Below are 54,746 nucleotides of genomic sequence, written 5' to 3'. Positions count from 1 at the left end.
ACAAAATGGGCGGCGAGCGTCTTGTCCCTCGCGCTCGACATCACAGGACGCAGGAAAACGGTCTCGAATTCGCCGCTGTCGTAGGCGAGATGCCCGTGTGGTTGTCCGAAAGCGGGCACGATCTGAGGCATTTCAAGGCGGAACTCACCGTTTGCATTCGTCAAAGTGGCACCATGGCTTTGCGGATCCCGTTCATGCCCCTCGGTGGTATGCGCCCAGATTTGAATGCGTAGGCCGGATAGGGGGGCCCCATCGCCTGCGCGCCGCACCGTGCCTGTCATCCAGAATCCACCGCCACCAATCCGGTCCACGATGGGTGCGCCGGGGCGATAGTTGTTGGCTCCGCCCCGCATCGAGGGCGTCGGGGCCAGTCCGTTTGCACGGGCAGGAACCAGTAGCCCGGAAATCCCTGTCCCGACTACGGCAGCGCCCTGAGCGATCAGAGTGCGACGAGAAAACAGCGCGTTCGTCATCAAGAACCCTCCAGTTCCCAATCCATTCAGGTCAGTATGCGACCTTATCTCCAAAGATAGCATGGTTCCGACAGATTCCGAGGTGATCCGGATTAAAAGGGAACACTCTCACGCTTCTGTGAGGGGTGGTGCCTGCAGAACAACCGAAATTCTTTGACCTGTGCTTCGGCCAAGTGCGATGTTCAGGCCCAAGCAACCTGTTTCGAAGGTTAACCCATGGCACAACCGGATCATGTTTCAGCCGAAGACATTGCCGCATATCAGCGCGACGGTGCCGTTGTTCTGAGGTCCAAGTTCCCGCGTGACTGGCTGTCATTGTTGCGTGAAGGCATCGACGCGGACCTTGAAAACCCAACAGACAACTTCACCCGCCACACCAAAGACCCAAATGCTCCGGCATACTTCGAAGACTACTGGGCCTGGAACAAGATCCCCCAATTCACCGAGTTCGTTCACAACTCGCCTTGCGCACCGCTTGCCGCTGGTTTGTTGGGCGCACCATCCGTCAACCTTGTCATGGACAACTGGTTCCTTCGCGAAGCCGGATCAACCTCGCGTCCGCCCTTTCATCAGGATCTGTCCTATTTCGATTTTGAGGGCACAATGTGCGTGCTGTGGTTACCGCTGGAGCCGGTGACGAAGGAAAACGGCATCGCCTTTGTCAAAGGCTCGCACCTGTGGAACAAGCTTTTCATGCGGGTGCGCTTTGCCGATGGGCATCCGAGTTACGAACCGACTGAGGTTGCCGGGCAAACCTATCACCCGCCACCTGATGTGAACGCGGACCCTGACGCCTTTGACCTGTTGCAATGGGATCTGGAGCTTGGGGACTGCATCTTTTTTGATATGAGAACGCTACATGGCGGCCTATCGGCGACGACCCCGTCGGAAACGGTTCGCCGATTTACCCTTCGCATGACCGCTCCGGATGGGGTCATTCGATACCGCGGCGACTGGGCCAAGGACGAACGTGCGCAGTTCGAGGCTGCTGGCTATCGCGATGGGGATCGGATCGACGGCGCATTCTCCCCTCAACTCTGGCCGCGATAAGGACGCTCGTTTCGCACCCGGTATGTGCGAAAATGCACTTTATCAAAGCGCTTCAAGGGTTATCTCTGGTATCAGCGAACGATGTGCCAGCCCGGCCATCTGAGATTTAGGGAGTAAAGGAATGAGCTGGAACCCGACCCACAATCCTGATTGCGTCTCGGAAAATCCGGCGCTGGATACGTTGATTATTCCGCGCGCCCGAGATCTGGGAGGTTTCGAGGTGCGCCGCGCTTTGCCTTCGGTCCAACGGCAATTGGTGGGTCCGTTCATCTTCTTCGATCAGATGGGTCCGGCCGAATTCATCACCGAAGGTGGCATAGACGTGCGGCCCCACCCGCATATCGGACTAGGCACGGTCACGTATCTTTATCAGGGCGAGTTTGAGCACCGCGATAGCCTTGGCACTCACCAGATGATCTATCCAGGTGAGGTCAATTGGATGGTCGCAGGTCGCGGCGTGACCCATTCCGAACGCACCAGCGATGAGACACGTGGCAAGAAACACAGCCTGTTTGGCATCCAGACGTGGATCGCTTTGCCCGAAGCGCATGAGGATATGGCACCTGATTTTGAGCACCACAAACAAGGGGCACTGCCGCATATTCAGGATGCGGGTGTCAGCGCGCGGTTAATCCTTGGTTCGGCCTATGGTGAGTCCAGCCCGGTCACCATGCTGTCTGAAACATTCTATCTGGATGTACAGCTTGAACCCGGTGCCTCTTTCCCGCTGCCCGACGACCATGAGGATCGCGGCGTTTATGTCACGCAAGGTTCAGTCGAGATCGCGGGCGACACGTTTGACGAAGGCCGCATGATGGTGTTTCGCCCCGGTGACAAACTGTCGGTCAAGGCGGGTCCTGTGGGTGCGCGGCTGATGCTGCTGGGCGGCGCGACTTTGAACGAGGACCGGTATATCTGGTGGAACTTCGTATCCTCTTCGAAAGAAAAGATCGAAACCGCAACGCGTGAGTGGAAAAGCGCCGATTGGGCCAATGGTGCCTTTCATCTTCCGCCCGGTGACGATCAGGAATTTATCCCGATATCTGAGGAGCTTGAGCGAACCAAACCACGTCTGGCGCGATAACGGGCCGTCCCTAGTGGGGCGGGGTTGTGTAACCGGCGGTTTGCGGTGATCCTTTCAGGTATTTCTGAGGGGGTATTATGAAACTTGTTATTGCAGGTGCGGGCAGTATTGGCTGCTATTGCGGAGCACTGCTGGCCCGAGCGGGTCATGCCGTCACCCTTCTGGGTCGCGCGAGGGTGCTGGATCCGATCCGCGAAAATGGGTTGAGGGTCACAGATTTTGACGGGCTCGACTATACCGCCCCAGCAGCATCGTTGGCTCTCAGTCAGGATCCAACCTGTCTGGGGCATGCGGAACTGATCATCGTAACCGTGAAATCGGGGGCCACGGCGGATATGGCCGACCAGATCAGTACCGAGGCACTGCCAGACGCGCCGGTTCTGTCCTGGCAGAACGGGATCGAAAACGCAGCGACCTTGCGCGCAGCCCTGCCCGGGCGTGATGTGCGCGCTGGAATGGTGCCTTTCAACGTCGTGCCAAATGACCCTGCCACCTATCACCGGGCGACGTCGGGCGAGATTGTTATTGAAAGCGGTCCGGGCGATCTGGCGTCCCGCCTCAGCAGCCCGGATCTGCCTGTTTTGGCGAGTGACCAGATCGAAGCCGTGCAATGGGGCAAGTTGCTGATCAACTTGAACAACGCGCTGAATGCGTTGTCTGGCCTTACGATTGTGGATCAACTGACAAGTCGCGACTGGCGCATCCTTGTAGCGGATCAGATGGCAGAGGCACTTTCGGTTCTAAAAGCAGCGGGGCACCCTGTGGCCTCTACCACGCCGCTTCCCGCTTGGATGACACCACATATCCTGCGGCTGCCGACCCCGTTGTTTACCCGCATTGCGGCCAGGATGCTGACTATTGATCCCAGTGCCCGAACCTCGATGGCCTATGATCTGATGGCTGAACGGCAAACTGAAATAGACAGTTTGCAAGGCCATATTATACGACTGGGTCGAGAAACCGGCGTGCCGACACCTATATGCACGCAAGTGTCTGATCTGATCAAACACGCGCCCGATCATCCGCTGACGCCGGATCAGATCAGGCTTTGATCACCCACGTCACACGAAGGCAGTCAGCATCCAGTAAATAACGGCCGACATCGTTGCAGCCGCAGGTACGGTGATCACCCATGCCGCCACAATGGTCATGAAGTGTGAACGTCGTACCAGCTTGCGACGACGGTGCTCTTCTGGGGCCAGACTTTGGGTCGCTGCACGCTGAAAGCTGATCTGCTTGCGCCGCCGTTCAGAGTGCCATTCACGGTAAAACCCGACGCCAAAGACCGCACCCACTGCAATATGTGTTGAGCTGACCGGAAGGCCAAGCCAGCTGGCTACGATCACAGTAATTGCTGCCGAAAGGGCAACGCAGAAGGCTCGCATGGGGTTCAGCTTGGTGATCTGGCTACCGACCATACGGATAAGCTTGGGGCCGAACAGGAACAAGCCGAACGAAATGCCAAACGCGCCGATGATCATCACCCAAAGCGGGATTGTAACTTTTGACGCGAAATCTCCGAATTCTGCCGCGTGCACAATCGCAGCCAAAGGACCGACCGCGTTGGCCACGTCATTGGCACCATGGGCGAAACTCAGGAACGTGGCCGAGATGATCAGAGGCAGGCCAAACAGGGTTTTCAGCGATCGTGTCCGGTTTTCAAGCCCTTCGGACTTGCGCCGCACCCAAGGCACGGCGGCAGACCAGGCCAGCAGACCAGCGCCGAAACCGATCAGAAGGGCCATCTCAAGTTCGATTTTCACGATGCGTTTCAGACCTTTGACCGCAAGGTAGGTTGCAAAAGCCCCCGCCATCACCGCCACAAGGATCGGTACCCATTTGCGGGCTGCAGCGATTTTGTCGTCCTGATACTGGATCTTGGCCTTGATGAGCGCCAGAAAACACGCGGCAATCACACCGCCCAGCACGGGCGAGATCACCCAACTGGCTGCAATCGCGCTCATCGTACCCCAGCTGACTGCGCTCAGCCCCGCAGCTGCGACTCCGGCACCCATAACCCCGCCGACAACCGAGTGCGTGGTCGATACCGGTGCACCGACCCAAGTCGCCAGATTGACCCACATGGCTGAAGAAATCAGAGCCGCCATCATGGCCCAGATGAATACATTGCTGTTCTGAACTGATTCAGGGTCGATAATACCCTTCGAGATGGTCGAGACCACATCGCCACCCGCCAACAACGCGCCCGCGCTTTCGGCAATGGCGGCAATCACGATGGCCCCACCCATGGTCAGGGCGTTTGCACCAACTGCCGGACCCATGTTGTTGGCCACATCATTGGCGCCGATATTGATCGCCATATAGGCCCCGAACGCGGCCGCAGCCACCACGACATAGCTGCCCTCTGCCTGACCGAACAGAACCGCTGCCAGTAACCCTGCTACGACCATGAACGCCAACGCGATACCGGGTGCCAGCATGGGGCGCGACACGTGTATGCCGGCGTTCTCAACGCGAGAAATGCGATGCAGATCGGTATCCAGCGCCTGCCAGCGCGGTTTTGGGTTTGTATCAGACATGGGCTTGATCAGTTTTTAAGACCGCCCGCAGCTAACGGTTCGCCGCAAAAAGGGCAAGCCGCGTGTCATGAAATTGTTGCGTAAACGTTACATTTTGCGCAGCAGCGCCTGTAATTCAGGTTCCTGGACCTGCAAGGCAGCCTTAGCAGGGAGAAACCATTTGCGTGTTCGCTGATGAGCTTCGGGGAAATCTTCGACCAGCTTGCTGACGTTAATCCGGTAGACACTGGTCAACACTGGCTGTGCAGACCCATCCTTGAGGATTTTGTCGTAGGTAAATTGACCTATCGGCTTCTTATCAACGGTTTCCGCGCGCACTCCGGCCTCTTCCCAGGCTTCTTGTAGCGCGGTTTCGGCCCCGTCCAGACCGTCGATGGGCCAGCCCTTTGGAATGATCCAGCGCCCGGTGTCACGGCTTGTGATCAACAGAACTTCGTCCTGGCCTTTGTTCTTTCGGGTGCAAAGGGCCGCGAACTGCACCCGCCGAGGGCGCAGGATCAGGGGTCTGCCGACCTCTTCCCATAGATTTCGCAGTTTTGAACCCATCAGAAGCGCTTCAATTAAGTTCCGTTACCAGAGTTGAAGGGACGTAACAGTGGAAATGTTGAATTTCAATTAAATCTTCAGGAATTCTCTGGTCACGAGCGGTTTTAGGGGCGGTTCGCGGGAAACTGTGTGTTTCGGGCTTTATAGGCCAGTCTAATCACGCCTGCGTTTGGCTCTTAGCGTGGGGTCGGCTTGGGTTGGGTCCTCGGGCCAGGGATGTTTGGGGTATTGCGCCCTCATGTCCTTGCGGACGTCCGCATAAGAGCCAGCCCAGAAACCAGGCAGATCGCGTGTGATCTGGATTGGGCGCTGCGCAGGGGACATAAGGGTGATCTTCAGCGGCGTACCTCCGACAACCGGATGACTGGATACTCCAAACAACTCCTGCAGCCGGACCGAGATCTCTGGGACCGCAGCGCTATAGTCAATTGGCACTTTGCGCCCCAGCGGTGTTTCAAACGACCCCGGTGCGCGCCGGTCCAGCTCTTGCGTTTGGGACCAATCCAATCGGGCACGCAGGGCGGGTAACAGATCGAACCGCTTCCAATCTTCCGCACTTTTGACACCTGACAGCATCGGCAGCAGCCAGTCCTCCAAATTGGCCATCAGACCCTCGACCGAGAAATCGGGCAAGTCGACCCCGTCCGCGCGGACCAGTTCGACCCGCGCTGCCAACCGGGCGGCAGCCCCATCCAGTCGCAAGCCCAGATCGCGTACCCCGTCCAACATTGCCCTGGCGACGACATCATCCGGGACATCTTTCCAGATACGATCCTCCAGTGTGACAGACCCGAACCGCTCCTGCCGTCGGGACACAACCCTGCGCTCGCGCTTCGACCACGTGCAGCTGTCTATCCACGTGATTTGGTCCGAGAACAAATCCCGGATCTCTTGTTCCGAGATCTGCGTGGCCAGACGCACCTTTGCTTCGCGCGGGTTGCCATCCGTATCGGTCACAACCAAGTAAGGCGCGCCTGCCAGCGTGTCGGCATTGTCCAGAACAACGCCCTTACCGCCTGACAACACATAGCGTGGTGCTTCCCCCTTGCGCCTTTGTCCTATGCGATCTGGGTAGGCGAGGGCGGCCATGGCAGCCGTGCTTTGCGGCTCGGATCCGTCGGTGGCTTGCGCCCGCAACCGTTTGGCCTCGGCCTTTATCCTGTCCAGGGCACCCGTATTCACCTGCCAGACGCGGTTGCGTTGAAATGCCCGCACATCACGTAGAGCCTCTTGCCGCAGCGCGATATCGACCGGGGCACCGCGCAAGGGGTCGCGCTCGGCCATAAGTGCTGCCAGTGGTGCGGCCTGCGCGCCTTCGCGCTCTAACATGTGACCTAACCGGGGGTGCAGAGGCAGCGCCGCTAAGGCGCGCCCATGATCTGTGATCCGACCATTTGTGTCCAACGCGCCCAGCATCCTCAACAAAGCCCGCGCCTCGGACATGGTTCCGTCGGGCGGTGGGGTCAGAAAAGCCAAATCGCTGGCATCCGCGCCCCAAAGGGCCAGCTCTAACGCCAACCCGGTCAAATCGGCCCCCTCAATCTCGGCTGGCGGGTAGGCGGCCAGCGCGCCTTCCTCCCCTTTTGACCAGAGCCGATAACAAACGCCTTCGGCCACACGGCCTGCGCGGCCTGCGCGTTGCGTCGCTTCGGCCCGCGTTACGCGGTCTGTGACCAGCCGGGACATGCCTGAGCCCGGATCAAACCGCGCCCGCCGTGCTTGGCCCATATCCACGACCACCCGGATATCGGGGATGGTCAGCGAGGTTTCGGCAATCGATGTCGCCAGCACCACTTTGCGCCCGGTCTTGGCAGGGGCAATTGCCGCGCGCTGGGCGGCAAACGGCATTGCCCCGAACAGCGGATGCACGGCACAGGCTTCGGGTAGCCGGGACTTCAACGCGCCTTCAGTCCGACGGATCTCGCCCTCGCCGGGCAGAAAAACCAAAAGGCCACCCCCTGTGGCGCGCGTTTCACGCTCGGCCTGTACCACCAGTTCAACCAGCGCATCCAGACGCCGTGCTTGCGGCCCCAGGGGGCGATCCAGCCAGCGGGTCTCGACCGGAAAGCTGCGCCCCTCGGACGTGATCAGTGGGGCATCCATCAACCGGCCAACGGGTTCGGCGTCCAATGTGGCGGACATGGCCAGAAGGATCAGATTCTCCCGCAGCGCACCTGCCACCTCAAGGCACAGCGCCAGTCCGAGATCGGCGTTCAGCGAACGTTCGTGGAACTCGTCAAAAATCACCGCGCTGATACCGGGCAGGTCAGGGTCGGATTGCAGCATCCGGGTCAGGATGCCTTCGGTAACGACCTCGATCCGCGTGTCTTTGGAAACCTTCGCGTCGCCGCGCACGCGGTAACCCACGGTTTGCCCCGCGCGTTCGCCCAGAGTTTCGGCCATCCGCTCGGCTGCCGCCCGTGCCGCCAAGCGCCGGGGTTCCAGCATCACGATCTTGCCGTCGCACAGGCCCGCCTCGAGCATCGCCAATGGCACCCGCGTGGTTTTGCCTGCACCCGGTGGTGCTTGCAAAACTGCTCGCCCATGTTTGTCTAGGGCGTTCAGCAGGTCGGGAACGGCGTCGTCTATAGGCAGGCGTGGTGTCATGCGGACCTTATCCGTCATCGTTCCGATGGCGTCCAGTTCCCGTACCCCCATCGGCACTTTTCCTAGAACGAAATGACGCAGGTTTAGCATGGAACGCATTTCCCGCGTTCTCTGGTCTGGACAAACGCCCCCTGACCACGGCAACTATTCCTGCCTCATGGATCGGGACAAGAATGCAGACAGACAGTTTAAGCGACAGGATTTTGAATGGTGAGCGTCGGGCGCTGGCGCGTGCGATTACTCTGGTCGAAAGCAACCGTGCTGATCACCGGGCACAGGCCAGCGATCTATTGGCCCAACTGGCGGGATCCGGACGTCAGGCGTTGCGGATCGGTCTGTCGGGGACACCCGGTGTGGGTAAATCCACTTTCATCGAAAGCTTCGGCATGATGTTGACGGAGCAAGGGCTGCGCGTGGCGGTATTGGCGGTTGATCCAAGCTCGGCCCGTTCGGGTGGCTCGATTCTGGGTGACAAGACCCGGATGGAGCGCCTGAGCCGCGAAAAAAACGCTTTTATCCGTCCTTCTCCCAGTCAAAGCCACCTCGGTGGCGTTGCACGCCGCACCCGTGAGGCCATCGCCCTGTGCGAGGCTGCGGGCTATAATGTGGTGCTGATCGAAACTGTCGGGGTTGGGCAGTCAGAAACGGTTGTGTCCGAGCTGTCGGATCTGTTCCTGCTGTTGTTGGCCCCTGCGGGCGGAGACGAATTACAGGGTGTGAAGCGCGGCATCATGGAAATGGCCGACATCATCCTGATCAATAAAGCCGATGGTGACTTGAAGGCGACCGCCACGCGTACCTGCGCTGACTATGCAGGCGCATTGCGGCTGCTGCGCAAGCGTCCACAAGACCCGGAAGGTTTTCCCAAGGCCATGACTGTTTCAGCGGTTGAAGAGCAGGGCCTAGAGCAGGCATGGGACGAAATCCAATCCTTGATCCAATGGCGTCGTGACAATGGCATATGGGACGCAAACCGTTCCGCACAGGCGCGCTACTGGTTCGATCAAGAGGTTCGTCATGCTCTGCTTGCGCGCCTTGACACGCCGCAAGCCAGAGCCGAGATGGAGCGTTTGAACGCCGAAGTCTCAGCGGGCCATTTGAACCCGGCCAAAGCGGCGGAAGAACTGCTCAGCACGCTGACCTGATGGTTGGGCGCGGGCAAGGATCGTGATGGCCGAGCAAAATGAAAGATTTCGCGCGGTCTGTCTTGACCCTCCCGGCGATTCCCACTACACGCATCCAACCAGTTTTCGGGCGCGACTTCGGGTTGCGCCCCTTGTGATTTGGCCAAGGGTCTGAAGCCCGGCCTCCAGAAACAAAGGAAGAAACCATGTCGCGCCGTTGCGAACTGACCGGAAAAGGCCCGATGACTGGCAACAATGTCAGCCACGCCAACAACAAAACCAAACGTCGTTTCCTGCCGAACCTGAACGACGTCACCCTGCAGTCCGAGACTCTGGGCCGTGGCGTCAAGCTGCGCATCTCGGCAGCTGCCCTGCGCTCGGTCGACCACCGCGGTGGTCTGGACGCGTTCCTGGCCAAAGCCAAGGACGAAGAGCTGTCGGCAAACGCACTGAAAGTGAAAAAGGAAATCGCCAAGGCGCAAGCCTCGGCCTAAGCCTTTTTCCTTATGGAATTCAAAGCCCTGCACCTTTTGGTGCGGGGCTTTTTCGTGTTGCGGATGCCCATGAGTCTTTGGCATTGTTCCCAATTTAGAAATTATTTTTCTAGATTGGTGAATTTCTTCACATACAGAGATTCGAATCTGACCTAACGTCAGGGCATTCATCAGGCGGGGGCCCTATAATGTCGTTAAAAAGTTTTTACCTGTTTTTGTTTCTGGCCGCTGTGTTTCGTAAGGCAATTGCAGCCTGTTCACAGATGCAGCGCAGGGTGAACCGGACCCATACCAGCTTTACCGCAAGCGAGGTGAAGCGGCCCGGACTAGACTACTAAGACTAGCTTCAAGCGCGACCCTTTTGCGCTTGAAGCGCCTTCGGGCGCTGACCTATACCAAGGTCAGGATGAGACCTAAGACTGCCAGATTCCTACCTTTCGTCGTTTCCCTGCTGCTGGTGCTGACCGGGCAGGGCGTTGCGATGTCACGTGGCATGGACACTGCCGTGGGTCAGATGGTGCTGTGCACCGGCACTGGCCCGGTGGTTGTCTATATCGACGAAAGTGGTCAGCCCACATCGCCACCGCATTATTGCCCGGATTACGCGTTGTCCCTTATGGGTGCGATTGCTGCAGTCCATCCCCCGATGCCCGCACCCCCGGAACTGTCGCAGCCCGCGCTGTTACGGGACGTCGGTAGTCAGATTGCATTGCCGGTTCCCCACACCCCGGCCCGCGCGCCGCCAGTTGTTGTTTGAAACTCCATCTTATTCCAAGAAATCAAACGACAAGGAGAGACGCGATGTCTTTCAAATCTAAACTGCTCGCAACCCTGGCCGCTATGACCCTAGCCGTTCCTGCATTGGCTGACGGTACCATTAGCGTAGATGACGCTTATGCCCGTTCTTCCGGTAAAACTGCCAAGGCTGGTGCTGCGTTCATGATGATCCAGAACCAGGGTGACACGGACGACCGCCTGATTGGCGCAACCTCGGATGCTGCGGCGCGCGTTGAGCTGCACACGCACAAGGTTGATGACAACGGTGTGGCCAAGATGGTGCATGTGGAAGAAGGCTTTGTGATTCCAGCAGGTGAAACTCACATGCTGAAACGCGGTGGCGACCATGTTATGTTCATGGGTCTGACTGCACCCTTTGAGCAAGATGCCACCGTTCCAGTGACACTGATTTTCGAGAATGCTGGTGAGGTTGAGATCGAGATCCCCGTCGACCTTGAGCGTCAGGACAAAGGTGGACATGGCGCGCACGATCACGGATCGCATTCAGACTAAGTCGCGTGTCTTCGGACCGTAACGCGACCTATGTAGAAACGTCAGGCCGGGCATTGCCCGGCCTGAAACGCGTTTGGTCACTGGCCGCTCTACTTATTGACGGTCTTCAATCCGACCCGGTCACCCGCTTTGCGGAACCGCGAGGCCAGCCAGAACATGACAGCAGAAATTGCCAGCGCGGAAAAGGCGATACCCCAACCCAAAGCCACCAGCGCTACTGCCGGCCAGATCATCAGAACCAACCCGATAACCAAAGCCACAAAGCCCGAGACACGCATGGACCCACGCTGTGGATCCCGCTCATGCATCTGTTGAGCGGCTGCCAGTGACCCGATTCCTATAATCAGCGCCCATGCGCCCAAAAGGAAAAAGGCAAGCTTGACCGTGCCTTCGGGCCAGATCAACAGGATCAAACCGATCAGAAGTGCGCCGATTGCAGCGCCTCCCAGCACCCCGCGACGTCCGATCCCCAAAAGCGTCAGGCCACCATCCAAAATCAACAGTACACCGACCAGTTGCAACAGCACGGCGATGCTGCCAGACGGCCAGAACAGCGCAGCGATGCCCACAATTCCCGCAAGAACGCCGCGTAGCAAGAAGGTCCACCATAGATTGGACAATTGCGCGCCCAGCAGGTCGCGTTGGGCCATGCTGCCATCCTCAAGGATTTCGCCGGTTTTGGGTTCTTGGTCGGTCATGGCTGATCCTCCGGTTGTTTCGGATGCAATCTAAGCAAATAAATCAAGCGTTGTCTGCACCTTATGAGGGTCGCGCCAGCAATTGCTCAACCCAGTGCGGAACCGTTTCTGATGCCTTGCCAAGGATATATGTGTCAAACCCCGAGGCCCCAAGCGTCGGCTCCAGATTGATCTCAATGGTTTGTGCGCCCGCTGCCTGTGCTTCGTGTACAAACGCCGCAGCAGGATAGACCTGACCTGATGTTCCAATGGCGACGAAAAGCGATGCGCTAGCCAAATGGTCGTAAATCTCATCCATGTGGTACGGCATTTCTCCGAACCAGACCACATCGGGACGGGCCGTTGGCCGATTGCAGGATGGGCAGGGTTCGCCCACGGCCATCTCAGGTGGAGCGATCCAGCGATGCCCACAGGCCGAACACAACGCGCCTGCCAATGTCCCGTGCATGTGAATGACATTTCGCGCGCCACCAGCTTCGTGCAGGCCATCTACGTTTTGAGTGACGATCACCACTTCTCCGGGCCAGTCCCGTTGCAGACGTGCCAGTGCTTTATGGGCGGCATTTGGTTCTACGCCCGCCGCCTGAGTGCGACGCGCATTGTAAAATCCCTGCACCAAGGCCGGATTGCGAGCGAATCCTTCGGGTGTGGCCACATCCTCAATCCGGTGCTGCGCCCATAGCCCGCCCTCATCGCGAAAGGTGCTGAGCCCGCTTTCGGCGGAAATTCCGGCTCCGGTCAGAATGACGATCTTTTCCATATCCCCTCCACACGGTACAGCTTGGCCATGTCACACCGTATCCTCTTTGTCTGCCTCGGCAACATTTGCCGATCTCCCGCGGCCGAGGGCATCTTTCGCACTCGCGCACCGCATCACTCAACCGACAGTGCCGGAACAATGGGTTGGCACGCGGGTAAACCACCGTACGGACCGATGCAGGCCGCCGCCAAGGCCAGGGGCTATGACCTTAGCGACCTGCGTGCTCGTCAGTTCACGGCGGCCGATTTCGAACGTTTCGATCTGATCATCGGCATGGATGCAAACAACATGGCGGATATCGAAGATCTGCGCCCTGCAGGCAACACCACGCCTGTGCGTCTGTTGACGGATTTTGCCCATGAAACCCAGTCCGATCATGTGCCTGACCCCTACCATACGCGGGATTTCGATGGTGCGCTGGATCTGATCGAAACAGCAGTGGCCGGCCTGGCCTCTCATCTGGAGCGCTAGCCGCCGATCACCTTCAGCTGCCCGTTCAGCCAGGGCAGTTTATTCAGGGCCGGTTCGATGATTTGGTTCTGCATCAGCCGACGTGTCATTCCCGCGACCTCCTGCGGCACCTGATCCGACCAATCGGTGCGGGCCAAAAGCGAAATCGTGCGAGAGAAATCTCCGAACGGGGCAGGGTGGGCCTCTAAGCCGTCATGGAACCGCGCTGCGCGCATGAAACCCAACGGCGTCGTGATCGCCCAGCCCAGGCCACGCGCGACCATGGCCATCAGCGCCATATGCGACCCGATTTCAAACCGTTCCTCGAACTCCTGCGCCTCACGCGCCATATGCACTTCGATCTGGCGACTGATCAGTTGCTCGCGGGCATAGCGCAGAAACGGTAAACCGTCTTGTACCGCCGCCACGCCGCCAGACCCCTTCGGGGCCACCAAAATGAACGGATCACGTACCAGAGGATACTCGACCACACCCTCTAACACTTCGCCGCTATGGGCGGTGACAGCCATATGCAGCCGTTGTTCGGAAAGCGCCTCGAACAGATCCAGGCTGGACAAGGTGATCAATTTGAAGTTCGACCGCGTCAGGCTGTCCGCCAGCAGCGTGGCCAGCCGTGGGGTCAGATCGTTGTCGAAGTCGTCGATCAACCCGATGGAAAGCGTGGTCAGGTGACCCAGCTCCATGACCGAGAGTTCGCTTTGTGCCATCTGCAACTCGGCCAAAACGGCCTCGGCCCTTTCCAGAAAACTGCGCCCGGCTTGCGTCAATCGCATCGGGCGGCGCCCATGATCGACCAGATCGGTGCCCAGCGCCTTCTCCAGATTGCGCAATTGCTGAGAAACAGATGGCTGACTGAGCCCGGTGATCTCGGCGGCCTGCGCCACCGATCCCGTCCGCGCCAAAGCCTCGAACACCTCAAGGCCCCGCAGGGTCAGCCCTTTCATCACCATCGCACACACCTTTCGCTGCGCCTTTTCTGAGGCGCAGCCTGCATCAGGTCAAGGAGTTGTGGTGCGTTAGCTGCAGATCGCCTGCGCCATCTGGCCAAAGTTCTGATACCGATCCCACAACGCATCATCACGCGCCGTGCGCGACATCTTCAGCTCTTGCGCCTGATGGGGGTCTTCGAACCATTTCGAGACGGTCTTCTGATCACTGCGCGTTAGTGCCTGATCTGCCACGCGCTGAATGCAGCTGCACCGATCCCGTGTGGCGGCTGCCCGATCCGACGCCAGACAGGCGCGCTTGATCTGCGCAGCCTCAACCTGCGGAGCGATGGCCGTCATCGATGCGGTACAGAATGCGATTAAGAGGAACTGTTTCATGCTCATGCCTCGTTTTTGCCTGCCCGGACGGGTCTTGTGCCCCTCTCGGTCTGCGCGGGAGTATGAATCAAAGTGGTTAACGGATCAATCATACGTTGCGAAAAAATGAATACACGTGCCTAAGAGGCCGGTTTTTTCCGTGGGCAGCATTTACTTGTCGCTCGCTTCTCCTGCGTCTGTAGGTTTCAGCAATTCCTTTGCAGCTTGCGATGATTTCATCTGATTGGTTATCAGCCCACCTACAGCTGCACCGGCGAGCGGTTGGCCTAACATCGCGCCAATTCCCGTCGCCGTTAAAACTATGCCTGTCGGTACCGTTGCCTCTGCCATGTTTTCTGGAGACGAATAGTGCGCCAGCTTCGTTCGCAAAACATCTCTATAGTCGCGAAACCATAAGGCGATACGTCTGGTGAGATCTTCGCTTAAGTCATCGTTTGGCGGAGGTAACGATTGAAGTAATTGCTGAAGGTGTTGATGAAAGTAGTCAGTGAATGCGAGAATTTCGCTGCGTAAACCCACTTCGAGTGAATTCATGCCTCTGATCTTTTCTCGAAAAGCTTTAAGCTGCTCAATCAACCCTGCCGCGGACACTGCAATCGCATCCCGATTTTGAACTACTGATTTTTTAACTAGGGATTTTTCGACTTTGGTCGGCTCGATTGGCTCACGAACATTTTGTCGCCGTTGCTCCAACTCTTTTCGAACCTGCTCGATTTCCGCAGCAACTGCATCTGGGCCAGCGCTCCACACATCCTCATCAATCAAAGCAACCCGCCGCTGCAACCCCCAGTCCATCGGGTTGCCAATCAGCATTCCTTCATACCACTCGGCCCAAAACTCCCATGGCGTTCCCGGAGCATTTTCAAAGAACTGCTGTGATAAGCTCGCGTGCGGCTCAGGTGGTTTCCCGTACCAAAGACTGGTAGCAAACACTTGCTCAGTGTTCGTTGGAGAAGTGGTAAGGGCGTCGGTGTCGGCTGTGCGCTCGTTAAGACCTTCAAAGTCATAGGCAAGGAAATTGCTGGGAAAAGCTGTGATGATTTCGTCGGCGTCGCGGGTGGCATCAAAGACAGCGTAATAGGCAAGAACGGCGCTCTTTGGAATGCCAGAAAGGACTTCGTCAGTGTAGGCTGCTTTCAAGCCGGCGATCACATGGGTATTTGCCTCAGTCACTTCTTGGTTCGGTCTAATTCCCTCGATCCCAGACACAATAGTAGCTCTCAGGCTAGCTAGTAACAACTTTTCCCTGTCGTTGTAATCGTAACCTTGTTTCAGCAATGCGAAGTGATGAGGAAGTTTTTGAAGTGCCGCTCGCGCTGCCACCGTTTTTACTGCACTGGGTGGAAGGGTTGGCAACTTCTCTTTCAGCTCTTGTCCAAGGCCTGAGTCGACCACGTTTACCCCCTGCAATTAGACCGCTCCAACCTGCAATCTTGTCATACAACAGACAAGACACCAAAACTCGACGCGTTTCTATTGACCAACCCACGATTCCTCTACATATCCCCAACCCATGACAGACCTCGCTCATATCCGCAATTTCTCCATCGTCGCGCATATCGACCATGGCAAATCCACCCTTGCTGACCGGCTCATCCAAGAGACCGGAACGGTCAAGGATCGCGACATGAAGGAACAGCTGCTCGACAGCATGGATATCGAGCGGGAGCGCGGCATTACTATCAAGGCTAACACGGTTCGCATCGACTATACGGCGGATGACGGCGAGCACTATGTGCTGAACCTGATCGACACCCCCGGCCACGTGGATTTTGCGTATGAGGTCAGCCGGTCGATGCGCGCGGTCGAGGGATCGCTGCTGGTTGTGGACTCGACCCAAGGGGTCGAGGCGCAGACACTGGCCAACGTGTATCAGGCCATTGATGCGGACCACGAAATCGTGCCGGTGCTGAACAAAATCGACCTGCCCGCGTCCGATTGTGACCGCGTGGCCGAACAGATCGAAGATGTGATCGGCATCGACGCGACCGACGCCATTCAGGTTAGCGCCAAGACAGGGCAGGGCATCCACGAAACGCTGGAAGCCATTGTGCAGCAACTGCCCGCACCGCAGGGCAATCTGGACGCGCCGCTCAAGGCGATGCTGGTGGATTCATGGTACGACGCTTATCTGGGCGTCATCGTTCTGGTCCGCATCATGGACGGCACGCTGAAAAAGGGGATGCGGGTCAAGTTCATGTCGAACAACACCCTGCACCATGTCGACCGTGTTGGCGTTTTCCGGCCCGAGATGGAGATGGTCGACAGCCTCGGCCCCGGTGAGATCGGTTTCCTGACCGCCTCGATCAAACAGGTCCGCGACACACGCGTGGGTGACACGATCACCAATGACCGCAACGGGACTGAAGACGCGCTGGACGGCTTCAAACCCGCGCAGCCGGTGGTGTTCTGTGGCCTGTTCCCCGTGGACTCGGCCGAATTTGAAGACCTGCGTGACGCCATCGACAAGCTGGCCCTGAACGACGCCTCGTTCTCGTTCGAAATGGAAACCTCGGCCGCGCTGGGCTTTGGCTTCCGCTGCGGCTTCCTTGGCCTGTTGCATCTTGAGGTCATCCGCGACCGCATTGAGCGCGAATATGATATCGAGCTTATCACCACCGCGCCGTCGGTGATCTATCACGTCTACATGAAAGACGGCGAGATGATCGAGCTGCACAACCCCGCTGACATGCCTGACCCGTCCAAGGTCGACCATATCGAGGAACCGCGCATCAAGGCGACCATTCTGGTGCCTGACGAGTACCTCGGCGATGTGCTGAAACTGTGTCAGGACCGCCGGGGCATCCAACTGGACCTGACCTATGCGGGCAGCCGCGCCATGGTCGTTTATGACCTGCCGCTGAACGAGGTTGTTTTTGACTTCTACGACCGCCTGAAATCGGTGACCAAGGGCTATGCTTCGTTCGACTACCAGATGACCGGTTATACCGAGGATAATCTGGTCAAGATGTCGGTGCTGGTGAATGACGAACCGGTCGATGCGCTGTCGACCATGGTTCACCGCGACCGGGCCGAGATGCGGGGCCGGGCGATGTGCGAAAAGCTCAAAGACCTGATCCCGCGCCACATGTTCAAAATCCCGATCCAGGCCGCCATCGGAGGCAAGGTCATCGCCCGCGAGACCCTCTCGGCCCTGCGCAAGGACGTGACCGCGAAGTGTTACGGCGGGGATGCTACACGGAAACGCAAACTGCTGGACAAGCAGAAGGCGGGTAAGAAAAAGATGCGCCAGTTTGGGAAGGTCGATATCCCGCAGGAGGCGTTTATTTCGGCGCTGAAGATGGATGGGTGAACAATGTGTAGACGCAATCAGATTTGGCTTCGGTAATTTGCGGCGCTTAGTAGCTTCATTTGCCATCTCTTCTGTGTTTGCAGTCTCCATCTCGAGCGATAGTTTTGCCTTTGCTCAGACACAATGCGATCCTTTGGGCGACCCAGTTCCCGAGCTTGAACGAATAAAGTCGGTGTTTGCGCAGGGCGACTATTTCAATTTCTTTGTATTGACCGACGAGTCTAGTCCCAAAGATCCGACGGAAACCGAAACTATTCTACAAGCACTGTCGGATGCGTTTCCATCGGGGTTTGGGTCTTGCTCGACGCTTTTATCGAACCAAAAATCAACCAAGTTGAGGAACGAGATCATCTTTTTCGAAGCGGCTTCAGGAGAAGGCGTATTCGTGGCATGGAGCGCCTTCTTTTATAGGGAGCGCTGGGTAGTTGCTAAGTATTCGGTTTCAACAGCTTTTGAAGCAGTTAAGTGGGCTTCTGACTGACAAAGAGCTTTTGTTTCGTCATTTACGAAGGAAAGCTAAGGCTGTGCGTTTTAGTGACAGCGAGCGAAAACGGTTGGCCTAGCCAACTGCGTGCGCACACGGCGAATCCAATGTTTCACAGAATTTGCTTGCCACAACTTGCCATTCATCATGCAAAGAGTGTGCTTGAGCGAAAAATCAGACTATGAGAAGCTGTTGAAATGCAAATATTTTAGGCGTTTCCAATGAGCGATTATGATCGGCACTTTAAGCTAACCGAAACACGTGACCATGAAATTGTAGTGTTCGAAGAACAGTACAGATCTCTCCGCAGGGAAATTCTTGATCGGCAACAGAGACGTTTCTTTATTGTTGCCGGTGCCGCGTTAGGAATTCCCAGCGTATCAGGTTTGAAAATTGCTGGTGTAATGGAAGGAACATTTTTGTACATCGTTCCGCTAGTTGTTGTCGCAATGTCATTTTTGTTTGTCATCGAGGTTAACGGCATTGCGAGAGCCGGACGTTTCATTGAATTGCGCATCGAAAACCGATTTAAGAACGTAGCGGGTTGGGAACACTACCTAAAGGACTTAAAAGTTGCAAATGAGCTGACGCCTTCTGTCGTGAAGGTTGCAAACTCAAGCTTTTTGATCTTGATGGCTGTGTATTTTGTATTCTCGTCTGTAGTTTCCGCTTCCAGACTTTGGTATCGAGAAGTTGGAGATGAGGGAGGTTTTTTCGAAGCAGCTCAGACCAGTGGCGCATTTTGGTCAGTGACATATTCGGCATTCATGTTAGTAGTTTTTGCTACTTGGACACACGAGATGTGGCCACATTTGAAGTTTTCAGCTGAAACTCAAAAGTAACCAGTTCAATCTCTCGAACTCTGCCTGCTGAATCCGCGCGGCGACACCGCCGACCCGCCCCCTCAGGTCGGTCACGACCCTCAACTCTGTTGACTAACCACCGTCCCAGATTTCGAGTTTTGGCCATCAGATGCTACACTTCCGCCATTGCGTTCAATAAATTCAAAATGGGGGAATGTGTTATGGATCAGACTCTGCGTTCAAGAACGTCTATGGGCCGTCTGGATCATTACTATTACATCATGCGGACGACAATTTTTGCCTATGTGGCGCTCGCTGCCATCATCGGGTTTGGCGCTCAGGGCATTTCGCTGGTTCTGATTGTTCTGGTCATTGCCACTGCGGCTTTTGGCATTTTGGCAGGCAGCACCGCTTTGGCCGATGTCGAAAACCTGCGGGACGATATGGACGACGAATTGGCGACGTCGAATTTCGGCAAGGGCGTCAAATCCCATAACGTGAAAGGGCTTATCTTAACGTCCAATGTGTTGCTCGGCCTGATCGGGCTGGCCGAACTCATCGCGATTGTGCTCTGACCGGGTCTGTGACCAACCTCACAGCCCCAAACCCGCCCACCTGCTAGACTTGACCTAACGGCAACCTTGGCAGGAGGCCCCTATGTCCACATCCATGATCCCCCTCATTGCCCTTGGGTCGGCGGGTCTTTATTCCGTGGCCATGATCTCGATGAAGTTCTGGTGGAAGATCCCCGGTGTTGGCCTGACCCTTCTGATCATCGCGACATTGCTGGCCGCCGCAACGCTGGAACTCGCCGCGCTGCGTGAAGAGCGGTTGGGCATCATCTATACGGGTATTCTGGGGGCAGAGGTTATTCTGATCGCCATCGCCTCATTCTTTCTGTTTGGCGAGAATTTCTCACACCGGGAAGTTGCGGGGATCGTTCTGGTTCTGATCGGCACAGCGCTGGCCTGGGCCTGACGCATTCTCTTTTCGCTCAGGCCAAATGCCTTATCTGCGCGGTTCCAGATGCAGCCATTGCATCGGAAACCCGCGCCCTTCCGAGATGATCGGCCATTTGAAATCATCCCCCAGCTTGAGGATTTTATCCATCTCTGACGTGTCGCGGACGCTGCCGTCCACATAAGTGACCTGGAAATACTGACCGCAAAAATCTTCGATGGCGCTCAGCTTGGCAGCGCCGTTCTCGACCATCTGAGGATGCAGTTCGATCAGGAATTCCGACTGGCGATACTGCGTCAGGAAGTCTTCGGTCAGCAAGCTGAATTCCACGCCTTCGATGTCGATCAGAAAGAAAATGTCACCGGGGTCGGGGGCAACACTTGCGATATTCTCGGCGGTGTTTTCCAGCGCGTCGCCAAATACAGTCACGCGGTCGCCGACACCGTTGTGCTCGGCCGTCTCGCGGATGACCTCACGGCCCTTGGCGGATACCTCAAAGCACACGCTTTTTTCGAAATTTCCGGTCGAGACGAGGCCAACGCCCCAAAAGCCGTCGGCCGCGCCAATATCCACCAAAACGGGCTTGTTCGAGTTGCTCAGAATGCCAAGATTCTGCTGCTCATAAAGGCCAAAGATCTTTGTGGCAGTATCAGAATGCCCGCCCCAAAAGGCGTTTTCGGTAAAGCGAAAGCCTTTCATCGGCCCGCACAGCACCTCAGAGCTGCTTTGTTCAAGCACAAATTGCGAAAACTCACTTCGGAAGCGCCGAACAGCGCTTTTGAAGGCGCGATGGTGTCTTTTGGGAAAGTGCATTTGTACCTATTTGCGTTTCTGCCCGTCGGGCGGGTGTATCGTACCCAGTCTTTAAGTTGCGTTGACTGCTGTGGGAAGAAAAAAGGCGCACCATCAGCACGTTCCGGTCGCTTCAAGGGCCCGCCAACCTGAACTGTGTGTGAAGTTTACTTTAGGTAAGTTGTAACCGCTACGGGCGCTCCCAATCTGTTGGGCACACAGAAGGAGAGAGCCCATGACCAGATACATGACTGCCGGAGCAGCTGCTTTGGCCACGACACTCACCCTTGGAACAGCCGCGATGGCTGAAACAACGCCCGACCTGCGCGGTACGTGGTTGGGGTCTTACACGACCGTCCAGCCCAGCCATTACTACAAAGGCGATGAGCCTCGGTTCAACCAGGCCGAATGGATGCTGGATGTACAGATTCAGGAGGATAATGTTTTCTGGGGCCCCAGCAAGTGGCGGCGCGATGGCGATACCGAATGGAATGAATACGAGGCAACCGGAACCATCAGCCTGGACGGCTCTGGCGCCATCGGCATCGTTGAAACCTCTCCACTGGTGATTGGTGCCAATGCGTTGATCGACGCGCGGTACGAAGATGGCAAGATATACGCGGATTTCCGTAGCCTGCGAAACGGAACGACTTACAGCACCGTTCTGGAACGTCAGGTGAACTGAAGCGGTTCCGGCCCGGTCGGACCGTAGGGGGTATAGACCGCCGTCCGCCGCCCATGCGGCAGAGCGGCCGGTCGTCGTCCGGGTCGGACCGCTTCTCAGGATCGAAGCCATTCCTTTTCCAAGGGGAGGAGACCGGGTGGCGATGTCACTGTGTGCTAAAGGGTTCAAAGCGTTCCGGTTGGAATGCGGTGTTCCACAAGTGGGGCCAGTTGGGTCTCGCACGTGGTGAATCTTCGCCATTCGGTTCTTGATGAATTGCCGACCAGAGTTTTTCACGCCCGATCTCAGCTTGGGGCCAGGCACCGCCGTGGTTAACGAAGTAACCTTGTAAAGAACTGCATAGGACTGTTCAGGTCGTCGATTCGATGGAATTGGCGCCTGAGAGTTGAGCAAACCCAGTAGTTTTCACCGAAACGGTCGAGTTGCCGCCTTTGCACCTGCAGCATTTCATGAAAAAGTGGCGCTTAAGTGATGTCTGCCTGAACATTCGAACAACCCAGCGCGGTGCCGTGCTTTCTCGGGATATCCACAGAAATGTCCCGCCGGATATCAACACTTTATCCCCGTCTATTTTTCATGCTGCAGTGCTATTTTCTTGCCGGGCGCGGACCGGAATGTAACAGTCTGATCACTGCCTAGGGTCCTCGGAACCGACGGTGGTAAGCAAAGGTCCAGAGGTTTGAGGGTTTGAGAGGGTCTTGGGATTTTCTTAGAACTTCAAAGACTTACCGTTAAGGTCAGTTGTGGACGGGCGACACGCTTGTGCCAGTTGGCTATCCTCTTTGACGGCCGATGCAGGCTGCGCGACCCTTAGGGGTCAATGCAGTGGTCAAAGCCCCTCAGTGGGCTGAGGCAAAAGGATCGGAGCGTCTCTTGGGACGCGTCGACCCGGTAAGGCGTCAGGCGTATCCGAAAGGGTACTCGCAAAGACAACGTCTGCGCACCTGACGCCTTTTCCTTTGCCGGATTACGGTTTTATACAGGCTACCACTCACCCCCCAGAAGAACGGGAACGGGGCTCTTTCGCGTGTGCAAAAGAGCCCCGATTTAGCCTAGGAAAAAGCAGTGTTGACGCTGCGCCCCGGCAAGCCGGGCACTCGGATCAAGTACAGTAATCCGTCCATTCGGGTGTAATGGCGAACGTGCTGCGCAAGATCAGTTTTCTTTACAGGTTTTCCTGCACGTCTGTCGCGGCGTCTTGGATGGCATCTCCAGCCTTTTCAATGTCTTTGCCAGCGCCTTTTGCAGTTTCGCAGGCGGTAAGGGCAAACAGGCTCAGGCCAATCAGAATTACACGGATCATTATCGTCTCCTTGGTGCTCGATGGAGTTTCGGTAGCAGTTTTCCGCTAACGAAACCAGTCGTTAGGAGGTGCCTTCGCCGCAAAACAGCTCGTAGATAACTTCCAACATCCGCCGAGGGCGATCGTCCGCCAAACGGTAGTAGATCGCTTTACCTTCCCGTCTTGGGATGACCAAACCTTCCAGTCGAAGGCGAGACAATTGCTGAGATACTGCAGCTTGCCGTGCGGACAAAAGCTCTTCTAATTCTGTCACGGATTTCTCACCTGAAACCAGGTGACACAAGATCATCAAGCGCCCTTCATGGCTGATCGCTTTCAAAAAATTGGACGCGCGTGTCGCGTTGACGACCATGCGATCAAAGTCTTCAGGGGACATGTCTTGTGACAGTTGGGGAAGTGCCATTGTTCTTGTTCCTTGCCAACCCATTGATTGAGTTACGTTATTACATCACAACGCTTGAGTGCTGCGCTGCATCCACATACATGTTTCGGTCATTTTACCCTATATGTATAAATCAAAATACCGTGATGAGTGAAAGGGAAACAGAAGCCACCTTTCCCCTCTGCCTCAACTAGAGTGCTTCGGTTGCGTCCCGTCAGCCGCTTGAGAATGTGAACAACGAACGTTGCGTTGCGCGAATTTGATCACAACGCACATTCCTGCGTCGTTCTCACTTGCCCCCCTTGCAGCCCCCCCAAGCCGATACTAAGACTCGGGTAATACTTGTTGGGGTAGTGTCCCGATCCATAGCAAAGCAGGCAGGTTCAGAATGTTCGATCCCGTAGATACTTACATGAATACGCTCGTTCCCATGGTCGTCGAGCAGACCAGCCGGGGCGAACGCGCTTACGATATTTTCTCGCGTCTGCTGAAAGAGCGGATCATCTTTATCAACGGCCCAATTCACGATGGCATGAGCCATCTGGTCGTTGCGCAGCTGCTGCACCTTGAAGCCGAGAATCCGAATAAGGAAATTTCGATCTACATCAATTCCCCTGGTGGTGTGGTGACAAGCGGTTTGTCGATTTACGATACAATGCAGTACATTAAGCCGAAATGTTCCACATTGGTGATCGGTCAGGCGGCTTCGATGGGCTCGGTTCTGCTGGCTGGTGGTGAGAAAGGGATGCGGTTTTCGCTGCCCAATAGCCGGATCATGGTTCACCAGCCCAGCGGTGGCTATCAGGGTCAGGCGAGCGACATCATGATCCATGCGGCCGAAACGCAAAAGCTGAAGGATCGCCTGTATGACATTTATGTGCGTCATACCGGGCAGACCAAAAAGGCGGTTGAAAAGGCGCTGGACCGTGACAATTTCATGAGCCCGGAAGAAGCGAAAGACTGGGGCCACATCGATGAAATCGTCGAAAACCGTGCAAAAATGGACGCGGAAGAGGCCTAAGACCAGTGCTCCGCGCCATCGGCGCGGGGGTCATTTTGAGATTGTAGCCGCCAGAGTGCTGGCCTAAGCTGCACAAACAGGCGTAAGCGCATCCCTGCCGGGGTGCAGGGACGAGGCCCGAAAGGTAGATCATGGCGACGAATTCAGGCGGCGACGGGAAGAACACGCTCTACTGCAGTTTCTGCGGGAAAAGCCAGCATGAGGTGCGAAAACTGATCGCGGGCCCGACCGTGTTCATCTGCGATGAATGCGTCGAACTATGCATGGACATCATCCGTGAAGAGACCAAGGCCAGCGGGCTGAAGTCGTCTGATGGTGTGCCCACGCCCAAAGACATTTGCGAGGTTCTGGACGACTACGTGATCGGGCAGGCAACCGCCAAGCGCGTTCTGTCCGTCGCGGTTCACAACCATTACAAACGTCTGAACCATGCTCAGAAAGCCGGCAGCGATATTGAACTGGCGAAGTCCAACATCCTGCTGATTGGTCCGACAGGGTGCGGTAAAACCCTTCTGGCACAGACACTGGCCCGTATCTTGGACGTGCCATTCACCATGGCCGACGCAACGACGCTGACCGAAGCTGGTTACGTGGGCGAAGATGTCGAAAACATCATTCTCAAGCTGCTTCAGGCCAGCGAATACAACGTGGAACGCGCGCAACGCGGCATCGTCTATATCGACGAGGTCGACAAGATCACGCGCAAGTCCGAGAACCCGTCAATCACACGGGATGTTTCGGGCGAGGGCGTGCAGCAAGCCTTGCTGAAACTGATGGAAGGCACAGTGGCCAGCGTTCCTCCGCAAGGTGGACGCAAACATCCGCAGCAGGAATTTTTGCAGGTGGACACCACCAACATTCTGTTCATCTGCGGCGGCGCCTTTGCCGGCCTGGACAAGATCATCGCGCAGCGCGGCAAAGGTTCGGCCATGGGTTTCGGTGCCGATGTGCGAGACAATGACGACCGCGGCGTAGGCGAGATTTTCAAGGATCTTGAGCCAGAAGATCTGCTGAAGTTCGGCTTGATCCCCGAGTTTGTGGGACGTTTGCCGGTTCTGGCAACGTTGGAAGATCTGGACGAAGACGCATTGGTCACGATCCTGACCAAGCCCAAGAACGCTTTGGTCAAGCAGTATCAGCGCCTGTTCGAATTGGAAGATGTTGAACTCGACTTCACAGATGATGCGCTGAAGTCCATCGCCAAGAAAGCGATCGAGCGCAAAACCGGCGCACGCGGCTTGCGGTCGATCCTGGAAGACATTCTGCTGGATACCATGTTCGAATTGCCGGGCATGAAGAACGTCAGTGAAGTTGTCGTGAACGAAGAGGCGGTATCGTCCGAGTCACAACCACTGTTCATCTACGCAGACGCAGCGCCGGAATCTGCATCAGCAGGTTAATAGCAACTCAAGGGTGTTGGATTTGAAAAGACAGTAGGGGGTTCTCCCCCCGCTGTCGTTTTGCCAGTGTCACCGAGACAGTTGCGGCCTGAGAATTGGCGATTGCCTTTCTTCGTTTGTTGCAGTGGTCTTTGGCTTGCGATCAACGAAGAGGAAGCAGCATGGCGATTCAACGGATTTCATCCGGTGGCGAATTCGAAGCAAAAGTTGGATACTGCCGTGCGGTTGTCGCGGGCGGCTGGGTCCACGTGGCCGGGACAGTGGGGCAGGGTGAAGATGCTGTCACGCAGTGCCGTTCTGCATTGAGCATCATTGAAACGGCTTTGCAAAGGGCCGGTGCAGGATTCGAGGATGTGGTCCGTGTGACATACATGTTGCCGGATCGTACAGAGTTTGAGCCGTGCTGGCCGATCCTGGCAGAGACCTTTGGCGAAAACCCTCCGGCTGCGACCATGATGGAATGCGGGCTGATCGATCCGAAATACAGGATTGAAATCGAAGTGACCGCGTTTCTGCCGGAGTGACGCATGCGGCCCTAGGGGCACTGGACCTTGGCGAGCCTTTGGTCCATACCTTTTCTCGACCGAAATGCCGGAGGCACCCGATGGGAATCCTGAACAGTCTTTTGCGAGCCGTAACCTGGTGGAACGGATCCACTCTGAACACGCAGATTTACACTTCGCGAAAGGGCGTCAAAGTCGGCGAAGACAATGAAGGCAATGTGTTTTATCGCACTGCGGACGACAGCAAACGCTGGGTGATCTTCAACGGTGAGGCTGAAGCCAGCCGAGTTGATCCCGAATGGCACGGTTGGTTGCATCGCACCTGGGATGAGCCTCCGACAGACAAACCTTTGCCGCATAAATCCTGGGAAAAGCCGCATCAGGAAAACCTGACCGGTACTGCTATGGCTTATGCGCCTGCAGGGTCGCTGCGTCGGGCCGAGCCGGTCGAACGCAAGGATTATGAGGCCTGGAGCCCGGAATAAGCGAGGCGAAGATGTCGAGCCATAATTGGACCGAAGTATTTGTCGGTGGCGTCGTGTTGGCCGGCGCGCTGGCATTTGGTGTTTACGCCAGCCAATCGACGGGCTTGTCGCAAGGCGCAGCTGGGTACGAACTTGGTGCGTCTTTCAGGTCGCTGGAAGGGGTCGGTGTAGGCACGGATGTCCGTCTTGCAGGCGTCAAGATTGGAACGGTAACTGGTGTGACGCTGAACGCGGATACCTATCGTGCAGACACGACCTTCACCATTGCCGATGGCATTCTGGTGCCGGATGACAGCGCCATTGTGATCTCGTCCGAGGGGCTGCTGGGTGGCAATTTCGTCGAGGTTATGCCAGGCGGGTCGCCATTCTATTTCGAACCCGGAGACGAGATTGAGGATACACAAGGCGCGGTCAGCCTGATCTCTCTGCTGGTCAAGTTTGTGGCCGGAGACGGCAGCGAATGATCCGCGCTGCTTTGATTGCCCTTCTTATGGTAGGGACCAGTGCTGTTGCTCAGCAAAAGGTCCAGTCCGGTCCGGGGGCCATGTTGCGCGGATTGGACAAAGTCAGCGGTCAGACCGTCGATGTTGAAATGCAAAGCGGTGAGACCGAAGCTGTGTTTGGCTTGGATGTCGCGCTAGGGGATTGTCGTTATCCGGTTGATAACCCGACAGGTGACGCGTTTGCCTATCTGACGATCTGGGAAACGGGGAAAGCTGATCAGTTGTTTGACGGCTGGATGATTGCGACATCCCCAGCTTTGAACGCGTTGGACCATGCGCGTTATGATGTCTGGGTGATCCGCTGTATCACGCCCGCTGCGGACTGATGAATTGATGCTGTGAAATCAGCGCTGAGATTCAGAGCCTCTTCCAGTTCTCTTTTGTAAGCGCTGCGTGGAATTTCGATGGCGCCCAGAGACGCCAGATGCGCGGTCAAAAACTGCGTGTCGAACAGGTGGAATCCGGTTTGTCGCAGGCGGTCCACGAGGTAGGCAAGGGCGATTTTCGACGCATCCGTGCGGCGTGAGAACATGCTCTCCCCAAAGAATGCCGCCCCCAAGGTTACACCATAGACACCGCCTACAAGTGCGGCCCCGTCCCAGACTTCGAGAGAATGGGCATAGCCTGTCTGATGCAATTGGCGGTACAGATCGTGCAGTTCAGCGTTGATCCAGGTGTCGGCCCTGTCAGCACAGCCATCCACGACGCCTGAAAAGTCCTGATTGATCGTGATTTCGAACCCGCAATTGCGGATGCGGCGTGAAAGACTACGCGACACGTGGAATCCGTCCAACGGAAAGACGCCGCGAAACTTTGGATCGACCCAGAACAGCTCGGGATCATCGCGATGTTCCGCCATCGGGAAAATGCCGATGGAGTACCCGTGCAGCAGAAGTTCAGCGGATAGACTCATCTGGGATATGCAGAAACCGGAAGGCGTGCGCCCTCCGGTTCTTGGAGGTTACTATTCCATGTTCTCCGCAAGCCAGCGCTCCAGCCAGTGGATGTTGTAGTCGCCGCTGTGCAGGTCGGGTTCCTGCAGCAAGGCGTGGAACAGGGGGACTGTGGTATCGATGCCGTCCACGATCAACTCTCCCAATGCGCGTTCCAGCCGCGCCAGCGCTTCGGCCCGGTCACGGCCCTGCACGATCAGTTTGGCGATCAGCGAGTCATAGTAGGGCGGGATCGAATATCCGTCATACAGCGCTGAATCCATCCGCACGCCTAGACCACCCGGTGCGTGATACGCGGTGATCTTGCCCGGGCAAGGCGAAAAGTTCGGCAGCTTTTCCGCGTTGATCCGCACCTCAATGGCGTGGCCGTTGATTTCCAGATCCTCTTGCCCAAATGACATCGGCTCGCCTGCGGCGACACGGATTTGCTCGCGCACCAGATCGACGCCAAAGATGCCTTCGGTCACCGGGTGCTCCACCTGCAGGCGGGTGTTCATTTCGATGAAATAGAACTCGCCATTCTCATAGAGGAACTCGATGGTGCCCGCGCCGATATAGTTGATCTTGGCGACCGCGTCGGCACAGATCTTACCGATCCTGGCGCGTTCTTCGGGGGTGATGCAGGGGCCGGGGGCCTCTTCAAACACTTTCTGGTGCCGGCGCTGCAACGAGCAGTCGCGTTCACCCAGATGCACCGCTTTACCCTTACCGTCGCCGAAGACCTGAATTTCGATATGGCGCGGCGTGGTCAGGTATTTTTCGATATAGACCTCGTCATTGCCAAAGGCGGCTTTGCCTTCTGCACGCGCGGTCATGAAAGCGCTTTCCATCTCATCGGCGTTCATCGCGACCTTCATGCCGCGACCGCCGCCACCGGCGGTGGCCTTGATGATGACCGGATAGCCGAATTCCTCACCGATGCGCTTTGCGTCTTCCAATGTGGGTACGCCACCGTCAGATCCGGGCACGCAAGGAACACCCAGTGCCTTCATCGTGTCCTTGGCAGTGATCTTGTCGCCCATCACGCGGATATGCTCGGCGGTGGGGCCGATAAACGTGATGTCGTGGTCTTCGACGATCTGCACGAATTCGGCGTTCTCGGACAGGAAGCCATAACCGGGGTGGATCGCCTGAGCACCAGTGATCTCGCATGCCGAAATGATGGCAGGCACGGACAGATAGCTTTGTGGGCTGGGCGGGGGGCCAATGCAGACCGATTCGTCCGCCATACGCACATGCATCGCGTCGCTGTCGGCGGTGGAGTGGACGGCGACTGTCTTTATCCCCATCTCGCGGGCGGCGCGGATGACGCGCAGGGCGATCTCGCCTCGGTTGGCAATCAGGATCTTATCGAACATGGGCCCGCCTTACTCGATGATGACCAGAGGAGTGCCGAATTCCACAGCGTCGCCATCACCGACCAGAATGCGTTTGATCGTGCCCGACTTTGGGGCGTGGATGTGGTTCATAGTTTTCATCGCTTCGACGATCAGCAGCGTGTCGCCTTCCGAGACCGCAGCGCCAACGGAGATGAATGCAGGCGCGCCGGGTTCGGGTTGCATATAGACCGTTCCAACCATGGGTGAGGTCACGGCACCGGGATGGCTGGCAGGGTCTTCCTGCGCTGCTGGGGCTTCGGCTGCGGCAGGGGCGGCCGCAGGAGCGGCAACTGGAGCAGGGGCTGCGGCGGGCACCGCGACCTGAACCGGAGCGGCAGCGGCCTGTGTCATACGGCTGACGCGTACGTTCAGGCTGTCTTCTTCGCCGTATTCGCGTTTGACCTGCAATTCGGTCAGGTCGTTTTCGCGCAGCAATTCAGCCAGAGCCTTGATGAATGCCACATCCGCTTCGTGTTTGGTATCTGTCATGAGTGTCCTCGACGGTTCCCCTTTGGCCCGTCTGTTTTTGCGGGCTCTGATCAAATTACGCAGCGTTATAGGCCAAGCAGCGGTGCATGAAAAGCGCCGACTCGCACCATCACGAACTGGTTTGCCGCTTAAATTAAAGGGCCAGTCGGCTTACAAGGGCATCCCCGACAGCTTCGCGACCAGTTCAGACAGTTTTCGTGCTCCAAACTTTTCAAGCAAGCGGGCGCGATAGGCTTCGATCGTACGATAACTCAGTCCTAATTCCGCGCCGATTTCCTTGGCCGACAAACCGCGGCAGGACAGAATGGCCACTTCGCGTTCACGAACCGTCAATTCAACCAAAGGTCGTTCTTCTGAGATATCCGAAAAACTCCAGATGCCGTGCCGAAATGGGTCATCGGGGGTCAGTGATCGACCGCGCGCGCGACACCAGAACAGATCGCCATTGCGCCGTCTCATGACACGTTCGTCAGTGTAATAGCCGGTGTCGCGCATGACCTGCAGGCTGCGCTCTCCGATCCGTTCCCAATCGGCGACCGAAGGATAGAGGTGCAGCAGTGGCATGTTGCGATAGTCAGCCTCTTCTCCGCCAAACGTGCGCGCGAATTGCAGATTGCAGCGCCGGATAATCCGGTTTTCAAGCTCTACAAGGCCGATGGGAGCATATTCGAAGGCTGGGTCGCTCATGCGGGTATCGTGCCGGGAAACTGCGCAGAAGAGAAGGGGGGAAGGGCCTTATCGTATGATAACGACCTGTCATTCCTGCGCGATGATCACGCTGGCTTTGTCAAAACTGTAAATCATGGTTGAAAACTTTGAACTAAGCCTCAGAAATATATAATATGTTTCGATAATAGTTTTCGCAATCTCGGCTTAACCTTAGCCAGGAGGATGCAAGCATGCGTGATACTCTGACGGGAAGCCGTATCCGAGAGAGGCGGCAGATTGCCGGGCTCAGGCAGGCAGAGTTGGCTAGATTGGCAGGGATTTCGGCATCTTACCTGAACCTGATCGAACACAATCGGCGCCGGATCGGGGGCAAGTTGCTGGTGGATATCGCGGCGGCATTGTCGGTCGAGCCTTCGGTGCTGACAAAGGGGATCGAGGCCACTTTGGTATCGGCCCTGCGCGAAGCAGCAGATGATGCGGTTGGTCAGACTGCCGAGTTGGACGGTCTAGAAGAGTTCGCCGGGCGTTTCCCAGGCTGGGCAGGGGTGCTGGCACAGATGCATCGCCGTGTCGTTTCACTGGAACGTAATGTCGAGATGCTGTCTGACCGACTGACCCATGATCCCCAGCTGGCGGCCTCGATGCACGAGGTCTTGTCAACAGCAGCGGCGATTCGTTCAACGGCTGCGATTCTTGCAGACACGAAAGATATCGAGGCTGAATGGCGCGAAAGGTTTCATAAGAACCTGCACCAGGATGCCGAACGGTTAGCAGGCAGTTCCAAGGCGCTGGTGACGTTTCTGGATGAAAGCGATACGGCAGTCGACCCGCGCGGTGTACCTTTGGAAGAGGTCGAAGCGTTCTTTCAGGCGCGTGATTATACTTTCCCGGAATTGGAGGATCAAGGTGAGGCTGATACTGTTGATCTGAGTGGCCTTAACACTGCGGCGGCCCGGACCGTTGCGCGTGACATGTTGGAAACATGCCGCGCTGATGCACGAGCCATGCCGAAGGATACGGTTGCTTCGTTTGTTCAAGACGCTGGCCCGGATCCAATTGACCTTGCGCGTCACTTTTCCGTGGACATGGCAGTGGTCCTTAGACGCTTGGCATTTTTACCCGGAAGTGTTGCGTCTGGCCCGATCGGCTTGGTGCTGTGTGATGCGTCTGGCAGCATCTTGTTCCTCAAGCCGATTCCGGGATTTGTGATGCCAAGACATGGTGAAGCTTGCCCTCTTTGGCCAGTTTTTACAGCTTTGAACCGCCCCCTAGTGCCGGTGCGCAAGCGCGTTGTGCAGACTGGACGGGCGTCGGCCACGTTCGAGTGTTTCGCCTATGCCTGGCCGCATTCGGTGGCAGGATACGATCAGGACCCGGCGTATCGATCTGTCATGTTGGTGCGCCCCGAGCCGGAAACGACTTTTGAAACAGCAGTTACCGAGGTTGGACCGAACTGCCGCGTCTGCCCGCGAAATGACTGCACCGCTCGCCGCGAGCCGTCGATTTTGAGCGAAGGTTTTTGACACTTTCCTGACAGAACGCTTAATCTGGCTATGACCGGCCAAGGGATGGGCGACCGGTCTTGGGAGGAACTGAAAATATGAGCCGTAAGGTTCTGTTGATCGAGGACGAGCCGAATATCGCCGAGGCAATCCGGTTCCTGCTGACCCGCGAGGGCTGGCAGGTTGAGATTCATGGCGACGGTGCCGACGCACTTCAGGTAATTCAGGGTGCACAGCCTGATCTGGTCATTCTGGACGTCATGCTGCCGGGCAAAAGCGGCATGGATATTCTGCGTGATCTCAGAGAGATGGAAGAGCTGTCTGGCCTTCCTGTGTTGATGCTGACGGCACGCGGACAGTCGCGTGACCGGGAAATGGCGGAAAATGCTGGCGTCAGCCGATTTATGACGAAACCGTTTTCCAACGCCGAAGTGCTGACGGCTGTGCGTGATCTTCATGCACAGGCGACGCGATTATAATGTCTGGCGAGAGCGACAAAGATCAGCCGCCGGGCGCACGACCTTCGGTTTTTCTGGAACGTCAAAGCTATCGCCGTCGCAGGTTGACGGACGCTGCCCGGCTGCTGCCATTTCTAGGAGCGCTCTTGTTCGCACTGCCGCTTCTGTGGCCAGATCGTTCCAGCGGAGATGCCGCAGTGCCGCTGTCGTCGGCGATCTTCTACGTCTTCGTTTGCTGGGGCGCACTGATCGTGATCAGTCTGATCTTTGGCTTTGCTGCGCGCCGTATACCCACGCCCGAGGATCAAGACACAAGGGTTGAATGATGACCACTGTGAACGTTCTGATTCTCGTTTGTTTGGGCTACGTCGTATTTCTGTTTGCCGTGGCCTTCGCGGCAGATCGCATGGCGGCTGCTGGGCGCGGGAAATGGCTGCGCTCTCCCCTGATCTATACGCTGTCGCTGTCGATCTATTGCACCGCCTGGACGTTCTACGGTGCTGTGGGCAATGCCGCGCGGTCGGGGTTAGAGTTTGTCACCATCTACCTCGGTCCGACGCTCGTTATGGTCAGCTGGTGGTGGGGGTTGCGTAAACTTGTGCGTGTGGGGCGCAGTCAAAGGGTGACCTCGATCGCGGACCTGCTGTCGTCGCGCTATGGCAAGTCAAACACACTGGCGGTCTGCGTCACCATTCTGGCGGTGTTGGGTGGAACACCTTATATCGCGCTGCAACTACAATCGATTACGCTGTCTTTCTCGATCTTTGCCGAGGCCGACCCGTCGGGTCTGTACCGCGAAGGTTCGAGTGTGTTTTGGGTTGCGGCTGGCTTGGCTGTGTTTGCCATTCTCTTTGGCACGCGCAATCTGGACGTTAATGAACGCCATCACGGGGTGGTCACGGCGATTGCGGTCGAAGCCGTTGTTAAACTGTTTGCACTCATCGCAGTCGGCGTTTTTGTCGTCTGGGGCATCGCAGGTGGTATCGCGCCCATGATGGAGCGGATCGACGCGTCGGAAATTGGGCAGTGGAACGTCGATGCCGGGCGTTGGACGACATTCATTTTCTTGTCGGCGGCAGCCTTTATCTGCTTGCCGCGCATGTTTCAGGTGATGGTGGTCGAGAATGACGATGAAAGCCACCTCAGAACCGCTGCTTGGGCATTCCCGCTCTATCTTCTATTGATGAGCCTCTTTGTCGTGCCGATCGCAGTCGTGGGTCTGGACCTGCTGCCCGAAGGGGCCAATCCAGATTTGTTCGTGCTGACTGTGCCCCTGTCGCAGGGCAACGATTGGCTGGCGATGCTGTCCTTTATCGGTGGATTTTCATCTGCGACGTCAATGGTCATCGTGACCGCAATGGCGCTATCGACCATGGTGTCAAACCATGTCGTCATGCCTATCTGGCTGAACACACAGGAAGGCACGGGCTCGGTCTCGGGCGATGTTCGCAATATCGTTCTGATGGCCCGCCGCGTGTCTATCGCCGTTGTTATGGCGCTGGGCTATTTCTATTATCGGGCGTCGGGCGGTGGAGCAGCGCTGGCCTCGATCGGTTTGATCGCCTTTGCTGGTATTTCTCAGATATTGCCTGCTTTGGTTGGTGGTCTGTTTTGGCGTGGGGCCACACGAACCGGCGCACTTGTCGGGCTGACAGTAGGGTTTCTTCTGTGGATTTACACCTTGCTGTTGCCTGGAATGGGTGGGGCATCAATGCCCGAAGGCGTGCTGCAGAACGGGTTGTTCGGAATTGGTTGGCTGCGTCCACAGGCCCTGTTTGGGATCGAGGGGATAGATCCGATCGTCCATTCTGTGATGTGGTCGCTGTTGCTGAACACAATCGCGTTCTGCGTGGCCTCTTTGCTCAGTTTTCCCAGCCCGCTTGAGCGGCTGCAGGGCGCGCAGTTTGTCAATGTATTCGATCATTCGGTCGCTCCGCGCGGCTGGACGGGCTCGGTCGCGCAAAGCGAAGACCTGATGATCATGACCCAGCGCATTCTGGGCACCGGTCCCGCGCAGGAGTTCTTTCAGGCCGAAGCCGAGAAGCAGGGGGGGCGGTCGCAACTGCCGGAACCTACCCCAGGATTTCTGAGCCGTCTGGAACGCGAATTGAGCGGGTCCGTTGGGACGGCAACGGCCCACGCGATGATCGGCCAGATCGTCGGTGGCTCGTCAGTGTCGGTCGAAGATCTGCTGGCCGTGGCGGATGAATCCGCGCAATTGCTGGAATACTCCAGCCAGCTTGAGGTGAAGTCATCCGAGCTTAGCCGAACGGCGCGGCAACTGCGTGAGGCAAATTCCAAACTTACACAGGTGTCTGCGCAAAAGGACAACTTCCTTAGTCAGGTCAGTCATGAATTGCGGACGCCCATGACCTCAATCCGGGCGTTTTCCGAAATCATGCGCGACACTGAAGGTCTGAGCGGTGAGGAACAAACCCGATACGCCACGATCATCCACGATGAAGCGCTACGGCTAACCCGCCTGCTGGACGATTTGCTGGATCTAAGTGTTTTGGAAAACGGTCAAGTCAACCTCAACATCAGTGATGACAGTTTGCGTTCGGTTCTGGATCGTGCCGTGTCCAGCGCATTGGCCGGAGCAGGCCGCAAGATAACTGTACGGCGCGCACGCGCTGCTGAGCGGATTGTCTTGCACACGGATTTAGACAGGTTGGGGCAGGTGTTCATAAACCTGATCTCCAACGCTCAGAAATACTGTGATGCAATCGAACCGGTACTGACAATTTCAGCATATGACGTTGGTGGGCGGGTTATCATTGATTTCATCGACAACGGCAGTGGCATTCCACCCGGTGCGCGCTCGATGGTGTTCGAGAAATTTGCGCGCGTTGGTGTCGACAAGGCCGGTGGGGCAGGGCTGGGTCTGGCCATCTGCCGCGAGATCATGCAGCGACTTGGGGGTGAGATCACCTATCTGCCGGGGCAGGGCGGAGCGGCATTTCGACTGAGTTTGCCTTTGGCTCATCGGCAAGCTGCGCAGTGATGTGGTCATAAAGAACTTTGTAACGTTCGGCGATGTAAACCTATTGCCAGTTGCTGGAACAATTGGTGATCGGCGTCATGTCAGAAACCGTCAATGCCGCTTTGGCACGAAAGTTGACCGTTGGTCAGAAAGATCTGGGTGACCGTCCGCGCTCGGTTCTGCGGGCGCTGCGCCTGGGGTTTGCGCGGGCCGCAAACGACCGCGCAAATTTATCGCTTGCAGTGATAGGGGCTAAGCAATCCAGCCGGTCTGCCGAGGATCTGGTTGAAGCGATTGGCCCGGATTGGCTGTTGCTGGTGTTTGACGGGCCTGGGGGGCGTTTGGCGGCTTGCCTTGACCCGCATCTGGTGTCCGCCATCGTTCAAACCCAAACGATCGGAGAGGTCTTGCCGGACGATCCGTTTCCACGGGGATTTACAGACACAGATGCCGCCATGTCTGCGCCTCTGATCGAAGCAGCTCTGACCCGATCTGCCGGCCTGATTGACCCGACAGCAGAGCAGGTTTGCGTTGACGGTCATGAGTATGCATCGCGCGCTGCAAACCTGCGGGAGCTGTCGCTGGCCCTGACGGAAGAAGCGTATCGCGTCTTTGATCTGACCGTCGATTTGGCCAATGGGATACGGCAAGGGCATATCTCGGTCTTTGTGCCAGAATCCCCAGCTGTGACTGACATAGCTGAGGAGGACCCGGAGCACACAGGTCCGCGACTTGAGCAATCCTCGGGTGTGGTGAAAGCCGATTTGAACGCAGCTTTGTGTCGGATGACCGTGCCGTTGTCTACGCTGACCGCTATGCAAACTGGCGACGTCCTGCCCCTGCGTGGGGCGCGTTTGGACCGAACCGAGATCCTGACGATCGAACGCACGCGGGCAGGTGTTGGTCGCTTGGGCCAGTGCGGAGGTTTGCGAGCTGTACGCTTGAACGAACATGCTGCGCTACCAGCGCTAAGCGGAACTGAAGCCCATCAGTTTATTGAAAGCCGCGGAGGGATCCATTCACAGGACAGTTTTGATGAACCGATGGCCAACGTGACAGAAATCACGCCCCCGGTGCCCATGACTGAGATGGGAGGTAGCCTTTCAGAAGATCTGATCCTGGATGACTCTGAACGGATGGTGGCCGAAATCTCTCAACTGGCCGGGCTGAATGCGCCTGAATCAGGGCAGGGCAAGGAGTAACGCAACAGGTTTATCCCAGTTTGCTGCGAAGACTGTCCAAAGCAGGTCGCAAATTTTCCAACTGATACCCTGCATTCGTCGTCGCGTTCAGGATTTCATCTGTACTCATTTGGTTGCATTGCCCCAAAGCCCAAACAACGGAACATCGCGTGCCCGACGCGCAGTAGGCCAAAACCGGTCCACCACAGCTTTCGGCCATTTCCCGCTGCAGCTTCACGTTCTCAGGCGTCATCGTCTGATGGGTCAGTTCCAGCACTTCATATTCCAGTCCCGCAGCACGCACGGCATCACCGATTGCGTCGGACTGCATTACAGGCGGAACCTCGACATTGGGGCGGTTGCAGATCACCTTTACAAAGCCGGCGGCGGCTATTGCTGGTACATCTTCAACCGTGATCTGCGGGGATACGGCATAGCGGGGGGTGATCGGTCGAATCTCCATGCCAATTCCTTAGGCCGCGTTCGCCGCTCTGTCCAGTTGTGCGCCAAAGGTTGGGGCAACGAACATGCCTGCCGCCATCGCAACCAGAAAGGCAACGCCGCCCAGTCCGCCATAGCTCAGCGACGCCATGGCTGGGCCGGGGCAAAGCCCAACCAACCCCCAGCCCATTCCGAACAGAACAGAGCCCACAACCAGTCTTCGATCAACTTCGGGCTTTGCAGGGGGTGGAAATTCGTTTCCGGTCAAAGCCTTGCGTCCTGCTGCAAAACGCCACGCGACCAGCATCGGCAAAATCGCCCCACCCATCACAAAGGCCAAAGTCGGGTCCCAGTTGCCGAATACATCCAGCCATCCTTGAACCTTTGTCGTGTCGGTCATGCCTGAAATCAACAATCCGGCACCGAAGAGTGATCCGGCAAGAAAAGCAATGAAAAGGCGCATCAGATCAGGCCCCACATGTGACGCAGAAGAACGAGCGTCACGCCCCCGGCTAGAATATAGAAAACGGTCGCCACGATCCCGCGCAGTGATAACCGAGAAATGCCGCAAACCCCGTGACCAGACGTGCAGCCATTGGCGATGCGTGTGCCAACGCCAACCAGCAACCCGGCGATGACGACAAGGATCAAGTTGCTGGTAAGATTTGTCTGAACCTCGGGTGCGATCAGCGGGCGCAACAGAAACGGCATACCGATCAGGCCAGCAACAAAGACCAACTTCTCAGCCTTCGTGTCACGGGCGCTGCCGTCGACAAGGCCGCCCAGGATGCCGCTTGCGCCCATGATCCGGCCATTTCCAAGCAGGTAAACCGCGCCGCCCAGACCAATCAGTAAACCGCCGATCAGGCCCATGAGCCACTCTATATTCATGAGGTTTTTCCCTTTATTCGCCCGCGTCAGAGCTTGTTGATCGGCAGTTTCAGAAAAACATCCCCTTCTTCATCTGCCGGGGGCATTTGTCCCGCGCGCATATTGACTTGCAAAGAAGGCAGGATCAGGCGTGGCATGGCCAGTGTCGCATCGCGTGCGTCGCGCATTTCCACAAATTCTTCGATGCTGCGGCCTTGTCCGATGTGTACATTCAGAGCCTTTTGCTCGCCGACCGTTGTTTCCCACGCATATTCGTCGCGACCTGGGGCCTTGTAGTCGTGGCCCACGTAGATTCGTGTCTCATCTGGCAGGGCTAGAATTTTCTGGATCGACTCGTAAAGGGTCGCCGATGAGCCGCCGGGGAAATCGCACCGTGCTGTTCCAAAATCGGGCATGAACAGCGTGTCGCCCACAAAGGCTGCGTCGCCGATCACATAGGTCAGACAGGCAGGCGTGTGACCTGGGGTGTGCAGCACGTCTCCGCGCATCTGGCCGATGTGGAAACTGTCGCCTTCCGAGAACAACGCATCGAACTGGCTGCCATCGCGCTGGAATTCGGTCCCTTCATTGAAGACCTTACCGAAGGTTTCCTGAATAGTAACGATCTGGGCTCCAATCCCGATCTTGCCGCCCAGTTCCTGTTGCAGATAGGGGGCTGCAGACAGGTGATCGGCGTGAACGTGGCTTTCCAGAATCCAATCAACCTTGAGGTCGAGCGCGCGCGCATAGTCGATGATCTGATTTGCAGAGGTTGTCGCCGTCCGGCCCGAAGCATGATCAAAATCCAGAACGCTATCGATAATGGCGCATGCGCGCCCTTGTGGTTCGTGAACAACGTAAGACACCGTAAAGGTTTGATCGTCGAAAAACGCTTTCACTGTGGGCGTCATATTGTCCTCCGTTTCGGTTGCATACATCATATATGTATTTTGGAATGTGACACAACTGCCAATCTGAATTTGATGCCCGTCAAGGCAGGTTCGATTAAAATGGCTTAAACTTTAACCCATCTGCGCCGAATTGCCGAAATTACGATTACCTCAGGCAAAATCCCGCACAGATTCAGGTTAATATCTGCGGGTCTTATTCCCGTTACCTATATGAGGGATACTGGCAACACTTGGGAGGATGGTTATGACAGCTACTAATCTGTATTCCGAAGCAGAACAGCTTGAACAAAAGCTACAAGGTGCGTGTTTGGACACGCGATTGGCGCTGCAACCGAGTGTAAGCAAGGTTGTCGATCGTATGCGACAGCAGGGTATGCACGTGCCGTCGAGATTGCGGCGACTGGATGCGGCTTTGTGCGAAGACGCGATGGAAGCACAGTTCGATAACCTGCCGATCTGACTTAGGCGGTCATCCGAAGGATATCCCGAGGATGACCAGCATCAATCCAATCACAGACAAGAACAAAGAGGCCAGGTTCCAGGGCAGAACGCCCTGAACAACCGCACGCAATTCGTCATCCGACAAACCGGCCTTGCGCGCTTTCATCACGCGTAGAATACACCAGACAAGCCCGCAAAGCCCGGCAAGGGACAGGGCTGCTCCGCCCCAGGTGATGAATTCAAACATGGTTCCCCACATCTCGTCGTGAACTGACCCCGCGCTTAAAGGATCAGATCAGGTCGCACAAGTGCGTCTGAGGATTGGGTGCTTGCGACCCGGGCGACAGCACTGTATCCGGCATCTTGCATCAGATTTTCAGCCTTTGGGAGAGACGCAAATGGAAGACATCACCGAAGATCAGGCCGCCGCCAACTATCGCGTGACCGCAGGCGAGCTGCGCCAGTTCATCGAACGGTTCGAACGTCTGGATGCGGAAAAAAAAGACCTGGCCGAACAGCAGAAAGAAGTCATGGCCGAAGCCAAAGCGCGGGGATACGACACCAAGGTCATGCGTAAAGTGATCGCGCTGCGCAAGCGTGACAAGGACGACATTGCCGAAGAAGAGGCTGTGTTGGAGATGTACAAAGAAGCACTTGGTATGTGAGACCTTCCAGCGGGGAGGGGCAGTGCCTCTCCCTTGTTATGCAAAAGGGCGTGTGTGGCTTGGGACTGGGCCGCTGATCACATTACCGGCCTCATTTGCATCAAAGCGCATTGTTCTCATCCTGTTGTGATTGTAAGGAAACTGCATAGCCCAAATGGGCCGCGCCGTGCGGGCGTGATGGAATGGTAGACATATCAGACTTAAAATCTGAAGGGCGTATGCCCGTGTGGGTTCGAGTCCCACCGCCCGCACCACACTGACCCTATTCAGCAATCCGTTTTACTGTAGGTGCATAGGAGCCGGTCACGCTAGCTTGACCTAAACTGGATACCCCAGGTCTTGAATCAACTTCCAAATGTCCTTGTTTGCCACGGACAGCTGATCAACGACCCGCTCAATCTCACGTAAGGCGTCGTCATCCACGGTATCTTCGCGACCAAGTTTGATGTCGGTTTTGCGATCCGCGATCCGCATCAGAATGGTCTTTGGATTGCCGCTTTCAGGGTCGAAGGAATAGATACAATGGTTGTATTTGTTGCGGATGCCCGACAGCTTTGACAGGCGTTGTGTATGTGCAAGGATCGGGTCGCGGATTTGCGGCGACCGTCCCTCCATCTTGGCCAGCCGCTCGACCAGATCGATTCGGGCGCGGGTGGTGTTCAGCGTCAGAAAGATGATCACAGAAACGTCTTTGGATGCCCCCGTCAGGCCCGCTATCAGGTGGATCAACAGGCTTTCCGTATTGGTCCACATGTAGTTCAACCTGCCAACTAACAAGATCAGGCGGTCGAACCGGGTTTCGAACGTGTCAGTCAAGGGCTGACTGCTGCGCCGCGTGAGGCGCGACCTCAAAATAGAAATGCGCCGCCGCGGTTCGGTTGCTAACGCCAATCTTGCCAACCACATTGTGCATGTGCAGTTTGACTGTGTGTTCCGTTATCCCCAGCTTGGCTGCGATCAGCTTGTTGCTTTTGCCCTGCGAAACAAGTTGCAGCACCTGTTTTTCACGACGGGTTAGTTTCGAATAACGGGCATGTCTGTCGACGCCATTCGGAGCAGCCAACGGCGCTTGGATTGCAGCCGGGGTGATGCTTTGGGATGGCGCGGGGACGCAGTCAGCCAGAAAACTCGGCAAATACAACTCTTCATGCATCAGTAATCTCAAGATCGCGCGCCACGCATCGGGTGCAACATTCATTGGCAGAAAACCGATCTCACCCAATCGCGCCCGATCCCAGCCTTGAAACAAGCGGCGGGCGAGGTCTTCTTTGCGATAGGCAAATGCGAGACAACCAGCACCTGTTGAGTCGGTATAAGCATTGGGACGCGACAGCAGATCTTCGATCATCATTTGGTCGACAACGACAATCTTGTTACCGGTCGGCGCGTGCTCACGCATCGCGTCAAGGCTCTCGAACCGTTCTGCGTGCACGCCAAATTCGGTCTGAACACTTCTGAGCGTTTGATTGGAGTAGAACAGTTCTTTCCCAACAAAGACTATCGATAAATCTTCGGAATAAGTGTCAACATTGGCAGTTTCATTCTGCAAAGACTTACTCATTATTGCCCCCTACAAAACAGGCGTAACCGGAAATTAGTGCTAAAATAAAATAGAACCCGGGTAAAATATGTTAACTAATCAAGGAATTATATCCTTTTTATTATACCGTAAGTTTTGAATATCTACAACCAGACGATGCAGATCCGACTTGGTAGATATAGAACTATTGATTAGGTTTTTTCGCTAGATTTTGTGTAAGCAATGGAAACAATTGTGTTTATTTTTTGACGATTTTTAGATCTAGAACTTTAGTCAGGAATGGGTTCGATTTGGTGCGATTCCAGAAAATATCAAAATTTATCAAATAATTACGTAACATAATACTTTCAATCAGCTAGGCGCGGGCTGACGACGCTGCGAACATGGCCGGGCTTCAATTTCAGAAGCAACTATCCCTGACGTGATCGCCCTCAGCGTATTATAGCATTGATTTGGGGGTCACGTTTTCGGCTTAGCCGGGAAAGGAGGTGGCCTCGAATAAGTAAATGTACACCGCATTCAGCGCTTGTTTCGCTGCGTGTGGTTTTTTGTTTCAACCGCGCCTGTTGCCGCTTTGTAGATGAATGGCGGTCTGGCGTTCCAGAAATGGGATTTTGTTATGAGACGTAATGTAAATAATACCAATGTAACGACCGTCGATGAAATTAACGTCGAAAATCTGGATGCTCCGGTCAATGTTGAAATTCCTGTGGAAGAAGCCTTTGTCGAGGCCGATCTGACAGCGCAACAGCAGCAGCAAGACCAGACTGTCGACAACTCTAACGATCAGGGCCAGGATCAAGACCAAGGTCAGGACCAGGGTCAGGAACAGGGCCAAGACCAAGGTCAGGATCAGGGTCAGGACCAAGGTCAGGATCAGGCACAAGATCAGTCTCAGACGTTGGATGCTGGTGATGACAGCAACGACAACTCGAACAACAATGCCATCAATATTGATTTTGGTGGCGGCGAGTGGATTCCGCGTGATGACGATCAGGTCGACCTGGATCTTGGGGATTCGGCGACGGTTGGCGATGTAATCACCGCAGGCCGTGATCTGACCTATGATCCCGGCGATGACATGAATCTGGACATCTCAATGGATGGTGCCGGTACGGCGATGTCGTCAGTCAACAACCAGGTTGCCAGCCTAAGCGATGATGACACGCTGGAGTCAGCGAGCGTTGCGAATAATTCGGGCTTCTACCAGTATGGCGACGCCAATGGCGGTACAGCGACAGCTGCTGAAGGTATCCGGGCAAACGCAGACGGCGGAACCTCGGGTGACGGAGGAACCACAGTAGGCGGTTCGGCAAACTCATCAACACTTGGCAGCCATGCATGGGCCGCAGGTGGTGACACCGGTAGCGCTGATGCAGACTCGGCAGGTGGAGACGGTGGATCTTCGGGTGACGCGTCCAATGCAAGTATGGGCATGGGCACATCCGACGCCAGCTCGACCGGCGACAGCTCGGGCGGTAATGGCGGTGATGCTGACAACTCGGCCTCTTCGGACAACGACGGCAGCACAAGCGTAGACGGTGACGGAACCGGCGGCGCTGGCGGCAGCGCGGACTCGTTTGGCTTAGGCCTGGGTCTGGGTCTGTCCGGCGCAAGCTCCACAGGTTTCGCAGATGGTGGAGACAGCGACTCCGACTCGACCGGAACTGGTACTGGCACGGCCGACAACGCAACGGATGCGTCCGGAGCGGATGGCGGTGACGGCAGCGCTGCGACCGAAGGTTCAGCTTCCAACAGCAGTGACAGCGACACCGAAGCCAATGATGCCACCGCAGGCGACAACACAGCGGATGGCACTGCAGACAGCGGTGCGGACAGTTCAGCTGATGGTGACGGCGGCGACGGAACTGGCGGCGACGGCACAGGCGGTGACGGAACCGGCGGTGATGGAACCGGTGGTGACGGCACTGGCGGTGACGGTGAAGGTGGTTTTGCTGCATTGCTTGAAGCTGCAATCATGGAGCTGCAGGAAGAGCTTGGCATGATTGATGCCGAACCCGGCGAAGGCGGTGATGGAACCGGCGGCGACGGAACTGGCGGAGATGGCGACGGCGGTGACGGAACGGCTGGCGACGGCTCTGGCGGCGACGGTTCCGGCGGAACCGCAGACGCAACATCTGACGCTCAGGGCGTTGGCGACCAGTCGGCAAGCGGCCCTGATATCGACCAGAGCCCAGGCGATGTGAATGGTTCGGCCAGCAATTCGCAGGCCACCGATGGCAGCGGCGGTGACGGCGGTTCAAATATGGCCGACGGCGCAGCAGATGCGATGGGATCCGGTACATCAGCGGCTGACGGTGACGGCGGCGCAGGCGGCAGCAATACGCCGACGTCTACCTCCAGTGGCAGCGGTGCGGGTTCTGCAGATGCAGCCAATACCGCCGGCGATGGTGGTGCTGCGGATGTCTTTGGTGACGCGGATACAAATGGTGCCGCGGACAGCCTGGCCGAAGCGATTGCCGGATATGGTGGCGCCGGTAGTTCCGACAACGACTCGACGTCGACCGGATCTGGCGACGCGACGGGTTCGGCCGATTCGGGCAACGGTGGGGCCGGTGGTGCCTCAGCCGCAAACGGCGGAACCAGCGGAGCCTCGATGGGCAGCGCAACCTCGGGTGACACCATGGGTGGCACCATCACGGGCGGCAGTGCAGCCGGAGCCTATTCGGGCGACGGTGGCGCAGGCGGCACGGGCGGCAATTGGGGCGCAAACAACGGTGGCGATGGCATCGTGACCGGCGAATCCTACGCCTCGGCCGCGGCGGTCGTCGATACTTCGGCCTTCAACCAATCTATTGTCATGGGTGCCAACGTGCTTGGTAACTCGGTCGACACGACCATGGTTGGCGGTTCGATGACGTCCTCGTACGCAAGCGACGACACTGACACCTAAGTCAAACAGCGGGGCCCGCATTTTCGGGCCCCGTATGTCTTTTGAAACCTGCCGAGGCCGTCAAGCGCGGCCTCGGCCCAACTGAACCCAAAGCGGAAATTTTGGCCGCCGCGGGTATAAAGGAAACCGACATGGCCCTTGACAGTATTTCTGAGACGATTGCGCATTTTGTTGGAACTTTTGAACTTACGATCGAACAGTCTCGGCTGAGGGATCAGTACGAAGAATTTACTGCTCTGAGGCGCAAGGCCGAAATCGAAGGGCTGGAGGATCCGGCCTCGATCAACATCAAAGCAGACCTTGATATTCCTGCGGGCGAGTACAAAGCTCTGCCCTACAATTTCCAGCCCTCTGATCCTGAATTGCCGCTGCCGAACGCGCCCGCCGGTCCGGTTGCGGAAGCGGTGATTGTTATCGACGGTACTGACGAACCTGTGCGGTATGTGCCAGAAGTCGAAACGGTTGAGGCTGGTTCGTCCTCCTTTGTCCAACTGATCATTCTGCCGCCGGAAACTGTGCCTTTGGGTTCGGCTGTGACCGTTACGGTGCAGAGCGTCTACATGCGCGACAACGACGTTGTGGGCGAGGGCGACTTCCGGGATCCAGAGGTGCTGATGGCCCAGGGCGAGCAGATGCTGGATATGGCTCTGTCGCTTCACGCTGTTGCTGCACCATCATTTTCACTCGCGGACTACCAATCCACCGAAATGCTTGAAGCGCTGGCCGAACAGATGGCGAACCCGGTTATCTCGGACATTGAAGGCGTGACGGTGCACCAATTCCACGGCGACGATGCGATGGGTGTGATCGTCAACGGCGAATACGTTACGGACGCTCCGGAATGGAAAGATCTGCTCCCCGAGTATCATCAGCCTGATGACACAGAAGATACGGCCGAGCTGCCGTATCCCGATGAATGGGATCAGTCAAAAGATCCCGATTTCGACGACGGGCACCTGGTTGTGACTGGTGGCAACGTTGCGATCAATGCAATGGCGGCAACTGTGGCTTGGGTGGATGCTCCGATTATTGCTGTTGGGGGGCAAGCGGTCAGCCTGACGGCCATTAGTCAGGTTGCTGTTGTATCCGACTGGGATCAAGGTGCACCGGGAACGGGGAGTGGCACCAACATCGTGCAGACTTCGCAAATCGAGGTCGAATCCAAAACGGCACCTTGGCTTGGAGCAACATCCGGCGCTGCGGCTGCGGCACCGATAATTATCGTGGACCATGTTCAGGGCGATCTGGTGGTTGCGAATTTCATCAAGCAGGATATCGATGCTACAGATATCGACCAGATTCAGACCGAGATTTCGGCGTCGTCGACCCTGTACGCGCTGGGCGATAACGAGATGTACAACGTCTCGGATCTTATCCAACTGGGCAATTACTATGATGTGATTATCATCGACGGAAACATGATCTCGGTGGACGTTGTCAACCAGACCATCGTGTTACTGGATGACGATGTTGTCACCGGCGGAATGGACCCGGCAGCGGATGAGGATGGGGCCGGGGATGATGAAAACCTGGTGATGAACGAGGCCTCTGTCAAAACAGTTGGGGAAGACACGTATCAGGACATGTCTCAAGAGATGTCCAACACCATGGCGCTGGCTGATGACGACATAGCTGCGCTTGAAGATGCCTTGTTGAATGACCCCAATTTCGCCGGGATGGAGCAGATACGTGTTCTGAAGATCGATGGAGATCTGGTGCAGGTGAACGTTGTTGAACAGACCACCGTGATGCAGGATCAGGACGACGTCGAGCTGTCTGGCCCTGATGCGTCCCAGACAGAGGTGGTGGCGGGCAGCAACGCTTTGCTGAACAGCGCGAGTGTGACCAAAATGGGTGTGGACTCGACGATCATGGCTGCAAACGGAGCATATTCGGATTTGCTACTGCATCAGGCCAGTCTGCTGGATATGCCCACGAATGAAGACATAACGGCAATGACCAACGAAGCCATCGCCGCCATAATGAGCGATATGAGTGTCGCGCAGCCGGATGCTGCGTTGGCCTTGACCACTCCGGCAACAGATACCACGACCAACGACGACGGCCTGCAATCCGTGTTGGCCTGATTTTCCTGTTTTTTTACCGAGTGACCAAAAGGTTAGTAGATGTCGATCGTATTCACGTCGCGCCGCCCTTACTTATCCAGCCCCCTGGACAGACAGGGCGGAGGAAGGCCGCAAAGCCAAAATCTTGGTGCAAGGGTGAAACCCGCACCTGAAAGGCCCAAAATCGCACCGCGTCTGCATCTGACAGAGCAGATGCGCGTACCAAACCCAGATGAAAAACAGTTAGAGAAAACTGAGAAACTGAAACACGCCGAGGACCAACACCACTCACAGGAACAACGGCGCGCTGATCCTCCCCATCGGCGCGTGCAGCCGCAGCCCGCACAAGACAAAGACCCAACGGGTGGCGGCAATGGGGTGGCCGATGCTGACGGCCCCGATCAGGTAACCGCCGAGGAAACGACTGCGCGTAAGGCCCCCTCTGCGCGCGCAGCCGGCGAAAACCGCATGGGCACCACGATCGAGGCCAAGGCGAACCAGCCACTGCCGCAAAATCAGACCGGCGGCGGTGATGGCAAAGGGCCACCCCAAACCTTTCACAAGCGTACCCCGCCCGAGGATTTTCAGCGTACCTTGCAGGTGTCGATCCGCGCGATCTGGCGCAACCTTGCTTTTGTGCTGGTTCTGACTTGCGCCACCAACATCCTGATCCTGGCGATCCCGATTTACCTGTTTCAGATCAGTGATCGCGTTCTGACCAGCCGGTCATTGGACACATTGATCATGCTGACCGCAATCGTTGCAGGCGCGGTGATCTTTCAATCGGCCTTTGACGCGGTGCGCCGGTTCATGCTGATGCGCACCGGGGTTGAAGTGGCAGCCCGCTTGGGCGCACCTGTGCTCAGCGCGGCGGCCCATGCGTCTCTGCATGGCAACGGGCGCGAATACCAGACATTAGGCGATTTGCAGCAACTGCGTGGTTTTCTGGTGTCGGGTACTCTGATCTCATTCTTGGATGTCCCTTTCGCGCCTTTGTTTATCCTGATGATTTTCCTGGTGCATCCGCAGTTGGGCATGATCGTCGTCGTGACCGCGCTACTGTTGATGACGATTGCCCTGATCAACCAGAAAATGACAGCCAAACCTTTTGCCGAGGCCAACAAGGCGCAGTCGCTGGCGAACCAGCATCTGGATTCGATGTCACGCAACAGCCAGATCATCAACGCGCTGGCCATGATCCCCGAAGCCGTGCGGATCTGGGGCAGGGACACCGCTCAGTCTTTGACTTGGCAGGTGCGCGCACAGGACCGCAATGTGATCTTCGCCGCGGTTTCGCGCGCTGTCAGGCTGCTGACCCAAATCGGTATTCTGGGCTGGGGCGCCTATCTGGCCCTGCAAGGAGAGATCACCGGCGGGATGGTGATTGCCGCCTCGATCATTGCAGGTCGTGCCTTTGCGCCCATCGAAGGTTCGATTGAAGGCTGGAACAGCTATTTGCTGACACGTGGGGCCTACAGCCGGATCAAAGCGTTGCTGTCGACCTCGGCCTTGCAATACGAAAAACTGCGCCTGCCGCGCCCCGAAGGCCGTTTGGATGTTGAACGCCTGCTGTATGTGCCCGGTGGGACCAAACGGGTGGTTTTGAACGGGATCACATTCTCGCTGATACCTGGAGAAACGTTGGCCATTATCGGCAACTCCGGTGCGGGGAAGACGACGCTGGGGAAAACATTAGTGGGGTCTATCCTGCCGACTTCGGGCAGTGTGCGGCTGGACCTGATGGATATTCGCAACTGGGATCCACGCCAGTTTGGGGAAAGCATCGGCTACCTGCCGCAGGATGTCCAACTGTTCCCCGGCACGATCAAGGACAACATTGGTCGGATGCGGGCCGATGCGACCGACGAACAAATCCACGACGCTGCCGTTTTGGCCGATGTTCACAACATGATCGCGACCTTGCCGCAAGGGTATGAGACGGTGGTCGCCGCAGATGGCGCGCCTTTGTCCGGTGGGCAAAAACAACGCATAGCGCTGGCGCGGGCGTTCTTCGGCAACCCGAGAATGGTTGTGCTGGATGAGCCAAACTCGAACCTCGATGTGGCCGGTGACAAAGCGCTTGCCCGAGCGATTGAACAGGCGCGCGAAAGCAAGATCACCGTGGTCGTTATAACGCAGAAACCGACGCTGTTGAACGTGGTCGACAAGATCATGCTGCTGACCGATGGGCGCGTGGCCCTGTTCGGGCAGCGCGATCAGGTTCTGCAACAGATCAACGCGCCGCGCAAACAAACCGGAATTGAAGGCCAGCAGGGGGGCTGACCATGAATGACCTCGTACCTGTGAAGAATTCTGCCGATGAACCTCAGCTTTGGTATGCCGAGGTTCCGCGCTCGATCAACCGGCTGATTGCCATCGGGCTGATCATGCTTCTGGTGTGCTTTGGCGGTTTTGGGGTCTGGTCCTTCAGCGCCCCTTTGGCGGCTGCGGTGATTGCACAGGGCAGCTTTGTGGCCACCGGTCGCAACAAGATCGTTCAGCATCTTGAAGGCGGCATCATTGAAGATATCAAGGTGGTCGAAGGTCAGTCGGTTCAGGCCGGGCAAGTGCTGATGACGTTGGACCAAACCTCGGCACAAGCTAATGAGCGCGAGCTGTTCATCCGCAAACTGCGCCTGCAAGCCATGACCCAACGGCTGCTGGCCGAATACGGTGAACGCGACCGACTTGTGTTTTCCCCTGATCTTGTCGAGGCATCCGATGATGTCGAGGTCATGGCTATTCTCGACGGGCAAAAGCTCAGTTTTGACGTGTCGCGCAAGACGTTGCTGAATGATGTCGCATTGCTTGAGCGGAACATGGAAGCGTTGAAAATCCGGTCCAGCGGCTTTGAGGCTCAGTTGGACAGCATGATGCGGCGCGCCGAGATTTTGCAGGAAGAATACGAGGCCAAGAGCCAACTTTACGAAAAGGGGTTGGTCCGCAAGGGTGAGCTCAACACGATCCGTCGCGTTCAGGCCGAGGCCGAAGGACAACAGGCGCGCTTGCAGGCCGAAGCCGCCGAGATCAACCAGATGCTGTTGAAATACGAAGAGCAGATCATGCGCACCCGATCTGCCTATCGTGAAGCTGCGCTGGATGAGTTGGGCGTGATCGAAGCCGATCTGGAAAGCGTGCGTGAAAAATCCCGTCAGGCCCGCAGCGTTCTGGACCGGGCGGTTGTCCGGGCCCCAGTTACCGGTACAGTCGTGCGGCTGCACTACCACACGCCGGGCGGTGTTATTGAAACAGGCGAACCCATTGCCGAGATCCTGCCTGCCGATGCCCCCCTGATCATCGAAGCGCAGATTCCTCGTACGGAAATCGACAGCGTGATTACAGGGCAGACGGCCTCGGTGCGTCTGATCGCGTTGAACCAACGCACGACCCCGGTTTTGTATGGAGAGGTTTTCTATATTTCTGCTGACGCTTTGCCTGAACAGACCACAGGCAGCCCTCAAGAAGTGTATCTGGCACGTATTTCCCTTACTCCGGATGAACTGCAACGTGTCAGCGGCTTTATCCCAACGCCCGGGATGCCCGCAGAAATCATGATCCAGACTGAAGAGAGGACCTTTGCCGCCTATATCGCGAAACCAGTGTCAGACAGCATGTCTCGCGCATTTCGTGAGCATTGAGGTCACGGCTACACCTTCCAATTTTTGCATGTTACCCTTTGCCGGAACAGGTGAAGGAGTACACACATGCCGGTAACGGTCAAAGACATGATGGCGGCCGCCAATGCGGTGGTTGCGCGGATTGATACAGCGCAGGCGAAGACCATTCTAGAGCAGGGCGGGCTGCTTCTGGACATTCGGGATGCGGCGGAACTGCAAGCCACTGGCCGCGCCGCAGGTGCACATCATATCCCGCGCGGGATGCTGGAATTCCGGGCAGATGACACGCTGCAATCCCACGATCCGGAATTGCGCAAAGACCGCCCTATCATCTTGCATTGCGCTTCGGGTGGACGCGCGGCGTTGGCTGGCAAGCTGTTGAAAGACATGGGATACCAGCAAGTCTACAACCTTGGCGGCTTGGTGGATTGGGTGAACGGGGGCGGCGAGCTTGTAAGCGCCTGACATACGGGCGTTTCGCATCTGACCCAAATCAAAGCGAAACACATTCGAATCGTGTGATATTTGGCCGGAAGTCATCAAAAGGAATTCCGGCCATGTTTCGCCTTGCCGCTATGCTGTATTCACTGATCGCAACCGCCCTCTCGGGTTCGGCCGTGATCGCCGTTTTGTCTGCCGGTATGGATTCAGTCAGCGCGATTGTCGGTGCCGCGGCAGCAGGGGCCGTGATTGCCGCCCCGGCATCGTGGATGGTTGCCAAGCGGCTGTATCAGGGCGCATGATCAAGCGTTCAGAAACGTTCTGACAGCCGCTTCAAATTCACGCGGTTTCTCGGCGTGCAGCCAATGACCGGCTCCGGGGATTTTTGCAAACCGTGCGCCGGGGAACAGCGCGCGGATTTTGTCACGATGCTCAGGCAGAACGTAATCTGATGTCCCACCGGACAAAAACAGCGCGGGCCCGTTCCACGAGGCATCCAGATCGGGAAACCCCATGATATTTGGCATCTGGTCCGCCAAAACATCCAGATTCAGCAACCAGCGTTTCCCGTTGATATCCAGAGACTGGGTAAAGAAGCTCTGCAGCGCCTTCTCGACGCCCTGCTCGGCAAGCTGTTGTTCAGCGTCTGACCGGCGTTCGATGCGTGAAAAGTCAACCGCCCGCATGGCCTCGATGAACTCTATCTGACTGTGCGTGTATTTTACTGGCGCAATGTCTGCGACCACCAGCTTGTTCATCAATGACCCGTGATGCAGCGCCAGCGTCATCGCAGCCTTGCCGCCCATCGAATGCCCCAGCACATCGGCCATGCCGCCGAACTGTTCGATCACTTCGGCGATGTCCTGCGCCAGATGCGGATAGTCATGCTGAGGGTCCCACAGGCTGCGGGCGTGATTGCGCATATCCACCGCCACGACCTGCCGCTCGTCCGAAAGCCGTTTGGCAATCACACCCCAGTTGCGGGCGGATCCATACAGGCCATGAGCAATGATAAGCGGCGGAAGGGCGGTTGGTTCGCCATGTACAATTGTATTCAGCATGTCCCGAGTGATACCCGCGCGCACTGCTGACGACCAGCCCCATTGTAGGTCTTTGAACCAGACGCTAGATTGCCGCGGCAGGAGGTTCCATGCCGCAGGACACAGACATTCAAACCCGGATTGCCGAGACCGTAGCCTTGCTGCGGGCCAAGCTTGGCGTGCGGGACAAAACGCTTGAGGCTTCGATCCGAAAAGCCAAGCGACGCCTGCCGCGACGGGTCTACAAACAAGCAATGGTGTTGGCGCGGTCCGAGGCGATGGCCGCGCATCCCAAGCTGAGGCAGGTACTGGACACACCCAAGCTGATCCGCGCGTCAGAGGTTGTGCAAGGACATCTCAGCGCGATCAATCTGGCCGACCGCAGATGGGGCTGGTTCCTTGGGATGCTGGGTGGGTTGGCCTTCAACTTGCTGGCACTGACGGCGCTGTTGCTGATCTTTCTGTGGTGGCGTGGCTTGATCTGACCTTGGGTTACGGATTGTCGGCTGTGAACGCGGCTCCGGCACCGTTGCTTAATGGTGAACTATTCTGCACCAGCGCGAAGCACGGATATTGATCGAAAAGAAAAAGTGGTGCTGCAATACCCAGAGACCACATTGGGCATTGTGCTGTCGCCCTCGAAACAAGCCCTGATTTTTTCTTGAAACAATTGTTCATTTCAATAACGTTTTGAAGCAGTTGGTTCTCTGGAGAGTTTTTTGTTTTCTTTTCTTTGTGATTCCTTGTGGTCTCCAGAGTCCCCAAAACATCTGACACACACGTTTGCTCAATGCGATCAGCTTAGGACGGGCTGTTCTGAAGTTGTGTGTTGATTGGAACTCAAGCAGTTGAAAAGGACATCAAATGAGAATTTTGAGTTTTGTCACTTCTGTTGCGCTTTTCTGCTTCAGCTCAGCATCCTACGCTGGCGACGAAGAAGCAAACGCCCTGTTTGTCGAAGCGGTGAAATCGTACAAGTCTATCACCGAGGAAATGCCACCTCTCGAAAAGCTTGAAAAGATCGATTTTGCTTTGGAAAAATTCGATGAGATCGCCGAGGAACACCCCAGCTCAAACTTGGCAGTTATGCTGATCACCGGCCAGGCTGTCGGAGACATCAGCCCAGCTGTTCTTCAGGCAGAGCGTGATCGAATTATGCCTGAAGTGGAAGAAGTCATAGCTCAGCAAGACGCGCAGGAACGGCACAAAACCTGGGTGGAAGAAACTCTTACATGCGTAAAGAACCGAGATTGCTTTGAAGATCTCCATTTCGAAATGGAAATCGCGGGAAGAGACATTAGTGAAGCCTCGGCAGAAGAGATTGAGCTTTACAAGAAGTTTTCTTTCATGCCTGCGAAAGCCGCCTATGACGGGCTTTCGAGAGAGCTGCTGTCCGATTTCGCGGAATTTGATGTCTTGGACCCGGGTGGTCTCTATCTCTTCGACCCTTTCCACCTGGCGCTTTCTTTCGCAATTCTACACGACGATCCTGAGGACGTTTTTGAGGTGCGACAGAAATATGGCAAGCCAGAACGCCCTCGTCAATTTGCCGATCCTATGCGCATGGCCGCGTATGCGCGCAATTTCGACAAAGCTGAAGAATATCGCGCGAAATTCGAAGAATGGGTAGGTGAAGACGAATTCTATACATCGGATAGCGTCTTTCAAATGCAACTTTACTACGATCTTTCCGTAGAAGAACTCCGCAACGCGGCTCAAGGTTTTGAAGATTCTGGTGAGCTAACCGAAACTGCGCCTTGGGAAGTTCTTATGTATCTCGCGGACCACAACAGTGACAGGTTTCTCGATGCTTTCGAGCAATATGACCCTGTAGAATATGGCTATGGTGCCATGGTTTTCTCAAAGTTAATCTATCACGCTCTGCAAGGAGAGCCCAAGGAAGGGGTCGCATTCTATCTTTCACAGAAAGAAAAAATGGAAGCGGCGGGAGAAGAATATGACTTCGTCGCCCGGATAGGGCTCTATGAACTCGCATTAATAACAATCGATCGCAATCCCAGAGGTGGAGCAGAAGCAGTGGAGGTACTTTTGCAAGAAAATTTGAACCTCATAGGAAAAGAGAACCTGGACAAAGGCTTCGCGAAGCTGCTCACAGTCGCGTCAGCCGCATTGCAGTGACCCAATCAACAGTACTCGACAGGTCATTACAAACAGATCGTTTTTTGGGGTTTTATATCTGTGTTTTCTTCTCAAAATTCCCCTCTAGCGTTTGTTCTTGAGGAGGCCGCCGTCAGCCTAATCCTTGCGATTCCACCGAGCCCGGCAAGTCAACTAAAAAGTCTAGATCAGACGAGAAGGGCGTTAGAGGCGCGAAGCACTGTGGATTTCGGGGACACCTAACGAGACCGCTCATCCTGACAAATGTTAAAGCAATAGCGCCCTGAGGGTATCCTCAAGGCGCTATTGTGCAAGATGCAGGGCATTACCAGCCGTGAAATGAGATCATCATCAACCCCAGTCAGGGGGGGTATCTCAGGAGCCGTTTCTGATCTCTACGCCCAGATTACAAGTTCGGATAGATTGGGAAGCGGGCGCAGAGGTCTGCGACTTCGGCTTTGACCTTGGCTTCGACAGCGCCGTTGCCGTCTTCGCCATTGGCGGCCAGGCCGTCGACCACTTCGATGATCCAGTCGGCGATCTGGCGGAATTCGACCTCGCCAAAGCCGCGGGTGGTGCCGGCGGGTGAGCCCAGACGGATGCCCGAGGTAATGGTCGGCTTTTCGGGGTCAAACGGCACACCGTTCTTGTTGCAGGTGATATGGGCCCGGCCCAGAGCCTTTTCGGTCGCGTTGCCCTTCACGCCTTTGGGGCGCAGGTCGACCAGTACCACATGGGTGTCAGTGCCGTGGGTCACCGTGTCCAGACCGCCCTTGATCAGCTGGTCCGACAGCGCTTGCGCGTTGGTGATGACTTGGCTGATATAGGTTTTGAACTCGGGCCGCAGGGCTTCGCCAAAGGCCACGGCCTTACCAGCGATGACATGCATCAGCGGGCCGCCCTGAATGCCGGGGAAGATCGCCGAATTCACTTTCTTAGCGATATCTTCATCATTGGTCAGGATCATACCCC

The 54,746-nt window shown here is 56.4% G+C and carries 60 protein-coding genes and 1 tRNA gene (1 of these 61 running past the window's edge); 36 read left to right on the top strand and 25 right to left on the bottom strand.

The window, feature by feature from the left end:
* A protein-coding gene (locus ACR0EV_RS16185; protein WP_480801020.1) for a twin-arginine translocation pathway signal crosses the window boundary here: on the bottom strand, window positions 1-473 show its 5' portion. Its footprint begins 16 nt before the window's first position; only the first 473 of its 489 coding nucleotides appear in the window; the start codon lies at window positions 471-473; its stop codon lies off the left edge, out of view.
* 216 nt (window positions 474-689) lie between these two features.
* Here ACR0EV_RS16185 and ACR0EV_RS16180 point away from each other — a divergent pair, with 216 nt between their 5' ends.
* The 3 genes from ACR0EV_RS16180 (at window position 690) to ACR0EV_RS16170 (ending at window position 3,659) form a co-directional block, all read left to right on the top strand.
* Window positions 690-1,523 (top strand): phytanoyl-CoA dioxygenase family protein, encoded by an 834-nt coding sequence (locus ACR0EV_RS16180; RefSeq protein ID WP_480801019.1) that lies wholly within the window; start codon window positions 690-692, stop codon window positions 1,521-1,523.
* A gap of 121 nt (window positions 1,524-1,644) precedes the next feature.
* Window positions 1,645-2,607: a pirin family protein gene (locus ACR0EV_RS16175; protein WP_480801018.1), complete on the top strand. Its 963-nt coding sequence runs from the start codon at window positions 1,645-1,647 to the stop codon at window positions 2,605-2,607.
* Window positions 2,608-2,684: 77 nt separating this feature from the next.
* Entirely contained in the window at window positions 2,685-3,659 is a 975-nt protein-coding gene (locus ACR0EV_RS16170; protein ID WP_480801017.1) for a 2-dehydropantoate 2-reductase, read from the top strand.
* Window positions 3,660-3,668: 9 nt separating this feature from the next.
* Here the strand turns inward: ACR0EV_RS16170 and ACR0EV_RS16165 are convergent, their stop codons facing one another.
* The 3 genes from ACR0EV_RS16165 to hrpB form a co-directional block, all read right to left on the bottom strand.
* Complete coding sequence (locus ACR0EV_RS16165) at window positions 3,669-5,147, bottom strand: inorganic phosphate transporter (protein ID WP_480801016.1); 1,479 nt, start codon at window positions 5,145-5,147, stop codon at window positions 3,669-3,671.
* A gap of 87 nt (window positions 5,148-5,234) precedes the next feature.
* Window positions 5,235-5,693: an NUDIX hydrolase gene (locus ACR0EV_RS16160; RefSeq protein ID WP_480801015.1), complete on the bottom strand. Its 459-nt coding sequence runs from the start codon at window positions 5,691-5,693 to the stop codon at window positions 5,235-5,237.
* 153 nt (window positions 5,694-5,846) lie between these two features.
* On the bottom strand, window positions 5,847-8,300 hold the full coding sequence (gene hrpB, locus ACR0EV_RS16155; protein ID WP_480801226.1) for an ATP-dependent helicase HrpB: 2,454 nt from the start codon (window positions 8,298-8,300) through the stop codon (window positions 5,847-5,849).
* 173 nt (window positions 8,301-8,473) lie between these two features.
* Here hrpB and meaB point away from each other — a divergent pair, with 173 nt between their 5' ends.
* From meaB to ACR0EV_RS16135, 4 genes are all read left to right on the top strand, one after another.
* Window positions 8,474-9,445, top strand: a complete 972-nt coding sequence (gene meaB / locus ACR0EV_RS16150) for a methylmalonyl Co-A mutase-associated GTPase MeaB (RefSeq protein ID WP_480801014.1) — start codon at window positions 8,474-8,476, stop codon at window positions 9,443-9,445.
* Window positions 9,446-9,630: 185 nt separating this feature from the next.
* Window positions 9,631-9,918 carry a 50S ribosomal protein L28 gene (gene rpmB, locus ACR0EV_RS16145; protein ID WP_171094054.1) on the top strand — a complete coding sequence of 96 codons (288 nt, stop codon included), beginning with the start codon at window positions 9,631-9,633 and terminating at the stop codon, window positions 9,916-9,918.
* A 406-nt stretch (window positions 9,919-10,324) separates the two neighbouring features.
* Window positions 10,325-10,675: a hypothetical protein gene (locus ACR0EV_RS16140; RefSeq protein ID WP_480801013.1), complete on the top strand. Its 351-nt coding sequence runs from the start codon at window positions 10,325-10,327 to the stop codon at window positions 10,673-10,675.
* A gap of 44 nt (window positions 10,676-10,719) precedes the next feature.
* Entirely contained in the window at window positions 10,720-11,208 is a 489-nt protein-coding gene (locus ACR0EV_RS16135) for a copper chaperone PCu(A)C (RefSeq protein WP_480801012.1), read from the top strand.
* An 89-nt stretch (window positions 11,209-11,297) separates the two neighbouring features.
* Here ACR0EV_RS16135 and ACR0EV_RS16130 read toward each other — a convergent pair whose 3' ends face one another.
* Window positions 11,298-11,906: an HdeD family acid-resistance protein gene (locus ACR0EV_RS16130; protein WP_480801011.1), complete on the bottom strand. Its 609-nt coding sequence runs from the start codon at window positions 11,904-11,906 to the stop codon at window positions 11,298-11,300.
* Window positions 11,907-11,967: 61 nt separating this feature from the next.
* Window positions 11,968-12,666, bottom strand: coding sequence for an NAD-dependent deacylase (locus ACR0EV_RS16125; protein ID WP_480801010.1), 699 nt, complete (start codon window positions 12,664-12,666; stop codon window positions 11,968-11,970).
* Between the two features lie 27 nt (window positions 12,667-12,693).
* On the opposite strand from ACR0EV_RS16125, the gene ACR0EV_RS16120 reads away from it, so the two are divergent.
* Entirely contained in the window at window positions 12,694-13,137 is a 444-nt protein-coding gene (locus ACR0EV_RS16120; protein WP_480801009.1) for a low molecular weight protein-tyrosine-phosphatase, read from the top strand.
* On the opposite strand, the gene ACR0EV_RS16115 is transcribed toward ACR0EV_RS16120, so the two are convergent.
* The 3 genes from ACR0EV_RS16115 to ACR0EV_RS16105 all read right to left on the bottom strand — a co-directional run bounded on the left by ACR0EV_RS16115 (window position 13,134) and on the right by ACR0EV_RS16105 (window position 15,857).
* Window positions 13,134-14,087: a LysR family transcriptional regulator gene (locus ACR0EV_RS16115; protein ID WP_480801008.1), complete on the bottom strand. Its 954-nt coding sequence runs from the start codon at window positions 14,085-14,087 to the stop codon at window positions 13,134-13,136. The genes ACR0EV_RS16120 and ACR0EV_RS16115 overlap by 4 nt on opposite strands.
* A gap of 66 nt (window positions 14,088-14,153) precedes the next feature.
* The gene (locus ACR0EV_RS16110; protein WP_480801007.1) at window positions 14,154-14,462 is read right to left on the bottom strand and encodes a hypothetical protein; all 309 of its coding nucleotides are present in this window, start codon (window positions 14,460-14,462) and stop codon (window positions 14,154-14,156) included.
* A 150-nt stretch (window positions 14,463-14,612) separates the two neighbouring features.
* Window positions 14,613-15,857 (bottom strand): hypothetical protein, encoded by a 1,245-nt coding sequence (locus ACR0EV_RS16105; protein WP_480801006.1) that lies wholly within the window; start codon window positions 15,855-15,857, stop codon window positions 14,613-14,615.
* 118 nt (window positions 15,858-15,975) lie between these two features.
* On the opposite strand from ACR0EV_RS16105, the gene lepA reads away from it, so the two are divergent.
* From lepA to ACR0EV_RS16080, 5 genes are all read left to right on the top strand, one after another.
* Window positions 15,976-17,775, top strand: a complete 1,800-nt coding sequence (gene lepA, locus ACR0EV_RS16100) for a translation elongation factor 4 (protein ID WP_480801005.1) — start codon at window positions 15,976-15,978, stop codon at window positions 17,773-17,775.
* Window positions 17,768-18,256, top strand: coding sequence for a hypothetical protein (locus ACR0EV_RS16095; RefSeq protein ID WP_480801004.1), 489 nt, complete (start codon window positions 17,768-17,770; stop codon window positions 18,254-18,256). Before lepA ends, ACR0EV_RS16095 begins: the two co-directional genes overlap by 8 nt.
* 224 nt (window positions 18,257-18,480) lie before the next feature.
* Window positions 18,481-19,101 carry a hypothetical protein gene (locus ACR0EV_RS16090; RefSeq protein WP_480801003.1) on the top strand — a complete coding sequence of 207 codons (621 nt, stop codon included), beginning with the start codon at window positions 18,481-18,483 and terminating at the stop codon, window positions 19,099-19,101.
* A gap of 182 nt (window positions 19,102-19,283) precedes the next feature.
* Window positions 19,284-19,637, top strand: coding sequence for a hypothetical protein (locus tag ACR0EV_RS16085; protein WP_480801002.1), 354 nt, complete (start codon window positions 19,284-19,286; stop codon window positions 19,635-19,637).
* A gap of 82 nt (window positions 19,638-19,719) precedes the next feature.
* Entirely contained in the window at window positions 19,720-20,040 is a 321-nt protein-coding gene (locus ACR0EV_RS16080) for a hypothetical protein (RefSeq protein WP_480801001.1), read from the top strand.
* A 30-nt stretch (window positions 20,041-20,070) separates the two neighbouring features.
* Here ACR0EV_RS16080 and ACR0EV_RS16075 read toward each other — a convergent pair whose 3' ends face one another.
* On the bottom strand, window positions 20,071-20,721 hold the full coding sequence (locus tag ACR0EV_RS16075) for a hypothetical protein (protein WP_480801000.1): 651 nt from the start codon (window positions 20,719-20,721) through the stop codon (window positions 20,071-20,073).
* 328 nt (window positions 20,722-21,049) lie between these two features.
* On the opposite strand from ACR0EV_RS16075, the gene ACR0EV_RS16070 reads away from it, so the two are divergent.
* Entirely contained in the window at window positions 21,050-21,499 is a 450-nt protein-coding gene (locus ACR0EV_RS16070; protein WP_171094022.1) for a hypothetical protein, read from the top strand.
* A gap of 1,165 nt (window positions 21,500-22,664) precedes the next feature.
* Here the strand turns inward: ACR0EV_RS16070 and ACR0EV_RS16065 are convergent.
* Together ACR0EV_RS16065 and ACR0EV_RS16060 are read right to left on the bottom strand one after the other, a co-directional pair.
* A complete protein-coding gene (locus tag ACR0EV_RS16065) occupies window positions 22,665-22,802 on the bottom strand; it encodes an entericidin A/B family lipoprotein (protein WP_171094020.1) in 138 nt (45 codons plus the stop codon).
* 61 nt (window positions 22,803-22,863) lie between these two features.
* Complete coding sequence (locus ACR0EV_RS16060; protein ID WP_480800999.1) at window positions 22,864-23,205, bottom strand: ArsR/SmtB family transcription factor; 342 nt, start codon at window positions 23,203-23,205, stop codon at window positions 22,864-22,866.
* A gap of 367 nt (window positions 23,206-23,572) precedes the next feature.
* Between ACR0EV_RS16060 and ACR0EV_RS16055 the strand changes: the two genes are divergently transcribed.
* From ACR0EV_RS16055 to ACR0EV_RS16030, 6 genes are all read left to right on the top strand, one after another.
* The gene (locus ACR0EV_RS16055) at window positions 23,573-24,205 is read left to right on the top strand and encodes an ATP-dependent Clp protease proteolytic subunit (protein ID WP_480800998.1); all 633 of its coding nucleotides are present in this window, start codon (window positions 23,573-23,575) and stop codon (window positions 24,203-24,205) included.
* A 131-nt stretch (window positions 24,206-24,336) separates the two neighbouring features.
* Window positions 24,337-25,605, top strand: a complete 1,269-nt coding sequence (gene clpX / locus ACR0EV_RS16050) for an ATP-dependent Clp protease ATP-binding subunit ClpX (RefSeq protein WP_171094016.1) — start codon at window positions 24,337-24,339, stop codon at window positions 25,603-25,605.
* 161 nt (window positions 25,606-25,766) lie between these two features.
* Window positions 25,767-26,129, top strand: coding sequence for a RidA family protein (locus ACR0EV_RS16045; protein WP_480800997.1), 363 nt, complete (start codon window positions 25,767-25,769; stop codon window positions 26,127-26,129).
* An 80-nt stretch (window positions 26,130-26,209) separates the two neighbouring features.
* Complete coding sequence (locus ACR0EV_RS16040; protein ID WP_171094011.1) at window positions 26,210-26,593, top strand: NADH:ubiquinone oxidoreductase subunit NDUFA12; 384 nt, start codon at window positions 26,210-26,212, stop codon at window positions 26,591-26,593.
* Between the two features lie 11 nt (window positions 26,594-26,604).
* Window positions 26,605-27,057, top strand: coding sequence for an outer membrane lipid asymmetry maintenance protein MlaD (mlaD, locus tag ACR0EV_RS16035; RefSeq protein ID WP_171094008.1), 453 nt, complete (start codon window positions 26,605-26,607; stop codon window positions 27,055-27,057).
* The gene (locus tag ACR0EV_RS16030; protein ID WP_171177720.1) at window positions 27,054-27,422 is read left to right on the top strand and encodes a DUF2155 domain-containing protein; all 369 of its coding nucleotides are present in this window, start codon (window positions 27,054-27,056) and stop codon (window positions 27,420-27,422) included. The genes mlaD and ACR0EV_RS16030 overlap by 4 nt, the downstream gene beginning before the upstream one ends.
* Here ACR0EV_RS16030 and aat read toward each other — a convergent pair.
* From aat to ACR0EV_RS16010, 4 genes are all read right to left on the bottom strand, one after another.
* Window positions 27,377-28,009 carry a leucyl/phenylalanyl-tRNA--protein transferase gene (aat, locus tag ACR0EV_RS16025; protein WP_480800996.1) on the bottom strand — a complete coding sequence of 211 codons (633 nt, stop codon included), beginning with the start codon at window positions 28,007-28,009 and terminating at the stop codon, window positions 27,377-27,379. The genes ACR0EV_RS16030 and aat overlap by 46 nt on opposite strands.
* Window positions 28,010-28,060: 51 nt before the next feature.
* Complete coding sequence (gene accC / locus ACR0EV_RS16020; protein WP_171094002.1) at window positions 28,061-29,407, bottom strand: acetyl-CoA carboxylase biotin carboxylase subunit; 1,347 nt, start codon at window positions 29,405-29,407, stop codon at window positions 28,061-28,063.
* A 9-nt stretch (window positions 29,408-29,416) separates the two neighbouring features.
* Window positions 29,417-29,917, bottom strand: a complete 501-nt coding sequence (accB, locus tag ACR0EV_RS16015; RefSeq protein WP_171094000.1) for an acetyl-CoA carboxylase biotin carboxyl carrier protein — start codon at window positions 29,915-29,917, stop codon at window positions 29,417-29,419.
* A gap of 150 nt (window positions 29,918-30,067) precedes the next feature.
* Window positions 30,068-30,604, bottom strand: coding sequence for a LuxR C-terminal-related transcriptional regulator (locus tag ACR0EV_RS16010; protein ID WP_152457352.1), 537 nt, complete (start codon window positions 30,602-30,604; stop codon window positions 30,068-30,070).
* A 212-nt stretch (window positions 30,605-30,816) separates the two neighbouring features.
* Here ACR0EV_RS16010 and ACR0EV_RS16005 point away from each other — a divergent pair, with 212 nt between their 5' ends.
* The 5 genes from ACR0EV_RS16005 to ACR0EV_RS15985 all read left to right on the top strand — a co-directional run bounded on the left by ACR0EV_RS16005 (window position 30,817) and on the right by ACR0EV_RS15985 (window position 36,731).
* Window positions 30,817-32,109, top strand: a complete 1,293-nt coding sequence (locus ACR0EV_RS16005) for a short-chain fatty acyl-CoA regulator family protein (protein ID WP_480800995.1) — start codon at window positions 30,817-30,819, stop codon at window positions 32,107-32,109.
* 77 nt (window positions 32,110-32,186) lie between these two features.
* Window positions 32,187-32,567, top strand: a complete 381-nt coding sequence (locus tag ACR0EV_RS16000) for a response regulator transcription factor (RefSeq protein ID WP_171093994.1) — start codon at window positions 32,187-32,189, stop codon at window positions 32,565-32,567.
* Window positions 32,567-32,872, top strand: a complete 306-nt coding sequence (locus ACR0EV_RS15995) for a hypothetical protein (RefSeq protein ID WP_480800994.1) — start codon at window positions 32,567-32,569, stop codon at window positions 32,870-32,872. The genes ACR0EV_RS16000 and ACR0EV_RS15995 overlap by 1 nt, the downstream gene beginning before the upstream one ends.
* On the top strand, window positions 32,872-35,550 hold the full coding sequence (locus ACR0EV_RS15990) for an ATP-binding protein (RefSeq protein ID WP_480800993.1): 2,679 nt from the start codon (window positions 32,872-32,874) through the stop codon (window positions 35,548-35,550). The genes ACR0EV_RS15995 and ACR0EV_RS15990 overlap by 1 nt, the downstream gene beginning before the upstream one ends.
* A gap of 77 nt (window positions 35,551-35,627) precedes the next feature.
* Entirely contained in the window at window positions 35,628-36,731 is a 1,104-nt protein-coding gene (locus tag ACR0EV_RS15985) for a FliM/FliN family flagellar motor C-terminal domain-containing protein (RefSeq protein WP_480800992.1), read from the top strand.
* Window positions 36,732-36,741: 10 nt separating this feature from the next.
* Here ACR0EV_RS15985 and ACR0EV_RS15980 read toward each other — a convergent pair whose 3' ends face one another.
* From ACR0EV_RS15980 to ACR0EV_RS15965, 4 genes are read right to left on the bottom strand one after another with little or no spacing between them, the layout of a single operon-like run.
* Window positions 36,742-37,173: a protein tyrosine phosphatase family protein gene (locus ACR0EV_RS15980; protein WP_480800991.1), complete on the bottom strand. Its 432-nt coding sequence runs from the start codon at window positions 37,171-37,173 to the stop codon at window positions 36,742-36,744.
* A gap of 9 nt (window positions 37,174-37,182) precedes the next feature.
* On the bottom strand, window positions 37,183-37,614 hold the full coding sequence (locus tag ACR0EV_RS15975) for a DUF6691 family protein (protein ID WP_480800990.1): 432 nt from the start codon (window positions 37,612-37,614) through the stop codon (window positions 37,183-37,185).
* On the bottom strand, window positions 37,614-38,042 hold the full coding sequence (locus ACR0EV_RS15970; protein ID WP_480800989.1) for a YeeE/YedE family protein: 429 nt from the start codon (window positions 38,040-38,042) through the stop codon (window positions 37,614-37,616). Before ACR0EV_RS15970 ends, ACR0EV_RS15975 begins: the two co-directional genes overlap by 1 nt.
* Before the next feature lie 26 nt (window positions 38,043-38,068).
* Window positions 38,069-38,932: an MBL fold metallo-hydrolase gene (locus ACR0EV_RS15965; protein WP_480800988.1), complete on the bottom strand. Its 864-nt coding sequence runs from the start codon at window positions 38,930-38,932 to the stop codon at window positions 38,069-38,071.
* Window positions 38,933-39,176: 244 nt separating this feature from the next.
* Between ACR0EV_RS15965 and ACR0EV_RS15960 the strand changes: the two genes are divergently transcribed.
* Window positions 39,177-39,392, top strand: a complete 216-nt coding sequence (locus ACR0EV_RS15960; RefSeq protein ID WP_171093981.1) for a hypothetical protein — start codon at window positions 39,177-39,179, stop codon at window positions 39,390-39,392.
* 9 nt (window positions 39,393-39,401) lie between these two features.
* Here the strand turns inward: ACR0EV_RS15960 and ACR0EV_RS15955 are convergent, their stop codons facing one another.
* Window positions 39,402-39,620: a hypothetical protein gene (locus ACR0EV_RS15955; RefSeq protein WP_480800987.1), complete on the bottom strand. Its 219-nt coding sequence runs from the start codon at window positions 39,618-39,620 to the stop codon at window positions 39,402-39,404.
* A gap of 151 nt (window positions 39,621-39,771) precedes the next feature.
* Here ACR0EV_RS15955 and ACR0EV_RS15950 point away from each other — a divergent pair, with 151 nt between their 5' ends.
* Entirely contained in the window at window positions 39,772-40,038 is a 267-nt protein-coding gene (locus ACR0EV_RS15950) for a DUF2312 domain-containing protein (protein ID WP_171177687.1), read from the top strand.
* Between the two features lie 168 nt (window positions 40,039-40,206).
* Window positions 40,207-40,292, top strand: a tRNA-Leu gene (locus tag ACR0EV_RS15945).
* A 64-nt stretch (window positions 40,293-40,356) separates the two neighbouring features.
* Here the strand turns inward: ACR0EV_RS15945 and ACR0EV_RS15940 are convergent.
* Window positions 40,357-40,854 (bottom strand): hypothetical protein, encoded by a 498-nt coding sequence (locus ACR0EV_RS15940; protein WP_480800986.1) that lies wholly within the window; start codon window positions 40,852-40,854, stop codon window positions 40,357-40,359.
* Window positions 40,847-41,599 (bottom strand): helix-turn-helix transcriptional regulator, encoded by a 753-nt coding sequence (locus ACR0EV_RS15935; protein WP_480800985.1) that lies wholly within the window; start codon window positions 41,597-41,599, stop codon window positions 40,847-40,849. The genes ACR0EV_RS15940 and ACR0EV_RS15935 overlap by 8 nt, the downstream gene beginning before the upstream one ends.
* A 598-nt stretch (window positions 41,600-42,197) precedes the next feature.
* On the opposite strand from ACR0EV_RS15935, the gene ACR0EV_RS15930 reads away from it, so the two are divergent.
* The 6 genes from ACR0EV_RS15930 to ACR0EV_RS15905 all read left to right on the top strand — a co-directional run bounded on the left by ACR0EV_RS15930 (window position 42,198) and on the right by ACR0EV_RS15905 (window position 50,918).
* Window positions 42,198-44,492 (top strand): hypothetical protein, encoded by a 2,295-nt coding sequence (locus ACR0EV_RS15930; RefSeq protein WP_480800984.1) that lies wholly within the window; start codon window positions 42,198-42,200, stop codon window positions 44,490-44,492.
* A 131-nt stretch (window positions 44,493-44,623) separates the two neighbouring features.
* On the top strand, window positions 44,624-46,579 hold the full coding sequence (locus ACR0EV_RS15925; RefSeq protein ID WP_480800983.1) for a type I secretion protein: 1,956 nt from the start codon (window positions 44,624-44,626) through the stop codon (window positions 46,577-46,579).
* 39 nt (window positions 46,580-46,618) lie between these two features.
* Window positions 46,619-48,841, top strand: a complete 2,223-nt coding sequence (locus ACR0EV_RS15920) for a type I secretion system permease/ATPase (RefSeq protein WP_480800982.1) — start codon at window positions 46,619-46,621, stop codon at window positions 48,839-48,841.
* 2 nt (window positions 48,842-48,843) lie between these two features.
* Window positions 48,844-50,196: an HlyD family type I secretion periplasmic adaptor subunit gene (locus ACR0EV_RS15915; RefSeq protein ID WP_171093958.1), complete on the top strand. Its 1,353-nt coding sequence runs from the start codon at window positions 48,844-48,846 to the stop codon at window positions 50,194-50,196.
* A gap of 66 nt (window positions 50,197-50,262) precedes the next feature.
* On the top strand, window positions 50,263-50,640 hold the full coding sequence (locus ACR0EV_RS15910) for a rhodanese-like domain-containing protein (protein WP_171647494.1): 378 nt from the start codon (window positions 50,263-50,265) through the stop codon (window positions 50,638-50,640).
* A 92-nt stretch (window positions 50,641-50,732) separates the two neighbouring features.
* A complete protein-coding gene (locus ACR0EV_RS15905; protein ID WP_480800981.1) occupies window positions 50,733-50,918 on the top strand; it encodes a hypothetical protein in 186 nt (61 codons plus the stop codon).
* Here the strand turns inward: ACR0EV_RS15905 and ACR0EV_RS15900 are convergent, their stop codons facing one another.
* Window positions 50,919-51,677: an alpha/beta fold hydrolase gene (locus ACR0EV_RS15900; RefSeq protein ID WP_480800980.1), complete on the bottom strand. Its 759-nt coding sequence runs from the start codon at window positions 51,675-51,677 to the stop codon at window positions 50,919-50,921.
* A gap of 89 nt (window positions 51,678-51,766) precedes the next feature.
* Here ACR0EV_RS15900 and ACR0EV_RS15895 point away from each other — a divergent pair, with 89 nt between their 5' ends.
* Both ACR0EV_RS15895 and ACR0EV_RS15890 read left to right on the top strand, forming a co-directional pair.
* Window positions 51,767-52,141, top strand: coding sequence for a hypothetical protein (locus ACR0EV_RS15895; protein ID WP_480800979.1), 375 nt, complete (start codon window positions 51,767-51,769; stop codon window positions 52,139-52,141).
* A gap of 379 nt (window positions 52,142-52,520) precedes the next feature.
* The gene (locus ACR0EV_RS15890; protein ID WP_480800978.1) at window positions 52,521-53,795 is read left to right on the top strand and encodes a hypothetical protein; all 1,275 of its coding nucleotides are present in this window, start codon (window positions 52,521-52,523) and stop codon (window positions 53,793-53,795) included.
* Between the two features lie 385 nt (window positions 53,796-54,180).
* On the opposite strand, the gene ACR0EV_RS15885 is transcribed toward ACR0EV_RS15890, so the two are convergent.
* Window positions 54,181-54,746 (bottom strand): PLP-dependent aminotransferase family protein (locus ACR0EV_RS15885; protein WP_480800977.1); only part of this gene is annotated, 566 nt, incomplete at its 5' end.

The sequence above is a fragment of the Ruegeria sp. CF8 genome (assembly GCF_056537285.1).
This window is presented reverse-complemented; position numbering and strand designations above follow the sequence as displayed.

Bases quoted from the DNA above. Each gene is read 5' to 3' on its own strand.
- ACR0EV_RS16005 (WP_480800995.1), top strand. From the start codon at position 30,817: ATGCGTGATACTCTGACGGGAAGCCGTATCCGAGAGAGGCGGCAGATT.
- ACR0EV_RS15985 (WP_480800992.1), top strand. From the start codon at position 35,628: ATGTCAGAAACCGTCAATGCCGCTTTGGCACGAAAGTTGACCGTTGGT.
- ACR0EV_RS16175 (WP_480801018.1), top strand. From the start codon at position 1,645: ATGAGCTGGAACCCGACCCACAATCCTGATTGCGTCTCGGAAAATCCG.
- ACR0EV_RS16060 (WP_480800999.1), bottom strand. From the start codon at position 23,205: ATGGCACTTCCCCAACTGTCACAAGACATGTCCCCTGAAGACTTTGAT.
- meaB (WP_480801014.1), top strand. From the start codon at position 8,474: ATGCAGACAGACAGTTTAAGCGACAGGATTTTGAATGGTGAGCGTCGG.
- ACR0EV_RS15975 (WP_480800990.1), bottom strand. From the start codon at position 37,614: ATGCGCCTTTTCATTGCTTTTCTTGCCGGATCACTCTTCGGTGCCGGA.
- lepA (WP_480801005.1), top strand. From the start codon at position 15,976: ATGACAGACCTCGCTCATATCCGCAATTTCTCCATCGTCGCGCATATC.
- ACR0EV_RS15920 (WP_480800982.1), top strand. From the start codon at position 46,619: ATGTCGATCGTATTCACGTCGCGCCGCCCTTACTTATCCAGCCCCCTG.
- ACR0EV_RS16055 (WP_480800998.1), top strand. From the start codon at position 23,573: ATGTTCGATCCCGTAGATACTTACATGAATACGCTCGTTCCCATGGTC.
- ACR0EV_RS15930 (WP_480800984.1), top strand. From the start codon at position 42,198: ATGAGACGTAATGTAAATAATACCAATGTAACGACCGTCGATGAAATT.
- ACR0EV_RS16095 (WP_480801004.1), top strand. From the start codon at position 17,768: ATGGGTGAACAATGTGTAGACGCAATCAGATTTGGCTTCGGTAATTTG.
- ACR0EV_RS16160 (WP_480801015.1), bottom strand. From the start codon at position 5,693: ATGGGTTCAAAACTGCGAAATCTATGGGAAGAGGTCGGCAGACCCCTG.
- ACR0EV_RS16090 (WP_480801003.1), top strand. From the start codon at position 18,481: ATGAGCGATTATGATCGGCACTTTAAGCTAACCGAAACACGTGACCAT.
- ACR0EV_RS16120 (WP_480801009.1), top strand. From the start codon at position 12,694: ATGTCACACCGTATCCTCTTTGTCTGCCTCGGCAACATTTGCCGATCT.
- accB (WP_171094000.1), bottom strand. From the start codon at position 29,917: ATGACAGATACCAAACACGAAGCGGATGTGGCATTCATCAAGGCTCTG.
- ACR0EV_RS16085 (WP_480801002.1), top strand. From the start codon at position 19,284: ATGGATCAGACTCTGCGTTCAAGAACGTCTATGGGCCGTCTGGATCAT.
- ACR0EV_RS16165 (WP_480801016.1), bottom strand. From the start codon at position 5,147: ATGTCTGATACAAACCCAAAACCGCGCTGGCAGGCGCTGGATACCGAT.
- ACR0EV_RS16030 (WP_171177720.1), top strand. From the start codon at position 27,054: ATGATCCGCGCTGCTTTGATTGCCCTTCTTATGGTAGGGACCAGTGCT.
- ACR0EV_RS15905 (WP_480800981.1), top strand. From the start codon at position 50,733: ATGTTTCGCCTTGCCGCTATGCTGTATTCACTGATCGCAACCGCCCTC.
- ACR0EV_RS15895 (WP_480800979.1), top strand. From the start codon at position 51,767: ATGCCGCAGGACACAGACATTCAAACCCGGATTGCCGAGACCGTAGCC.
- ACR0EV_RS16125 (WP_480801010.1), bottom strand. From the start codon at position 12,666: ATGGAAAAGATCGTCATTCTGACCGGAGCCGGAATTTCCGCCGAAAGC.
- ACR0EV_RS15890 (WP_480800978.1), top strand. From the start codon at position 52,521: ATGAGAATTTTGAGTTTTGTCACTTCTGTTGCGCTTTTCTGCTTCAGC.
- aat (WP_480800996.1), bottom strand. From the start codon at position 28,009: ATGAGTCTATCCGCTGAACTTCTGCTGCACGGGTACTCCATCGGCATT.
- accC (WP_171094002.1), bottom strand. From the start codon at position 29,407: ATGTTCGATAAGATCCTGATTGCCAACCGAGGCGAGATCGCCCTGCGC.
- ACR0EV_RS15925 (WP_480800983.1), top strand. From the start codon at position 44,624: ATGGCCCTTGACAGTATTTCTGAGACGATTGCGCATTTTGTTGGAACT.
- ACR0EV_RS16135 (WP_480801012.1), top strand. From the start codon at position 10,720: ATGTCTTTCAAATCTAAACTGCTCGCAACCCTGGCCGCTATGACCCTA.
- ACR0EV_RS15900 (WP_480800980.1), bottom strand. From the start codon at position 51,677: ATGCTGAATACAATTGTACATGGCGAACCAACCGCCCTTCCGCCGCTT.
- ACR0EV_RS16000 (WP_171093994.1), top strand. From the start codon at position 32,187: ATGAGCCGTAAGGTTCTGTTGATCGAGGACGAGCCGAATATCGCCGAG.
- clpX (WP_171094016.1), top strand. From the start codon at position 24,337: ATGGCGACGAATTCAGGCGGCGACGGGAAGAACACGCTCTACTGCAGT.
- ACR0EV_RS16115 (WP_480801008.1), bottom strand. From the start codon at position 14,087: ATGGTGATGAAAGGGCTGACCCTGCGGGGCCTTGAGGTGTTCGAGGCT.
- ACR0EV_RS16065 (WP_171094020.1), bottom strand. From the start codon at position 22,802: ATGATCCGTGTAATTCTGATTGGCCTGAGCCTGTTTGCCCTTACCGCC.
- ACR0EV_RS15995 (WP_480800994.1), top strand. From the start codon at position 32,567: ATGTCTGGCGAGAGCGACAAAGATCAGCCGCCGGGCGCACGACCTTCG.
- ACR0EV_RS16070 (WP_171094022.1), top strand. From the start codon at position 21,050: ATGACCAGATACATGACTGCCGGAGCAGCTGCTTTGGCCACGACACTC.
- ACR0EV_RS16170 (WP_480801017.1), top strand. From the start codon at position 2,685: ATGAAACTTGTTATTGCAGGTGCGGGCAGTATTGGCTGCTATTGCGGA.
- ACR0EV_RS16080 (WP_480801001.1), top strand. From the start codon at position 19,720: ATGTCCACATCCATGATCCCCCTCATTGCCCTTGGGTCGGCGGGTCTT.
- rpmB (WP_171094054.1), top strand. From the start codon at position 9,631: ATGTCGCGCCGTTGCGAACTGACCGGAAAAGGCCCGATGACTGGCAAC.
- ACR0EV_RS15915 (WP_171093958.1), top strand. From the start codon at position 48,844: ATGAATGACCTCGTACCTGTGAAGAATTCTGCCGATGAACCTCAGCTT.
- ACR0EV_RS15990 (WP_480800993.1), top strand. From the start codon at position 32,872: ATGACCACTGTGAACGTTCTGATTCTCGTTTGTTTGGGCTACGTCGTA.
- ACR0EV_RS16040 (WP_171094011.1), top strand. From the start codon at position 26,210: ATGGGAATCCTGAACAGTCTTTTGCGAGCCGTAACCTGGTGGAACGGA.
- hrpB (WP_480801226.1), bottom strand. From the start codon at position 8,300: ATGACACCACGCCTGCCTATAGACGACGCCGTTCCCGACCTGCTGAAC.
- ACR0EV_RS15955 (WP_480800987.1), bottom strand. From the start codon at position 39,620: ATGTTTGAATTCATCACCTGGGGCGGAGCAGCCCTGTCCCTTGCCGGG.
- ACR0EV_RS15980 (WP_480800991.1), bottom strand. From the start codon at position 37,173: ATGGAGATTCGACCGATCACCCCCCGCTATGCCGTATCCCCGCAGATC.
- ACR0EV_RS16075 (WP_480801000.1), bottom strand. From the start codon at position 20,721: ATGAAAGGCTTTCGCTTTACCGAAAACGCCTTTTGGGGCGGGCATTCT.
- ACR0EV_RS15960 (WP_171093981.1), top strand. From the start codon at position 39,177: ATGACAGCTACTAATCTGTATTCCGAAGCAGAACAGCTTGAACAAAAG.
- ACR0EV_RS15910 (WP_171647494.1), top strand. From the start codon at position 50,263: ATGCCGGTAACGGTCAAAGACATGATGGCGGCCGCCAATGCGGTGGTT.
- ACR0EV_RS15965 (WP_480800988.1), bottom strand. From the start codon at position 38,932: ATGACGCCCACAGTGAAAGCGTTTTTCGACGATCAAACCTTTACGGTG.
- ACR0EV_RS15970 (WP_480800989.1), bottom strand. From the start codon at position 38,042: ATGAATATAGAGTGGCTCATGGGCCTGATCGGCGGTTTACTGATTGGT.
- ACR0EV_RS16180 (WP_480801019.1), top strand. From the start codon at position 690: ATGGCACAACCGGATCATGTTTCAGCCGAAGACATTGCCGCATATCAG.
- ACR0EV_RS16130 (WP_480801011.1), bottom strand. From the start codon at position 11,906: ATGACCGACCAAGAACCCAAAACCGGCGAAATCCTTGAGGATGGCAGC.
- ACR0EV_RS15950 (WP_171177687.1), top strand. From the start codon at position 39,772: ATGGAAGACATCACCGAAGATCAGGCCGCCGCCAACTATCGCGTGACC.
- ACR0EV_RS16010 (WP_152457352.1), bottom strand. From the start codon at position 30,604: ATGAGCGACCCAGCCTTCGAATATGCTCCCATCGGCCTTGTAGAGCTT.
- ACR0EV_RS16045 (WP_480800997.1), top strand. From the start codon at position 25,767: ATGGCGATTCAACGGATTTCATCCGGTGGCGAATTCGAAGCAAAAGTT.
- mlaD (WP_171094008.1), top strand. From the start codon at position 26,605: ATGTCGAGCCATAATTGGACCGAAGTATTTGTCGGTGGCGTCGTGTTG.
- ACR0EV_RS16140 (WP_480801013.1), top strand. From the start codon at position 10,325: ATGAGACCTAAGACTGCCAGATTCCTACCTTTCGTCGTTTCCCTGCTG.
- ACR0EV_RS16110 (WP_480801007.1), bottom strand. From the start codon at position 14,462: ATGAAACAGTTCCTCTTAATCGCATTCTGTACCGCATCGATGACGGCC.
- ACR0EV_RS15935 (WP_480800985.1), bottom strand. From the start codon at position 41,599: ATGAGTAAGTCTTTGCAGAATGAAACTGCCAATGTTGACACTTATTCC.